This window comes from Pseudomonas sp. BF-RE-25 (assembly GCF_019956105.1).
In the GTDB taxonomy this organism is placed as follows: domain Bacteria; phylum Pseudomonadota; class Gammaproteobacteria; order Pseudomonadales; family Pseudomonadaceae; genus Aquipseudomonas; species Aquipseudomonas migulae.
Genome location: NZ_JAHBDB010000020.1, coordinates 1 through 57,142 on the forward strand (window position 1 = coordinate 1; position 57,142 = coordinate 57,142).

The following is a 57,142-nucleotide window of genomic DNA, read 5'->3' on the forward strand; positions in this document are numbered from 1 at the left end:
CTACAGGAGGCGTGTTTTATCCGGTAATCATCGGGGGCATGGTGCCCAGGAGGGAGACTGCCGCCACCGCGCCAATGCCCAGCAGCCACTCCATAATCACGCTGGTTTTGAGCGTCGCCATGCGCTGCTCGCAATCCTTGATCCGCTGCCGATTGAACAGCGCCAACCCGAGCATCGCACTCACCAGCAGCACCTTGATCAACAGAATCAACGCAAACCCGGACAGCAACGGGGTCGGCCAGAACTGCCCGGTCAACACCCGCACATTGATCAGCCCGGTGATCACCAGTCCCGCCACCAGCGCATAACCGACACCGCTGAAGCGTTGCAGTATTTCGCGGACAGCATGGCCAGCCGGTTGCCGCAGGATCATCACCAGCAGCAACAACCCACCGAGCCAGGCCCCGACGCAGGTCAGGTGAATGATTTGATTGAGGATCAGCAACTGGCCGCTGAGGCCATCGAGCATCGCGCCGTGACCGACCGGCGCCAACGTCGCCAGCAGCAGGCCGCCGAGGACCAGGCGCAAGGGCAGGCTGGTGTGAAGCGGCGTCAGCAGCACAACCATAAGCAAGCCATTGAGCAGCAGATGCCAGCGCCAGACCTGGCCGAAAAACGTATTGCCCAGCACCAGGCGCAAGGTCGACGGATCGAACGCCGCCTCCCACACACCGGCCATGCTGACGGTGATCAGCAGCAGCCAGGCGATGCCGCTGACCAATGCGACCGAGGCAAGCCAGCGGCTGACTCGCGCCAGCGTTTTGTCCAGCAACGCCTCATGACCCAACAGCAGCGGCCTGAATACCCAGACCCCGAACAGCATCAGCACCACGGTGAAATGCAGGAAGCGGCACAGCACCATCGCGCTCGTCATGAATTACTGGCCAACCTTGAAGCTATAGGCGCCTTCGCTTTTGTGGGTATCGACCGACACCGCATGCCATTCGACTTTGTAGGCGCCCGCCGCCAGTGGCGCAGCCGGGGTCACGACCAGGGTCTTTTTATCGCTGCCTTCGGTGGCCAGGCTTTTTACCTCAACGTTGGCGCCGTCCTTGCTGATCGTGACTTTGGTGAATGCCGCTTCGACACCTTCGGAGAACACCAGGCGCAATTCCGACGGTGCACTCACGGTGCTGTCGGCAGCCGGCGTCTGGCTTTTCAGATGAGCATGGGCAAACACCGACGAAGCGGCGAGCAGCGAGCCGAGCAGGGCGGCGGCGGTCAGGGTTTTCTTGAAAAGCATCGTGGATACCTCAGAGGCAGGTTCGAAGAAGGGCGACAGTTTAACTGCGAGCGCGAGCGGGTGGGTGTACGAAGTTTCGTTTTCCGCTGTCGCCGCGATGTAGGGCGGATGCTAGTCTTGAGCAACGCTGTTGTCAGGGAGCCCTCATGGGCAATCACAAGATCGAGATTCGCCGCAGTAACGTCGAAAAAATTCTGCTCGGGGCCGAAAAGGTCTTTGCCGAAAAAGGTTTCGGCGGCACCGCCATGGCCGACATCGCCGCTGAAGTGCAACTGCCGCGCTCCAATCTGCATTACTACTTCAGCACCAAGACCGAGCTCTACAGTGCCGTGCTGTTCGATTTACTTGAAGTGTGGAAGCAGGATGCGCTGTGCTTCGAGATGTTCGATGACCCGCGCGTGGTGCTCAGCAGCTACATCCGCGCCAAGATGAACCACTCGCGCAGCCGGCCTTACGGTTCGAAAGTCTGGGCCAACGAAATCATCCACGGCGCGCCGACGCTGGGTGAGAAACTCGACGCCAGCCTGTACGACTGGGCCAAGATGAAAGAAGCGAAAATTCGCCAGTGGGTGGACGACAAACGCATCCTGCCGGTGGAGCCTTCCAGCCTGCTGTACATGATCTGGGCGTCGACTCAGCATTACGCCGACTTTGATCACCAGGTGAATATTCTGAACGATCACCAGCCGCTGTCGGATATGCAGTTCGAGCGGGCGGTGCAGACGGTGACGAGTGTGATTTTGCGGGGGATCGGGTTGGAGCCCTGATATCTCGGGTGTTGCTGACGGCCTCTTCGCGGGCAAGCCTCGCTCCTACAGGATGCGCAAATCCTGTAGGAGCGAGGCTTGCCCGCGAAGGCGTCAGATCAGGCGCAGCAGATTTCAGACGGCTACATGGTAGGGATTCCTCGGATCATGATTCCAATCCAGAAACGGCTTGCCGTTCTCCATCGGCACCATCTCGATGCAGTCCTGCACCGGGCAAGTGATCTGGCACAAATTGCAACCCACACACTCGTCATCGATCACTTCATATTTGTGCGTCCCATCCGCCTGCCTGAGGCTGGCCACCGCCTGGTGCGAGGTGTCTTCGCAAGCGATATGGCAGCGACCGCAACCGATACACGCCTCCTGGTCAATCTTCGCGATCACCTGATAGTTGATGTCCAGGTACTTCCAGTCCGTAGTATTGCCCACCGCGCGACCGGAAAATTCCGACACGCTGGCGTAACCCTGACTGTCCATCCAGCGTGACAAACCGTCCTTCATGTCCTCGACAATCCGGAAACCATGCAGCATCGCCGCCGTGCACACCTGCACCGAGCCGCTGCCCAGCGCGATGAATTCCGCCGCGTCGCGCCAGTTGCCGATGCCGCCAATACCGGAGATCGGCAAGCCTTTAGTCTGCGGGTCGCGTGCAATTTCGGCGACCATGTTCAACGCAATCGGCTTCACCGCCGAGCCGCAATAACCGCCGTGAGTGCTTTGGCTGCCGACGATGGGATTGGCGACCATGCGTTCCAGGTTAACGCTGGTGATCGAGTTGATCGTGTTGATCAGCGACACCGCATCGGCACCGCCGCGATGGGCCGCGCGGGCGGCGACGCGGATGTCGGTGATGTTCGGCGTGAGCTTGACGATTACCGGCAGCGAGCAATACGTCTTGCACCAGCGGGTGACCTGCTCGACATACTCCGGCACCTGACCGACCGCCGCGCCCATGCCCCGTTCCGGCATGCCGTGAGGGCAGCCGAAGTTCAGCTCGATGCCGTCGGCGCCGGTGGCTTCCACCAACGGCAGGATGTGTTTCCAGGATTCTTCGACGCAGGGCACCATCAGCGACACGATCAATGCGCGGTCCGGCCAATCCTTTTTCACCTGGGTGATTTCCCGCAGGTTGATCTCCAGCGAGCGGTCGGTGATCAGCTCGATGTTATTGAAGCCCAGCACTTCACGGTTGGCGCCGAAATGCGCCGAGTAGCGCGACGACACGTTGACCGCCGCTGGGTCTTCACCCAGGGTTTTCCAGACCACGCCACCCCAGCCGGCCTCAAAGGCGCGGACCACGTTGTAAGCCTTGTCAGTCGGCGGCGCAGAGGCCAGCCAGAACGGGTTGGGGGATTTGATGCCGGCGAAGACAATCGAAAGATCGGCCATTTACGCAGCCTCCACGTTAAGCATCAATTGAGCGTTGATTGCCTCGGCAGCCAGCTTGCCGTGTTGCACGGCTTGCACGGTGAGGTCCTGATCGAGGCTGGTGCAGTCGCCGCCGGCATACACGCCGGGGATGCTGGTGCGCAGCTGTTCATCGACGGCAATCCGATCGCCCTGACGCTTGAGTTCACGGGCCAGCGGGTCGCTGAGGGCGCTTGAGTCAAAGGCCTGGCCGATGGCTTTGAAGATCGCATCGGCGACCAGTTCGAAGGTTTCGCCGGTGGTTTGCAGGCGACCTGCCACCAACTGCGTGCGGGCGAAGCGCATGCCGCGCACCTGGCCTTGAGCATCGAGCAACACTTCTTCGGGTTGCGCCCACGTCAGCAAACGCACCTGATTGGCTTTGGCGATGTCTTGTTCGTGATGGGTGGCGCCCATGTCCTCGACACCGCGGCGATACACCAGATTCACGTCATGCGCGCCGAGGCGGGCCATTTGCACGGCCATGTCGATGGCGGTGTTTCCTGCGCCGAGGACGATGCAGTGATCGGCCAAAGGCAGTTGTGTCAGGTCATCGGCCTGGCGTAACTCGCGGATGTATTCGGTGGCGGCGAGCAGGCCGGGGGCGTCCTCGTGATTCAGTCCAAGCTGTTTGCTGGCATTGAGACCGAGGCCGAGAAACACCGCGTCGAATTGCTGATGCAGGTCGCTCAAGGTCAGGTTTTCACCGAGTTTCTGCCCGTGACGGATTTCGATGCCACCGATCTGCAACAGGAAATCCAGCTCCTTCTGTGCGTAATCGTCCACCAATTTGTACTTGGCGATTCCGTACTCGTTGAGGCCACCAGCCTTTTCCCGTGCTTCGAAAATCACCACGTCATGCCCGTGCATGGCGCTGCGATGAGCGCAGGACAAACCGGCCGGACCGGCCCCTACCACCGCGATGCGTTTGCCGGTTGCAGCGGCGCGCGGGAAGGGGTGTTCGCTAAAGTGCGCGTTGTCCACGGCGTAACGTTGCAAGAGGCCGATCAAGACGGGCGCGCATTCATGGTCGTTGTTGCGCACACACGCTTGCTGGCAGAGGACTTCGGTCGGACAGACCCGGGCGCAACTGCCGCCGAGAATGTTCGCCGAGAGGATTTTCTGCGCTGCGCCTTGCACGTTGTCCTGATGGATATTGCGGATGAACGAGGGAATGTCGATGTCGCTCGGACAGGCGTTCACGCACGGCGCGTCGTAGCAATACAGGCAGCGCGAGGCTTCCAGGTGCGCCTGGCGATCGTTGAGCGGCGGCGCCAGATCGGTGAAGTGGCCAGCGAGGACGGCCGCATTCTCAACGGGATGCGGGAGGTGGGTCAGGGTCTTGATCACGGTGTTGGCCTCACGGTTATTTGAGGTAACTGCCTCTGATGGGCATTGGTTTTTTGTCGCCTGGGCCGACGCCATCGCCAGCAAGCTGGCTCCTACAGTTGAAATGCATTCCCCTGTATGAGCTGGCTTGCCAGCGATAGGCCGAAAGCCGCTCTCAGCGTTTCACAGCAACCGGCTGATTCAACTCCGCCCGCTTGCTCAGCAAATCAAACACCGCCGGATACGCCGGCCGTTCGACATAGCGCCCGGCTCCACGCTCGGCGCGCAAATCACCGTCCGCCCAGACCACCCGGCCCTGGCTGATCGTATGGCTCGGCACACCGCGTACGGTCTTGCCTTCGAAGATGTTGAAGTCGACCTGTTGGTGATGCGTCTTCGCCGAAATCGTGCGCGTGCCCTCGGGATCCCACAGCACCAGATCCGCATCGGCACCCACGCGAATCGCACCTTTACGCGGGTAGAGGTTGAAGATCTTCGCGGTGTTGGTGGAGGTGAGCGCCACAAAGTGCTGCATCGAAAAACGCCCGGTGTTCACCCCTTCATCCCACAGCACGGCCATGCGGTCTTCGATACCGGCGGTGCCATTCGGGATTTTGCTGAAGTCGTCACGTCCCGCAGCTTTTTGCTCGGCGCAGAAACAGCAGTGGTCGGTGGCGGTGGTGTGCAGGTTGCCGGACTGCAAGCCATGCCAAAGCGCTTCCTGATGGCCGCGAGGACGGAAGGGCGGGCTCATCACATAACCGGCGGCGGTCTGCCAGTCCGGATGCTGGTAGACGCTGTCATCCAGCAGCAAATGCCCGGCCAGCACTTCACCGTAGACTGGCTGGCCCTTGCTGCGGGCGTAGGTGATTTCGTCGAGGGCCTCCTTGGTCGACACGTGAACCAGGTACAGCGGCGTGCCCAGGGTTTCGGCGATACGAATCGCCCGGCTCGCCGCTTCACCTTCGACCTGCGAAGGGCGCGACAGCGGATGCGCTTCAGGGCCGGTAATGCCTTGGGCCATCAACTTGCGTTGCAAGTGATAAACCAGTTCGCCGTTTTCCGCATGCACGGTCGGCACGGCGCCCAATTCCAGGCAGCGCTCGAAACTCGCCACGAGGGTGTCATCGGCCGCCATGATCGCGTTCTTGTAGGCCATGAAATGCTTGAAGCTGTTGACCCCGTGATGGCTGACCAGCTCGGCCATTTCTTCACGGACCTGCTCGCTCCACCAGGTGATCGCCACGTGGAAGCCATAGTCCGACGCTGATTTTTCCGCCCAGCCGCGCCACTGATGAAATGCTTCCATCAACGACTGCTGCGGGTTGGGAATCACGAAGTCGATGATCGACGTGGTGCCACCGGCAAGTCCCGCCGCCGTGCCACTGAAAAAGTCTTCGCTGGCCACGGTGCCCATGAAGGGCAGTTGCATGTGCGTGTGCGGGTCGATGCCGCCGGGCATCAGGTATTGGCCGCTGCCGTCGAGCACTTCGGCGCCCGCCGGAACATCAAGATTGTCACCGATGGCTTTGATCACGCCGTCGGCGCAATAGACGTCGGCGCGATAACTTTCATCATGGGTAATAACGGTGGCGCCACGGATCAACAGAGACATTCCGAGTTCCTCGCAGGCAATGACTGACTGGTGTCAGTTCTAACTGTTTTATATGCAGCTGGCGTCAACGGTCGTATTCCTGTCAACGCTGTCAGGATTAGAAGCTAGTATGAGTTCAAGGATTGAGCAAGAATATTTTTCATAAGCATATAACCGTTTTAAGTTATTGATAAATAATAACTAAAACGATTAATCACCAAAATGGTGAGGCCTCTCACCATTTTGACGCACTTGACAGGTTCCAAAAATAGACGAGATTTCTTATGTGAAATCAGCCGCTTGAGAATGGTCTATGGTTGATGCGCAACTTTGAAAAAAAGATCGACGCACCAGATTGAGTCCTGACGGTTCGGACAACTTGCCTGGCCTTTAGCCTGAGAGAACAGACACGTCGCCGAGTACTCACTGGAGATAGATATAAAACTGATCAACATCAGTTAGTTGCAAAGTTTTTATGGAACTGCCCGATGCGCATTCGGAGTGCCCGGCACGTTTATTGATGCCGCCAGCCCCCGATGAGCAAAAAATAATTCAAAGAACAGTGGAGCGGCCATGCAACAGATCAGATCGCAAGTGACCGAACGCGACGGCTTGTTCGAGCTCGAAGCCGGCAGCGATGTCCTCGACAGTCCCCGATACAACCACGACATGGCACCGACCAAGGTGCGCGAACGAACCTGGAACAAATGGCACATCACCGCGCTATGGGTCGGCATGGCGATCTGCGTGCCGACCTACACCCTCGGCGGTGTGCTGACCGCCTATTTCGGCCTGACGGTGGGCGAGGCGCTGGTGGCGATTCTGCTCGCCAACATCATCGTGTTGATCCCGCTGACCCTGAATGCGTTTCCCGGCACTAAGTACGGCATTCCGTTTCCGGTGTTGTTGCGTTCGTCCTTCGGCATCCTCGGTTCCAATATTCCCTGCCTGATCCGTGCGCTGGTGGCGTGTGGCTGGTTCGGCATCCAGACGATGTTTGGCGGGCTGGCGATTCACCTGTTTCTGGGCTCGGTGTTCGAGGGCTGGAAATCCCTCGGAGGTACCGGTGAAGTCATCGGTTTCATGGTCTTCTGGGCGCTGAACCTGTGGGTGGTGATTCGCGGCGCCGACTCGATCAAATGGCTTGAAACGCTGTCCGCGCCGCTGCTGGTGCTGGTGGGTGTCGGTCTGCTGGTGTGGGCGATGCCGAACGTGTCGATGACCGAGTTGCTGGCGATCCCGGCCAAGCGTCCGGAAGGCGCCAGTGTGGTCAGCTATTTCGCCGCCGGGCTGACCGCGATGGTCGGGTTCTGGGCGACGTTGTCGCTGAATATTCCCGACTTCAGCCGCTATGCGAAGAGCCAGAAAGACCAGATTGTCGGGCAGATCATCGGCTTGCCGCTGACCATGTTCCTGTTCGCCTCGCTGGGCGTGGTGATGACCGCCGCGTCGGTGAAACTGGTGGGCGTGACCGTCTCCGATCCCGTGACGTTGATCGGCCATATCCAGAGCCCGGTCTGGGTCGCGCTGGCCATGGCGTTGATCATCATCGCCACGTTGTCCACCAACACCGCGGCCAACATCGTGTCGCCGACCAACGACTTCCAGAACATCGCGCCGAAGGTGATCAACCGCACCAAAGCGGTGTTGCTGACCGGGCTGGTGGGGTTGTTGCTGATGGGCCATGAGTTGCTGAAGAAGCTTGGGCTGATTGTCTCGGACCTGAGCCTGGAAACGGTCTATTCGAACTGGCTGCTGGGTTATTCGAGCCTGCTCGGGCCCATCGCCGGGATCATGGTGGTGGATTATTTCCTGATCAAGAAACAGCAACTGGACCTGGCCGGGTTGTATCGCGATGACGTGTACCCGGCGTGGAACTGGTATGGATTTATCGCGTTCGGCGTGCCGGTGGTGCTGACGTTGCTGTCGTTGGGCAGCGATGCGTTCAGCTGGTTTTACAGTTATGGCTGGTTCACTGGCTCGGCGCTGGGCGGGTTGATTTATTACGGGTTGTGCTCGATGCGGCCCAGCCCGTCTATCGCGAAATCTACGGTGTAGCGGAGGGCCTTATCGCCGGCAAGCCGGCTCCTACATTTGAAATGCGTCCCCCTGTAGGAGCCGGCTTGCCGGCGATGGCGGCCTCAAATACACCAAAGAACTGCCTGAAGAAACCTATAACAACAGCCTGAGGAGATCACCATGAACGCGGCCACAGACGTTCTGCAATCCACCCATCAGCACATCAACCGCGACCGCCTGTGGCAGTCGCTCATGGACCTGGCCAAACTCGGCGCCACGGTCAAGGGCGGCGTGTGTCGCCTGGCCCTGACCGACCTCGATCGCCAGGCCCGGGACATTTTCGTCAGGTGGTGCGAGGAGGCTGGGTGCACCGTCAGCATCGACGCCGTCGGCAACATCTTCGCCCGCCGCCCCGGCCGCAACCCGAACCTGCCGCCAGTGATGACCGGCAGCCACATCGATACCCAACCCACCGGCGGCAAGTTCGATGGCTGCTTCGGCGTACTGGCCGGGGTCGAAGTGCTGCGCACCCTCAACGACCTGGGCGTGGAAACCGAAGCACCGTTGGAAGTGGTGGTCTGGACCAACGAAGAAGGCTCGCGTTTCGCCCCGTGCATGATGGGCTCTGGCGTGTTTGCGGAAAAATTCACCCTTGAAGAAACCCTGGCCAAGGTCGACGCCGAAGGCATTACCGTCGGTGAAGCGCTGAACGCAATCGGCTATGCCGGGCCACGAAAAGTCAGCGGTCACGCGGTTGGCGCGTATTTCGAAGCCCACATCGAGCAAGGCCCGATCCTTGAGGACGAACACAAAACCATCGGTGTGGTGATGGGCGCCCTCGGGCAGAAATGGTTCGACCTGAAACTGCGCGGCGTCGAAGCCCATGCCGGCCCGACCCCGATGCACCTGCGCAAGGATGCACTGGTCGGCGCCGCCGTGATCGTCGGTGCGGTCAACCGCGCCGCCCTCGGCCATCAACCCCACGCGTGTGGCACCGTCGGTTGCCTGCAAGCCTATCCCGGCTCACGCAACGTCATCCCCGGTGAAGTGCGCATGACCCTGGATTTCCGTCACCTGGAACCGGCGAGGCTGGACTCGATGATCGCTGAAGTCCGCGAGGTGATCGAAACCACCTGCGAAGAACACGGCCTGACCTACGAACTGACCCCCACCGCCGATTTCCCGCCGCTGTACTTCGACAAGGGTTGCGTCGAAGCGGTACGCGGTGCCGCGCAAGGTCTCGGCTTGTCGCACATGGACATCGTCAGCGGAGCAGGGCACGACGCAATCTTCCTCGCGGAGCTCGGCCCGGCCGGGATGATCTTCGTCCCGTGCGAAGGCGGCATCAGCCACAACGAAATCGAAAACGCCGCACCGGATGACCTGGCGGCCGGGTGTGCGGTGTTGTTGCGGGCGATGCTGGCGGCTTCGGCGGCGATTGCAGGGGGGCAGCTCTCGGCTTGAAAAGCAAAAGATCGCAGGCTGCGCCAGCTCCTACATTGGATTCGCATTCTCCTGTAGGAGCTGGCGAAGGCTGCGATTTTTTGATTTTGATCCATCAAATCCAGATGGCATCCCACAACGGATAATCACCCACTCGTTTCACCAGTCCGGCACGCAACGGATTCATAACGATGTAACGAGCGGCATCCTTAAGGTCCTCATCACGACGTAACGCACGATCGTAATACCCACGCTGCCACAGGCGACCTTGATCGCCACGTTTAAGATTAATCGAACGGCTGCTTCTGGATTTAATCCGGCACATTAACTCGGCCAACGTGCCGTGCCTCAATTCGATCAACCAGTGCAGATGATCCGGCATAACTACCCAAGCCATGGAAGTCACTATCGACGCGTCATCGGCACAACGCAGTTGATCAACCAAAAGCCGTCCAGACTGCCAGTCGGCAAATACCGGTTTTCGTTGATGAGCCACCGCAGTCAACAGATAAATACGGCCAGATTCTGAAAATCGGGCTTTGCGCAGGCGACATCCATTTGCAGCAACAGGCATTCCTTGCCCTCCTTTAACGAGTGGTAGATGAACGTTAGTCGTCAACGTGAATGGCATGGATGAAAGCATTTTCAGAATATTTCGAATGCGCCAAAAAAGATCGCAGCCTTAGGCAGCTCCTACATCTATCCCCTGTAGGAGCTGCCGAAGGCTGCGATCTTTTGATCTCCTTCTGCACGATCACTACCCCCTGAGGTCGTAATCTTCACGCGCCGCAAATTGTGGAGATCCAATGAGCCAGGACGTCCTGACCACCGAAACCAATCGCCGCCAGTTGCAGCAGATCATCGCCGGTTTGTCCGACGGGGTGATTCTGCTGGAGCTCGACCAGACCATTGTGTGGGCCAATGATGCTGCGCTGGCCATGCACGGCGTCAGCCGGATCAGCGAGTTGGGCGCGAACGCCAGGGAATATGCCCGGCGTTTCGCTTTGCGTTATCGCAATAACCACCCGGTGGCGGCCGACAATTATCCGATCAACCGGGTTGCCCGGGGCGAGACCTTCAGCGATGTGTTGGTGGAGGTGACGCCGACCGCCGACGAGGAGCGCACCTGGGTCCACAACGTGCGCAGCATGGTCCTGGCCGACAGTGCCGGGGAGCCGGAGTCGCTGGTGCTGATCATGGACGATGTCACCGAGTGGGCCAGCGCCGAGCAGCGTTTTGAAAAGACCTTCAACGCCAACCCGGCCCCGGCGGTGATCTGCCGCCTCAGCGATTTGCGCTACATCAAGGTCAACTCGGGTTTTCTGGAAATGACCGGGTATGCCCGCGATCAAGTCATCGGTGTTTCGACCTATGAGCTGGACGTCCTTGAAGGCGCCGAGAAGAAAGACCTGGCGATCGAGCGTTTGCGCGAACACACCACCATTCCCCAAATGCAGGCCGAGCTGAAGTTGGCTGATGGCAGCGGCAAACAGGTCATCGTCGCAGGCCAGCCGCTGGAGCTGAACGACGAAGACTGCATGCTGTTTTCTTTCGTCGACATGGAGCCACGGCACAAGGCTGAAGTTGCCCTGCGCCAGAGCGAGGAACGTTTCGCCAAGGCCTTTCGATTGACCCCGGTGCCCACCCTCGTGTGCGGCGTTGACGATCAGGTGGTGATCGATGTCAACGAAGCCTTCCTCGATACGCTTGCGTACCCCAGCGAAGACGTATTGGGCAAGACCCTCGCGCAAATCGATTTCATCCACGACCAAGGCGCCCGTACTCGGCTGTTTGCGGCGCTGGAGAAAACCGGTCGCCTGGATCGCATCGATGTGCGTATCCGTAAAAAAGACGCTCAACTGATCGATTGCGCGATTTGCGCCGACACCGTGAACATTCAGGACAACCCTTGTTATCTGCTTGTGTTGATGGACATTACCGAGCGCAAACGCACCGAGCTGGAGTTGGTGGCGGCCATCGAAGAAGTGATGCAAGACGCGTCCTGGTTCAGCCGCACGTTGATCGAAAAACTCGCCAACGTAAAAAGCGTCAATTCGCCGAAATTGCCCAGTGTGTCGTTTACCGACCTGACGGCTCGGGAGCGCGATGTGCTGGAGCTGATCTGCGAAGGCCTGGCCGACAAGGAAATCGCCGCGCGCTTGAAACTGGCGCCGAACACGGTACGCAATCACGTGGCAACGGTGTATTCCAAGCTTGATGTGCACAGTCGCAGCGAAGCGATTGTCTGGGCGCGAGAGCGTGGATTGTTCTCTGGCTCGGGGCGGTCCAGGGGGCAACGTTAAGGTGCAAATGCACTAGTTGAGGTAGTGCAAATTCATGTTTTGACAGGGTGTCACGGCTCTTAGGCTGAGAGTGTGCGAGCGGGGTCCGAGAAATATCCGCACGCGCCTTTTCAAGTCGCCTAAGGATCAGTCATGCCGCACAAGCGCATCCCCCTTGCAGTACCTTGCCACGAGGGTCAATCGCAATGATTCACCTGGCGCAACTGCGGCTGCAACTGGAACGCAGCTTTTCTCCCCTGGCCTGTGAGTGCACGATCACCGGCGATCATTCGTTGACGGTGAAGCTTTACCATCCGGTGTCGGGGCAGGTGGACCTGGTGGTCAGCGGGTTAAACGTGACAACCCTCAATACCCGCGAAGCGGTTGCAGCGCTCATTGAGGAGCTGCGCTACGAACTGGAAAGCAACACACTGCATCGACCCGATCCCGTGAGCTAATTCTTGTCGGTTTTGACTACTGACTGAAGGTGAAAACCCACAAAATCGGCTTTTCCATGATCGCCCCGTGAACTTTTTGGCAAGGTTTTGTTGTCACAAACTTGTCGATCACTTTCCGCGGGTCATCCTATGAAAAGTCTTGGGAAACGCGTTTTCACACCGTTTGCATTCTGTGTCGTCATTCTCGGTGGCTGTGCCAGTCCGCCGCCACCTCCACCTGCTGCACCACCTCCACCGCCTGTACGCACCTGTCAGACCATGGATAAAACTGATGTCATGGGTGACGTGAGGGCTGAAGGGGAGGTGACTCGGGTGACCACCACCACCCAGTGCGTCACGCAGTAAATACTTGTAGGAGCGAGCAGGCTCGCGATGGACGTGACGAATACGCGTATTTACTGGAAAACGCGGTGTTCTTCAGTCCATCGCGAGCAGGCTCGCTCCTACAAGGGGTGATCCTGAGCGAGCGGGGGTCAGCGCGGGATCAGGACAGGAAGCCACCATCCACGTTCAGCGAAACGCCGGTGGTGTAGCTCGATGCATCACTGGCCAGATAAAGCACCGCACCGGCCATTTCGCTTGGGTCCGCCACACGCTTGAGCGGAATCTGCTGCAGAGCGGTGTTCAAGATGGCCTCGTTCTTCACCAGCGCCGATGCAAACTTGGTGTCGGTCAGGCCCGGCAGCAGGGCGTTGCAGCGAATCCCGAACTGCGCACATTCCTTGGCAAACACCTTGGTCATGTTGATCACGGCTGCCTTGGTCACCGAGTAGATGCCCTGGAAAATCCCCGGCGAGATGCCGTTGATCGATGCCACGTTGATGATGCTGCCACCACCGTTGTCGCGCATCAGTTTGCCCGCTTCCACGGACATGAAGAAGTAGCCGCGGATGTTGACGTCGACGGTTTTCTGGAAGGCGCTGAGGTCGGTGTCCAGCACGTTGCAGAACTGTGGGTTGGTCGCGGCGTTGTTGACCAGGATGTCCAGGCGGCCGAACTGTTCGCGGATGCCGGCGAAGACCTGGCTGATCTGTTCCATTTCACCGATGTGGCACGCGACGGCGGTGGCTTTGCCGCCCGCAGCGATAATGGCGTCGGCGACGTGCTGGCAGCCCTCGAGTTTGCGACTCGAGACGATGACGTGGGCACCTTGCTGGGCCAGGAGTTTGGCGATGGCTTCACCGATACCGCGGCTGGCGCCGGAGACGAAAGCGATCTTGCCGTCGAGGTCGAACAACTGGGTCTTGGACATGGGAGTTCCTTGTTATAGGTCTGACATTTGTACCGTGGGAGCCAGCGATGCGGCGACCCGACTTGCCGGCGAAGAACGATTACGCGGTATTACAGATACACCGCAGTGTCCAATTCGCCGGCAAGTCGGGTCGCCGCATCGCTGGCTCCTACAAGTGGTGTGTTGTATCAGAGGCTGGATTTCTGGATGACCTGCAAACTCATCTGCTCCAGCAGTTTGTTCATGTGAATGAACTGCGCGAAGCGTTTGTCCTGGGTCTGACCATGGAAGAAGCGGTAGTAGATCTGCTGCACGATGCCGGCAAGACGAAACAGGCCGTAGGTGTAGTAGAAGTCGAAGTTGTCGATCTGGATGCCCGAACGCTGGGCGTAGTAATCGACGAATTCGCGGCGGGTCAGCATGCCCGGTGCGTGGCTCGGCTGGCGGCGCATCATTTGCACCGGGGCCGGGTCGCCGGCTTCGATCCAGTAGGCGAGGGTGTTGCCCAGGTCCATCAGCGGATCGCCGAGGGTGGTGAGCTCCCAATCGAGCACGCCGATGATCTGCATCGGATTGTTCGGGTCGAGGATCACATTGTCGAAGCGGTAGTCGTTGTGCACGATGCTTGAGGTCGGGTGATCGGCCGGCATTTTGTCGTTGAGCCAGGCTTTGACCACGTCCCATTGCGGGGCGTCCGGGGTCAGGGCTTTTTCGTAGCGATCGCTCCAGCCTTTGATCTGCCGCGCCACATAACCTTCGGGTTTGCCCAGATCACCGAGGCCATAGGCCTTGTAGTCGACCTGGTGCAGTTCAACGAACTTGTCGATGAAACTCTTGCACAGGGCTTCGGTTTTTGCCGAATCCAGGCCCAGTTCCGGTGGCAGTTCGGAGCGCAGGATGATCCCGTTGACCCGTTCCATCACATAGAACTCGGCACCGATCACCGATTCGTCGGTGCAGTGCACGTAGGCTTTGGGGCAGTACGGAAAACCGTCGCGCAGTTGATTGAGGATGCGGAATTCGCGACCCATGTCGTGGGCGGACTTGGCCTTGTGGCCAAACGGTGGCCGACGCAGGACAAATTCCTGTTCGGGGTATTCCAGCAGGTAGGTGAGGTTCGACGCACCGCCGGGAAACTGGCTGATTTGCGGCAAACCGCTGAGGCCCGGAATGTGCGCCTTGAGGTACGGATCGATCAGGCTGGCATCGAGTTCTTCGCCGGAGCGGATACGGGTGGACTGGTCAGTAAGCGCCATGCTTATCCCTTCTGCTTATTCTGGAGGCCTGAGACTATTGGCTAATCTAATGTGCACACCCGGCACCGACAACCACGATCAGCCCTTATAGGTGAGCGTGTTGCCGGACAATCATTGCTTTTGATACACCTGTTTGAATGTTGTCACAGCGCTGCCTGATTCGCATTGGTCGGCAGGGCGACGGGGGTGAGCACCGGTTCGCCGGAAAAGAACGCCATCAGGTTGCGCCCTACCAGTTCGACCGTGCCCTGGGTCGCTTCCGGAGACAGTCCCGCGACGTGCGGCGTGAGGATGACGTTGCTCAAGGCTTTCAAGGCCTCAGGCACCTGAGGTTCGTGGTCGAAGACATCCAGTGCCGCGCCGGCAATGCGTCGCTGTTCCAGTGCGCCGATCAAATCGGCGGTTACCACGACACTGGCCCGAGCGATGTTGACGAGAAAACCGTTGGGACCCAGCGCGTCCAGCACCGGGCGATTGATCAGGTTTCGGGTGCCGATTCCGCCGGGCGTGGCCACCACCAGGAAGTCCGAGACGCGGGCCAGTTCGGTCGGCGTCGAACAGAAGCTGTACGGCACATCGCTGCGATGTTGGCGGTTGTGGTAGCTGACCGTCATGTCGAAACCGTTGGCCGCGCGCCTGGAGATGGCCATGCCGACCGCGCCGAGGCCGAGGATGCCCAGGCGTTTGCCGGCGAGGGAAGGGCGCATGATCTTCGGCCACTCGCCCCGTCTTACGGCGGCGTCGCAGCGCGGGATATCACGGACCAGCGAGAGCAGCATCGCCATCGCATGGTCGGCGACCGAAGAAGCGTTGACGCCAGCGCCGTTGGTGACGGTCAGGCCCCGGTCGGCGGCGGCTTGCAGGTCGACGTGTTCGTAGCCGGCACCGATCACGCAGATGATCTTCAGCGCCGGCAGCGCGGCTATTTCGTCAGCGTACAAACCTAACGGGCCGCGGGTCAGGACCGCATCGATCCGGGCGCCGTGGGTGGCAATGGCCTCGGCGCGCTCGGCGGGGGTCGGTGCCAGAATCAGGTGAAACCCCTGATGTTCCAGAATCGGCAAGTAATCATTGATTGTTTCAACCAGTACCAGAACGGTTGCGGGCATGCTGGGCTCCTGTGACTTGAAAATCCCTAGAGATTGCTGGCTTCAAAGTGCATTGGCAACGATCAAGGTCGCAGCGCTACCAGATGATCATAGCGGAACAGGAGGGAGAGGTTATGGCACCGTCAAAAAGCTGCGCGCCGCGTCCAGAATCTCATCGGACAATGGTTCGCCACGGGTCGCGCGGGCCAGCGTCAGGGCGCCGACCATCAAGGAGAACTGCACCAGCGCCTGCTGTCGATCGCGGGCGTCATCGCCGGTGTCCATCAGGGGGGCGAACGTGCCGAGCAACGAGTCGAGACCGTCCATGAACGTTTGGCGCAAGCCGCTTTCGGCGGCTTCGTGGCACATGTCACCGGCAAACGCCGCCACCGGGCAGCTGTCGCCCGGATTATCACGGCTGGCTGCCGACAGGTAGGGTTTGATCAAAGCCTGACGGGCGGCGTTCTTGTCTTCATTGGCGGCGATCCAGTCTTTCCAGCGGTCTGCCGATTGCTGGAATGCGCGGCCACTGGCCTCCTGGGCCAAGGCTTCCTTGGACTCGAAATGCCCATAGAAACCGCCATGGGTCAGGCCTGCTGCCGCCATGACGTCGATGACGCTGATGCCGTGCACGCCCCGTTCGCGAAACAGCCGCGTGGCGGCCTCGACGATAATCTCGCGGTTGAGTTCGGCTTGTTTGCGGGAAACACGGGGCATTGGCGGCTCACAAAGATAAAGGATGGCGATCAGAGGGCGTACTGGGCAATTCCGTTGCCGAACGACCAGTTCTCTTTTTTCACTTCGACCAGATTAATGAAAACGTCCTCGAGGCGCACCGCCAGTTCAGCGTTAAGGCTCTCGGCGATGGTTTTATAGAGCAGTTTTTTCTGCTCGACGGTGCGGCCTTCGCTCAGGGTGATCTGAATCACCACCAGCTTGTCGCTGCGGTTGATCCCCAGGTATTGCGGGTCAAAGATGAAGTGCTGCTCGTCGTGTTCGGCGAGGATCTGGAAATTATCGTTTTCCGGCACGCCGATGGCGCTGTGCATGGCGGCGTAGATCAACTGCCCGATGCGTTTGGCGTGGGTGGGGTCCTGATGCTTTTTGATGTCGATGCGAACCAGTGGCATGGAAGGTCTCCGGAAGGAATGCAGGTTTACTTAAAATACATGATGAATGACCTTTATCAAGCTGAAGGTGCTTTTGGCGATGAAGCGCACATCCCGCAAGTCTCCAGAAGACCGCATGTCTCTGTAGGAGCGAGCCTGCTCGCGATGGTGTGTCAGTCGACACAGCGGTGCCGGATAGACCATCGCGAGCAGGCTCGCTCCTACAGGGGAGGTGTTGCCCACTTTTTATCTGATCCGCACAACCATTCCTCAGCTAAGTCTTTGCTTCTGTTCATTAATCCCGGAGAATCGCGCCCCTGTTTCGGCCAGGGCGCTGCCTGTCGGATTTTTCCGACTCGTCCTGACCGGGTAGCAACTGACCGGAATGTGGAGATCCCACCGGATGAATGATCAGGCCAATAGCGTCAACGAACGCTATGTAGCGGCGAACCCTGTCAGCCTTGAGGGCTGGAATCGTCATGACACCACCTGGATGCTCGGCCTGTTTGGCACGGCCATCGGGGCCGGTACCCTGTTTTTGCCGATCAACGCGGGTCTGGGCGGTTTCTGGCCGTTGCTGGTCCTGGCGCTGCTGGCGTTCCCCATGACGTTTTACGCGCACCGTGGCCTGACCCGCTTCGTGTTGTCCGGTCGCGAAGGCGCGGACATCACAGAAGTGGTGGAAGAGCATTTCGGCATCAAGGCCGGTGCGCTAATCACCTTGCTGTACTTCTTCGCGATCTTCCCGATCCTGCTGATCTACAGCGTGGCCCTGACCAACACCGTGGGCAGTTTCCTTGAGCATCAACTGCACATCATGCCGCCACCGCGCGCCGTGCTGTCGTTTGTGCTGATCCTCGGCCTTTTGGCGGTGGTGCGTTGCGGCGAGCAGGTGATCGTCAAGGCGATGAGCCTGATGGTGTATCCGTTCATCGTGGCGTTGCTGTTTCTGGCGGTGTTCCTGATTCCACACTGGAACGGCGGCATCCTCACCACGGCATCGACGCTGCCTGAACCGTCGGCGCTGCTGCACACCTTGTGGCTGGCGATTCCGGTGATGGTCTTCTCGTTCAACCACTCGCCGATCATCTCGGCGTTCGCGGTGGACCAGAAGCGTCGCTACGGCGAGCACGCCGAAGAGCGCAGCTCGCAGATCCTGTCCCGCGCCCATGTGTTGATGGTGGTGATGGTGCTGTTCTTCGTGTTCAGCTGCGTGCTGACCCTGTCGCCGGCGCAACTGGCGGAAGCGAAGGCGCAGAACCTGTCGATCCTGTCGTACCTGGCCAACCACTTCAGCAACCCGACCATCGAGTTTGCGGCGCCGTTGATTGCGTTTGTGGCGATTTCCAAGTCGTTCCTCGGGCATTACATCGGTGCCAGTGAAGGTCTGAAAGGCCTGATCGTGAAGAGTGGCAAGCGTCCGGCACCGAAGACGCTGGACCGTATGACCGCGGCGTTCATGCTGGTGGTGTGCTGGATTGTGGCGACGCTGAATCCGAGCATCCTGAGGATGATCGAGACTCTCGGTGGCCCGATCATTGCGGCGATTCTGTTCCTGATGCCGATGTATGCGATCCGCAAGGTGCCGGCGATGGCCCGTTTCCGTGGTCAAGCGTCCAATGTGTTTGTGACGGCGGTTGGTTTGGTGGCTATTTCGGCGTTGATTTATTCGCTGAGCGCTTGATTGCTGTTGTTTGCTTGATTGGTTGAGATTACGGCTGATCCGCTTTGCGGGTTGGCCGTTTTTTTGTGCGCTGGTTTTTTGAGGGGGGGACATATCCGTTGCTGCGGTAACGGCCGCTAATGGTTTCGCCCTTACGGCGAGTCACTTGGAAGAGCCCCAAGTAACCAAGGGCTTTTGCCCCTTTCGTTCGGTGCCTCGCCTAGGCTCGGCATGCCCTCGCTCCGGTCCTGCTCCGTGGGCCCGCCGCGATCGGCCATCCCTGGCCGTGCGCGGCTAACCCGGCATCCATGCCGGGTTGCCCACTGCGCAGAACCTCCACTCGGCCTCTCGAGGGGGCGTGTACCTCAAGATCAAAAGCTGAAGGCGAGCTAACGCTCGGCCTGATGAGTGGTGAAAATCAAAAGCGCACACCGACCCCTGTAGGAGCCGGCTTGCCGGCGAAAAGCGTCTGGGCAACGCGTTCATCCAGACAACCCGCGTCATCGTTGACGTCCATCGCCAGCAAGCTGGCTCCTACAATTTTGAGTCGTGTGAACCCAATCCCCGTGTAGGAGCCGGCTTGCTGGCGATAGCGGTGTGTCAGTCGACGCATTTATCGCCTGAACAGGCGCCATCGCCAGCAAGCCGGCTCCTACAGGGGATTGGTGTACATGTCCGGAATGAGTGAGCGCAGCAGAGAAGGACAACGCGTACACAAAATGAGCCAGGTCGGCTTTCAGGCCGCCTCGGCGGCCGTGGCGGTAGTCGCCCCCTCGAGAGGCCGAGTGGAGGTTCTGCGCAGTGGGCAACCCGGCATGGATGCCGGGTTAGCCGCCCCCGGCCAGGGATGGCCGATGGCGGCGGGCCCACGGAGCAGGACCGGAACGAGGGCATGCCGAGCCTTAGCGAGGCACCGAACGAAAGGGGCAAGAGCGCTTTGGTTACTTTCGCGCTTTTCGAAAGTGACTCGCTGTAAAAGCGAAACCATTAGCGGCCGTTACCGCAGCAACGGATATGTACACCACCAAAAAACGACCTCTCACAATGGGCAGCATTTTTGTACCGCACTACCTGATCCAGAACACCTATCCCAAGGGATAAACAGCTAAGCTGCGGCTGCATCGGCGCGTCGTAAAGCGCCGTCTCTGGAGACGCTACATGGCTCGTACCCCCGGCGCATCGGCGCAACCCCGTGCCGATACACCTGACCGTTGGCTGGACGTACTGGCCGGCCTGTCGATTGCCGGTTTGTTGCTGCCCGAGGCGGTCGCCTATTCCAGCATTGCCGCGTTGCCGCCACAGGCCGGGGTGATTGCCTTGTTTGCCGGGTTGCTGTGTTACGGACTGTTCGGCACCAGCCGGTTTGCCATCGTGTCCGCGACCTCGTCGTCAGCGGCCGTTCTGGCTGCCGCCACCGCCACGCTGGCCAATGGCGATCCGGCCTTGCGCATGAGTCTGGCGATCGGCCTGGTGCTGATGACCGGAGGTTTCTTCCTGTTGGCCGGGGTATTCAAACTCGGCAGCGTCACCTCATTCATCGCCAAACCGGTGCTGCGCGGCTTTGCAGTGGGGCTGGCCGTGACCATCATCCTCAAACAAGTGGCGAGCATCGTCGACGTCCATTTGAGCACCGGTAACCTGATCCGTTTCCTGCCGCAACTGCTGGAGCAGTGGCCGCAGTGGAATAAAGTCGGGGCATTGGTAGGCGCGGTGGCGTTGCTGGTGTTGTGGCTGTGCGCACGGGTCAGGCGTTTGCCTGGCGGTTTGCTGGTGGTGGCGCTCGGCATCGCGGCGGGCCAATGGCTGAACCTGCCGGCCTACGGGGTCAAGTTGATCGGCGTCATCGATCTGAGTCTCGAAGTACCGCTGCTCCCGGTGTTGCCGTTCACTGACTGGTTGCGCTTGGGTGAACTGGCGTTCGCCATGGTGATGATCCTGTATGCCGAGTCTTACGGCTCGATCAGCTCGTTTGCGCTCAAACACGGCGACCGGGTGTCTACCAACCGCGATCTGCTGGCCCTCGGTGCGGCCAATCTTTTATCGGGACTGTTTCATGGCATGCCCGCAGGCGCTGGTTATTCTGCGACATCGGCCAATGAAGCGGCGGGGGCCGGTTCGCGTCTGGCCGGGATTGTGGCGGCCGGGGTGGTGCTGCTCATCGTCCTGACGGTATTGCCGTGGATTGCCCTGACTCCCGAGCCGGTGCTGGCTGCCATCGTCATTCATGCCTTGGCCCGTGGCTTGAGCCTGCAACCGTTGGGCCGGTATTTCATCTGGCGTCGCGACCGCCTGCTGGTGATTTGCGCGGTGGCGGCGGTGCTGGTGCTGGGCGTGCTGGACGGCTTGCTGCTGGCAGTGGCAATCAGCGTGGTGCTGATGCTCAAGCAGATGTCGTCGGCGGACATCCAGGTGTTGGGGCAAATGGCCGGAGGTCACGATTTTATTGACCTGCAACGACATCCCGACGCGAAGGAAATCCCCGGAGTGCTGATCGTGCGGCCCAGCGAGGCGCTGTTTTTCGCCAATGTGGAGCGCATTCTCGGTGGTGCATTGCGCCTGGCGAGGCACGCACAGCCGCCGGTGCATACGGTTATCCTCAGTCTCGAAGAGTCGCCGGATCTGGACGGCACCAGCATCGAAGCACTGGAAGCGTTCTTTTTGCAGGTGCGCGCGGAGGACAAACTGCTGATCCTGGCGCGGCTCAAGCATCAGGCAAAAGCGGCGCTGTCGAAGTTGCCGGCGCAGGAACTGGAGCAGGTGATTCTCAGCGGCCTGAGTGTCGATGTTGCCGTCCAGCAAGCCCTCAAGCCAACCACATAACCCTGTGGGAGCGAGCCTGCTCGCGATAGCGGAGGATCAGTCAACATCGATATGAATGTACTACCGCTATCGCGAGCAGGCTCGCTCCCACAAGGGGGATGGTGCAAACCTTTCAGGCATAAAAAAACGCCACTCATCTCACGATGGGCGGCGTTTTTTACAGCGTTGTAACGTTAGGCTTGAACGACCGGGATATTGGCGTTCGCAGCAACTTCACGGAACTCGGCGATCTGGTCGAAGGACAGGTAGCGGTAAACATCAGCCGCCATGCTGTCGATCTTGCCAGCGTATTCCATGTACTCCTCGACGGTCGGCAGGCGACCCAGGATGGACGCAACGGACGCCAGCTCGGCCGAAGCCAGGTAGACGTTCGCGCCGTCACCCAGACGGTTCGGGAAGTTACGGGTCGAAGTCGACACAACAGTCGAGTTCGGCTCTACACGTGCCTGGTTACCCATGCACAGCGAGCAGCCTGGCATTTCCATGCGTGCGCCAGCCTTGCCGTAGATGCCGTAGTAGCCTTCTTCGGTCAGTTGGTGAGCGTCCATCTTGGTCGGCGGCGACAGCCACAGACGGGTTGGCAGCTGACCCTTGACCTGATCCAGCAGTTTACCGGCAGCGCGGAAGTGACCGATGTTGGTCATGCACGAACCGATGAACACTTCGTCGATCTTCTCGCCAGCAACGCTGGACAGCAGACGGGCGTCGTCCGGATCGTTTGGCGCGCAGAGCACAGGCTCTTTGATGTCGGCCAGGTCGATTTCGATGACTTCAGCGTATTCGGCGTCAGCATCGGCAACCATCAACTCCGGGTTGGCAACCCAGGCTTCCATCGCTTGAGCGCGACGTTCCAGGGTACGTGCATCGCCGTAGCCTTCGCCGATCATCCAGCGCAGCAGGGTGATGTTGGAGTTCAGGTACTCGGTGATCGACTCTTTCGACAGCTTGATGGTGCAACCGGCAGCCGAACGTTCAGCCGAGGCGTCGGACAGCTCGAAAGCCTGTTCGATGCTCAGGTTGTCCAGGCCTTCGATTTCCAGGATGCGGCCGGAGAAGGCGTTCTTCTTGCCTTTCTTCTCGACGGTCAGCAGGCCAGCCTGAATCGCGAAGTAAGGAATGGCGTGAACCAGGTCACGCAGGGTGACGCCCGGTTGCATTTTGCCTTTGAAGCGCACCAGGATCGATTCCGGCATGTCCAGCGGCATAACGCCAGTGGCGGCGGCGAACGCTACCAGACCGGAACCGGCCGGGAACGAAATGCCCATCGGGAAACGGGTGTGCGAGTCACCACCGGTACCGACGGTGTCCGGCAGCAGCATGCGGTTGAGCCAGCTGTGGATGATGCCGTCGCCCGGACGCAGGGAAACGCCGCCGCGGGTCATGATGAAGTCTGGCAGGGTGTGGTGGGTGGTCACGTCGATCGGCTTAGGGTAAGCCGCGGTGTGGCAGAAGGACTGCATTACCAGATCGGTCGAGAAGCCCAGGCACGCCAGGTCTTTCAGTTCGTCACGGGTCATCGGACCGGTGGTGTCCTGAGAGCCGACGGTGGTCATTTTCGGTTCGCAGTAGGTGCCAGGACGAACGCCTTTGCCTGCTGGCAGACCGCACGCCTTGCCGACCATTTTCTGTGCCAGGGTGTAGCCCTTGCCGGTGTCGACAGGTGCTTCAGGCAGTTTGAACAGATCGGTAGGGCCCAGGCCCAGTTCGGCACGTGCCTTGTCGGTCAGACCGCGACCGATGATCAGCGGAATACGGCCGCCGGCACGAACTTCGTCCAACAGGACCGGGGTCTTCATTTCGAAGGTGGTCAGGACTTCGTCGGTGCCGTGTTTGCAGACTTTGCCAGCATGCGGGTACAGGTCGATCACGTCGCCCATGTTCATGTTGGTAACGTCGAATTCGATCGGCAGTGCGCCGGCATCTTCCATGGTGTTGTAGAAGATCGGAGCGATCTTGCTGCCGAAGCAGAAACCGCCGGCACGCTTGTTCGGCACGTAAGGAACGTCGTCGCCGAAGAACCACAGCACCGAGTTGGTGGCGGATTTACGCGAAGAACCGGTACCGACCACGTCACCGACGTAGGCGATAGGGAAGCCTTGACCGCGCATTTCTTCGATCTGCTTCATCGGGCCAGTGACACCCTGGACGTCAGGCACGATGCCTTCGCGGGCCATTTTCAGCATGGCGAGGGCGTGCAGCGGGATGTCCGGGCGGGACCAGGCGTCCGGAGCAGGGGACAGGTCGTCGGTGTTGGTTTCGCCGGTGACCTTGAACACGCGCAGGCTGATCTTGTCGGCCAGGACAGGGCGGTTGCGGAACCACTCGCCGTCAGCCCAGGACTGGATCACGCCTTTGGCGTGTTCGTTGCCGTTGCGGGCTTTTTCCGCGACGTCGTGGAACGCATCGAACATCAGCAGGGTGTGCTTGAGCTGAGCGGCAGCGACAGCAGCCAGTTCGGCGTTGTCGAGCAGGTCAACCAGGGTCACGATGTTGTAGCCGCCCTGCATGGTGCCGAGCAGTTCTACAGCGCGTTTCTTGTCGATCAGAGGGGAAGTGGCTTCGCCTTTGGCCAGGGCAGACAGGAAACCTGCCTTTACATAGGCCGCTTCGTCCACGCCAGGCGGAATGCGATTGGTGATCAGGTCAACGAGGAAAGCTTCTTCGCCAGCCGGGGGATTCTTCAGCAGCTCAACCAGGCCTGCAGTTTGTTCGGCGTTAAGCGGCTGGGGAACGATACCCAGTGCTGCACGCTCTTCGATATGTTTGCGGTAGGCTTCAAGCACAGTTATTACCCTCATCAGTGGTCCCAAATGGGTGTCCGGGACGCTCATCCCGAAATTGCCGTACTCATGCGCTGCGTGGCGTTGTGGGCCACTTAGCCAGAATTACCGACAATTCCTTACAGAAGCTGCTTTCAAAGTTTTACGCCTGCAGAACGGGGAGCTGATGAGGGTTGGCGTTGGGCTTTTCCCCGCTGGAAAAACCCTTCGCCAACACCGCTCTGAAGGAACGACTGTGCTCGTGACGCTTTGAAAACAGCTTCTAACGGACATTGGCGCCTTAAAAGGCTGGCTGATTCTACGGCAAAAAAAATTTAAAGGTAAGTTGGGCTCTCAACTTTGAGGGGTGATGAATGTTAGACAAAGGGCTAACATGCCGGCCTGTTCTGCTTTCCCGTGCTTTGTTGACCTATGCCCAATCAGACCATCAAGACCCCCTGCGTCGGCCTTTGCTCCACTGTTTACGGTGACTTGGTCTGCCGTGGCTGCAAGCGTTTCCACCATGAAGTGATCAACTGGAACGGTTACAACGAGGAGGAAAAACGCGCGGTATGGCTGCGGCTGGAGCAACTGTTGTCCCAGGTGATGGCCAGCAAACTGGAGGTTTTCGATCCCCAGCGCCTGCGTTTGCAACTGGAGCAGCGCAAGATTCGCTTCGTGCCGCATCAGTCGGAATATTGCTGGGCCTATCAGTTGATCGCCCGAGGCGCGCGGGTGATCAACAATCTGGAAGCCTACGGGATGGTGTTGATGCCGGAGTTTCGCGACTGGAACCTGCCGGAGCTGCGGGATGCGATTGATCGGGAGTTCTTTTTGCTCTCCGAGGCGCATTACCAACGTTACATCGCGCCCGGGTTCCTAAAGGATGCGTTCGGGGGTTAACCCTTAAAAGCTTCGCGGGCAAGCCTCGCTCCTACAGGGTTACGTGCTGACCTGTAGGAGCGAGGCTTGCCCGCGAAGGCGCCCGGATGGGCACCACATATCTCAATGATGAGACACCATCTCTTCCAGATGATCCTCAATCTCCTGCGGCTTCAACACCAGCACATCGCTCTCCACCGCATCCAGCACTACCTCCGCCGTATTGCCGATCAACGCGCCGGATATCCCGGACCGCGCCACCGTGCCAATCACGGTCACCGATGCGCCCAACGTGTGGGCCATGTACGGAATCAACACATCCGCCGGACCTTCCGCGATATGCAGGTGCTCATTGTCGATGTCGAACTCGGCTTGAAACGCTATGCACTGTTCGCGGTAACGCGCCTCGATGGTTTCGCTGAGCTGCAACGTAGGGTCCGCCGCCGACAGCATTGGTGAAGGATGAGCGCTGACCACATGCAGATGAGCCTTGGCCAGGCTGGCGATGTCATAACCGTGATCGATGATGATGTTGTGCAGGTGACGGTGTTCGTCATCGGTATTGCCGACATCAATCGCCGCCAGGACCACACCGCCTGCCCAGGGTTTCGAGGTTTTCACCAGCAGCACCGGAGTCGGACAGTAACGCAGCAGTTTCCAGTCCGCCGGGGTCAGCAAGGCTTTTTTCAATGAGCTGTCGGGGTAATGCTGCTTGATCACCAGCCCGCAACCTTCGGCTTGCTGCACATCGACGATGGTTTCGTGCAGGCTTTCGTTCCACGCCTGCTCGGTGGTCACGCTGTAGCCATCCGCGAGCAGCGCTGCCTTGAGCACACCGAGCATGCCGCTGTGGTCATGCTTGCGGTCGCACACCAGCAGATGCAGGTGAGCCTGGGTTACCCCGGCAATCAGCTTGGCCCGTTTGAGCGCCAGGCTTTCCGAGTGTTCGGGTTCGATGACCACCAGAATGCTGCGAATGGCTTGCATGATCGGGATCTCCAGAGGGAAAAAAAGCATGGCGTTGCACAACTATAGTTGCTGGTCACGCATCCGGGACTTGATACATATCAACGGTCGTGGCTGGTGGTCTGGCGGCGGGCCGGTATAATCGGCGCCCTTCGTTTTGAACCTTTATGTCCGTGAGCCCCATGATCCTTCCCGAAATTCACGAGTTCCTCGGTTGCCGCACCCCCGACGGCTGGGTCCAGGCCGCACTGGCCGATCAGGAAACCTTGCTGATCGACCACAAGAACTGCGAATTCAAGGCGGCCAGCACGGCATTGAGCCTGATCGCCAAGTATCACTCCCACGTCGATCTGATCAACCTGATGTCGCGGCTCGCGCGGGAAGAGCTGGTGCACCACGAACAAGTCATGCGCCTGATGAAGAAGCGCAAGATCGAGCTGCGCCAGCTGTCCGCCGGGCGGTACGCCTCTGGCTTGCGCAAAGTAGTGCGCAGCCATGAACCGGTCAAGCTGGTCGATACCCTGGTAGTCGGTGCGTTTATCGAAGCCCGCAGCTGCGAGCGGTTCGAGGCGCTGGTGCCGCACCTGGACGAGGAACTGGGCAAGTTCTACTTCGGTCTGCTGAAAAGTGAGGCGCGGCACTTCCAGGGTTACCTGAAACTGGCTTACCAGTACGGTGACGCCAAGGACATCGCTCAGGTGATCGAGCGGGTCCGCGCTGCCGAGCAGGAACTGATCGAATCGCCGGACGTGGAGTTCCGCTTCCACAGCGGTGTCCCAGCCGCCGCATGACCTGTAGGAGACCGGCTTGCCGGCGAAGGCGTCCTTGAGATCGCCTTCGCCGGCAAGCCGTGCTCCTACAGTTAGTTGCGATCTTTTGCAGCGCAATTGTTAAAAACTCTTAAGAGTATGAAAGATCACTGAAAACCGGCCCCAGAGGCCGGTTTTTGCTGCCTGCAATCGCCGCCCCGACACTGATTGACGCCATAATGCCGCCCACTTCATACAAGAGTTGGCACGCGTTCGTTATGGATAACCTGGGTTTTGGCAAAGTTCTGCTGGTGGAAGACGACGAAAGGCTTGCCGGGCTGATCGCGCACTTCCTGTCCCAACATGGCTTTGAAGTGTTACAGGTGCATCGCGGCGACCTCGCGTTGGCCGCGTTCCTCGACTTCAAACCGAAAATCGTTGTACTCGACCTGATGCTGCCGGGTCAGAGTGGCCTGCACGTGTGTCGCGAAATTCGTAGCGTGTCCGATACGCCGATCGTCATTCTCACCGCCAAGGAAGACGACCTCGATCACATCCTCGGCCTGGAATCCGGCGCCGACGACTACGTGATCAAGCCGATCAAGCCGCCGGTATTGCTGGCCCGTCTGCGTGCGTTGCAACGCCGGCAAACGCCGGACAGCACTGTCTGCAGCTCGCTGGAATTCGGCCATCTGAGCATCGATCGCAGCTGTCGCGAAGTGCGCCTGGCGGGTGAGGGCATCGAGCTGACCACCATGGAGTTCGAATTGCTGTGGTTGCTGGCCAGCGCGGCGGGCAAGATTTTGTCCCGCGACGATATCCTCAACCGCATGCGCGGGATCGCCTTCGACGGCCTCAACCGCAGCGTCGACGTCTACATCAGCAAGTTGCGCGGCAAGCTCAAGGACAACCCGCGTGAACCGGTGTGCATCAAGACCATCTGGGGCAAGGGTTACCTGTTCAATCCGTTCGCGTGGGAGCTGTAAATGCTGCGGTTATTTCTCGGTCTGTTTGTGATGATGACGGTTGGCCTGGTACTGGGGTTGCAAACCGTCGAGCGCACGTTCGATGCGCTGCTCGCCGGTCAAATGCAGAGCTACAACCGCGAGGCGGTGCGAGGTCAGGCCTGGTCGCTGGTGGAGCAGTTGCGCGGCCTGGACGGTCCGGCGCGGGAACGCCAATTGGAAACCGTGCGCCCTCACTACGGTTTGGGCCTGAGCCTGGTCGAAACGGATCAACTGGCCCTGACCGATCAGGAAAAAGCCGAGTTGGCCCAAGGCCTGCTGGTGCTGCGTGACAAGTACACGCAGTTCATCTCGCGCATTGACGACGGTTCGCAGTTGCTCAGCATCAAGCTGCCGGCCGAGCCGAGCCTGATGCCGTTCTACATTGCCGCGGCCTATTTGATGATCGCGGTGATGATCGGTTTCGTGTTGTTATTCTGGGTGCGCCCACACTGGCGAGATCTGGAGAAACTGCGCCTCGCCGCCGAACGCTTTGGCGACAACAACCTGTCGGCGCGGATCCAGCTGTCCAAGCGTTCGAACATTCGCGACCTGTCCGAGCATTTCAACCTGATGGCGGCGCGCATCGAAGGCCTGATCGCCAATCAGCGTGAGCTGACCAACGCGGTATCCCATGAATTGCGCACACCGATTGCCCGGCTGTCGTTCGAACTCGATCAGCTCAAGCAACAATCCGATCCGAGCCAGCGTCGCGAATTGATTGCCGACATGTACGCCGACCTCGGCGAGCTGGAAGAAATGGTCTCGGAGCTGCTGACCTACGCCAGCCTTGAGCGCGGTGCCACGGTCATTACCCGGGAGAATATTCAGGCCAACAGTTGGCTCGACAGCGTGGTCGGCAGCGTGGCGCTGGAGGCCGAAGCGGCCGGGGTGCAACTGCTGATTGTCGAGTGCCGGGTCGATGAGGTGCGCATCGAGCCGCGCTTCATGGCGCGCGCGGTGATCAACCTGCTGCGCAATGCCATTCGCTATGCCGAAGAGCGAGTGGAGGTGTCGTTGGTGCGCACCGGGGATCATTACGAAGTCCAGGTCAACGACGACGGACCGGGCGTGCCGGTGGACGGGCGGGAGAAAATCTTCGAACCGTTCTCGCGCCTGGACGCCAGTCGGGATCGCCGCACGGGTGGCTTCGGCCTGGGCCTGGCCTTGGTGCGGCGGGTGTCGCAGTCTCATGGCGGGCAAGTGCAAGTGGCGGATTCGCCGTGGGGCGGGGCGTCGTTTCGCATGACCTGGGTGCATCAGGATTAGGTGCGGCGCTGCGGCCAACGCCATCGCCGGCAAGCCAGCTCCTACAGTTTGTACGCGTACCGTGTAGGAGCTGGCTTGCCAGCGATGGCGTCATCGGCAACACCCTCAAATCAAAAGCTGTAAACGACCTGCCCAGCCACCGAAGTCTGCATCCGACGCTCGACAATCGGACTGTCCGCCGCTTTACCACCCAGGTACTGTACCGCCAGCACCGTGGTAAAACTCCATTCATCGTTTATCGGCAGCGACCAGGTCAAATCCGCCCCCCGACTCACCAGGCCACCTTTGGTGTCATACGCCTTGAACTTGCTGCGCGACGCTTGAGCGCTGCTCACGCCATACCAGGTGCGCATGTAATTGCTGTCGCCAAACTGACTGTTCAGGCTGCCGACGACCTTGCCGTAGTCACCTTCATAAAACGGTGCGCTGATGCTCAGCTTCAATCGGTTCCAGGCTGAGCCGGTGTCGTGTTCGTCCTCGTCTTCTTCAAGCGCATGTTCATAACTGGCGCCGAGGATGATCGGCCCCATGTGATAGGTTCCGTCCAGCCCCAGCAAGGGACGCGACTTGATCGAGCCCATACCGTTGAGCTCATCCGAGCCCTTGAAACCGCTTTTACGGTCCTTGCGCACATCACTTGCGCCGACGTAGACGCTGAGGCCGAAGTCCTCTTCATCAAACGCCCAGCCAAGACCCTTTTGCGTGTCGAGAAAGAAGCCATAAGGGCTGACGATTTCGCCGCCCAGCAGCGGCGCCACCACGCGTTCATCACTGCCGCTGTAACGCGGCGCACTGGCAGCGCCGGCGCGCAGGCTGTAGTGCCAGTCTTCGGCATACAAGGAGGTGGAGGGGAGAAGCAGGCAAAAAGAGGTCAACGGCAAATACAGCGAACGAAACATGGGAGCACCCTGGGTGATAGTGGATGCGCCCATGCTAGGCGGGTGCCGCCCGGCAATCTTTGGCAGCTTTGTCGCAAAACTGTCAAAGACTGTGAACGGGGTTGGCGAGCAGTGAGTCGCCTGTGGCGAGGGCGTAAATCCCTCGCCACGGGTTCAGCTTAGAAGTCCCACTTGGTGGTCAGCATCAGGTTGCGCGGCTCACCGTAGAACGTGGTGTCGAAGTTGCCCAGGCCGGCCAGGTACTTCTTGTCGAAGACGTTGTTGGCGTTGGCGGTGAAGCTCAGGTGCTCGTTGTACTGGTAACGGATCATCAGGTCCACGAGGGTGTAGCCACCCTGTTTGATCCGGGTGTAGTCGCCAGCGGGAGCGCTGTAGATTTTGCCGTAGGAGGCACTCTGCCAACTGATGCCGCCGCCGACGGTCACTTTGTCCAGGGCGCCAGGCAGGCGATAGGTGGTAAACGTCCGTACCACGTGCTCAGGCTTTGTGGTGGACAGCGGGTAACCAAAGATCCGCTGTTCGTCTTTATCACGGGTGCGTGCGTAGGTGTAACCGGCCGTCAGGTTCCAGCCCTCGGTCAGCTCGCCGGCCAGTTCCAGTTCCACACCTTTGGTGGTGGTGCCGTCGACGGCTTTGAAGATGCCTTCGTTGGTGATTGCGTTGGTGCCGGTCTGCTCCGCGACGCCGTCCTGCTCGATGCGGAACAACGCCAGGCTGGCATTCAGCCGGCCATCGAAGTAAGCGGCTTTCAGGCCGGTTTCATAGCTGTCGCCCTCAACCGGTGCCAGGGTCACGCCACTGGCATCCTTGTAGGTCTGTGGCTGATAGATCGAGGTGTAGCTGGCGTATACCGAGTACACGTCGTTCAGGTCATAGACCACGCCGGCGTAAGGCGTGACGACGCCGTGTTCCTTGTAGCTCGCGTGGGTGTCGTCCAGCGGTGAACCCACGTTGTAGCGGTAGTCTTCGTTGTACTTGAAGGTGCTCAGTCGGCTGCCGAGGATGACCGACAGATCATCGGTCGGGCGCAGGCGGGTGGCGAGGTACAGACCGTTCTGGCTCTGGGTGCGTTCGTACTTGCCGTTTACCGGGAATTCCTGTTTCGGCAGATGACCTTCCCAATCGTAGATGCTCCCCGGGACACTTTCGAAGGCGCTGATGTCGTAGGTGGAACCGGTCTGGCGGGAGTGGGACGCCATGACGCCGGCCACCAGTTCATGCTCGCGACCGCCCAGCGTGAAGGGGCCGGAGACGTTCACGTCGGCCGTGTCCTGCACGCGATGACCTTCGAAACGACCCCAGAAGAAGGACATGCCTTCGCCGGTAGCACGGTCCGGATTGCCGTAGCTGGCCGAGGCCAGTTGGGTGTCGTGATCGGTGGTTTTCTCGCTGAGGCTGGCTTTGAATTTCCAGTCGTTGGCCAACGCTTGTTCCAGTGTTGCAAAGTAGGTGATTTCGTCAAAATCGCGGCGGCTCCAGTCGGCCGCCGGGTTGAAACTGCGCGAAAAGTCGGTACGGCCGCCGTCAGAGAAGTACGTCGTGTTACCGGTCCAGGAACTGCCGCGAGGTGTGGCGCTGGACTTGTCGATGCCGAACGTCAGCAAGGTATCGTCGGTCAGGTCGGCTTCGAGGATTCCGTAGTACAGGTCTTTCTTCTGGCTGTAGTGGTCAATGTAGGAATCCTTGTCCTGGTACACGCCGACAAAACGCCCGCGCACGTTGCCCGAGTCAGTCAGCGAACCGGAAATATCACCGGTGGTGCGGTAACTGTCCCAGGAACCGACGGTGCCGCTGATCGAGGCCTTGAACTCTTTGGTCGGCTTCTTGCGGATCAGGTTGACGGTGGCGGACGGGTCGCCAGCGCCGGTCATCAGGCCGGTCGCGCCCTTGACGACCTCAATGCGGTCAAGGCTGGCCGAGTCGTCGCTGTTGTTCGGGTTTTCACCATAAACACCGTCGTAAGGCTGGTTGACCCCGTCGTACTGGAAGTTGGTGATGGCAAAGCCGCGGGCGGAAAACTCGGTACGGTCGCTGTCATATTTCTGCGTCGAAACACCGGGGGTGTTACGCAACGCATCGCTGATGCTTTGCACGCCGCGATCGTCCATTTGCTGGCGGCTAATCACCGTGACCGATTGCGGTGTTTCACGCAGCGACAACGGCAGGCCAGTGGCCGAAGATGTTGAGCCGGTGGTGTAGGAATGGGTGTCCTCGGTGGTCGCGCCCAAGGCGACACCATTGATGTTCGTCGCACCCAGTTGCAGCACGCCATCGTCCTTGGCTGCCGTTTTGCCGGTGGCCGTTTCGGCGGCATGGGCGGTGGAGGCAAGGCTCAGCAGAGCGGCCGGAAGGGCCAGTGCCAAGGGGCACAGGGCAAAACGAAAACGCGCAGCAATTGGGTGCGACATGGAGATCCCTTTGTATCGAATCGATCGGTAAGTGAAAGGCTTCTGAGGGTTAACCGAACGAAAAACGCAAAGGGGAACTGCCGTGTGAAAAAAAATTGAAGTTTTGATTAGCGAGCCAGGTCCAGTCGCTCGTGCCACTGTGCGATGGACTCCTCGGGCCAGATCTCGCACTGCCGATCACCGGCATGTGCCGCAACCTCCACCCACGGCGCTTTCGAATTGAGCATCACGTGCGTGTACTCGGGTGGCACCGGCAACGCCGTATCAATGGCCGAGGCGAACGGGTGAATCAGTTCCGGCCATTCAGGGCTGAACAGCCACAAGCCCGAGCCGCACACCGAGCAGAAGTGCCGCTCTGCCGTGCTACGGTGGGCGCGTTTATCGCCTTCGTCCTTGAGTCGCGCGTGATAGATCGCGATGGATTTGCGACCGCGCACCTTGAGGCTGGCGGCATCGCCCGCGATGTTGACCGAGTAACCGCCACCGCCCTGGGTCTTGCGGCAGATCGAGCAATAGCAACGTTGGTAAGGATAGGGGTGGGCGCTGGTCAGACTGAACGACACGGCGCCGCAGTGGCAGGAGCCTTCGAGCTGCATGGCAGAACCTCCAAATGATTGGCTGTTACTTCCCTGACCGCCCCGAAAACCGGTGGTTCACTGCTGGATCGGCACCAGGATCGCATCGCCGGTTGCCACCAGCTTCAACTGATCCCCTGTTTGCGCGAACAGTTCGGCACGGGCAAACACCTGCTTCTTGCCGGACTTCACCACCTGGCCGCGCGCAATGAACACTTCACCGACGGCGGGTGCAAGGCAATTCACCGAAAAATGCGATGCCAGGACATTGCCAGCGACCGTTCCGGCCGCAAACCCACAGGCGGTATCGAGCAGCGCGCCAATCAGGCCGGCATGCAGGAAGCCTGCGTATTGCGCCATGTCCGCCTCGCGAAAAGCCAGGGTCAGTTCCACCTCGCCCGGCTCGGTGCGAGTGACCTCGAAACCGGCCCAACGGTTGAAGGCGGACGTTGAATTGATCTTTTTGAGTGCATCAAGCATGGCGAATCCCTCCGGTTGAGGCATCAACATGCGCCGGGTTTTGGGGGATGTCATGGTGGATAAAGAAGGGTGATGGGCGGGTGGCTTGGTGGTGAATATTCAAGCCTTATCGCTAGCAGGCTAACTCCCACATTGGATCTCCAGTGTTCATGAGACCACTGTGGGAGCTAGCCTGCTGGCGATGAACGAATAAACGGTCCCACTGGACGCCCACCGTTCACCCGGTCAGCATGAGCACCTCGAATCGGGAACCGACCCATGCGACGACTACCTTCCCTTGCAGCCCTGAAAACCTTCGAGTGCGCCGCCCGCCACGCCCACTTCGGCCGGGCCGCCGCAGAGTTGTGCGTCACCGACAGCGCCGTCAGCCATCAGATCCGCCAGCTCGAAGAGCAACTGGGCGTGTCGCTGTTCATCCGCGAAGGCCGGCAAATCCGTCCGACCATGGCCGCCGGGCGCCTGATGCAAAGCCTGCAGCAAGCCTTCGAACTGATTGGTGAAGCCTGCGATGAACTGCGCGATCCGTCGTCGCTGGCGGTGTTGCGCCTGGCGGTGACGGCCGAGCTGGCGCAAAAGTGGTTGATGCGTCGCCTCACGGATTTCTATGCGCGCTATCCGCATATCACCTTGCATCTCTACGAACAGCCAATCGACGCCACCGCGCCGGGGGAAGACATCGACCTTGCGATCACCTACGGCACCGGCCCGGTGGACAGCAGCGCGTACTTCGTTCGGCCATTGCCGGCATTGCAGTTCTTCCCGGTGTGCAGTCCCGGCCTGTTCAACCAAGGCGCCTTGAAAACCCCGAAGGACCTGGCGCGCCACTGCCTGCTGCACGACGATCAGGACGGCAAGACCTGGACCGCGTGGCTCACCAGTCATGCCGGCGATCAACGCCCCGAACGACAGTTGTATTTCGCCCATGCCGGCCTGGCGCTGGAAGCCGCGGCCCAAGGACAGGGCGTGGCCATGGGCGATAACCTCACGGCGCAGGAAGACTTGCTCAGCGGTCGACTGGTCCGGCCGTTTACCTCAAGCATGACTGCGCTGGGCCAATACGCGCTGGTGTGTGAACGAGTGCGCCTGGAGCGTCCGGCTGTGGCGCAGATGCTCGAATGGTTCAATGATCAACTGATCGATTGATGAGTTTTATTCAACTGTTCCGCAATTATCATCGTTGGCGAGGAGGGTGCCGACGACCTTAGCCTGTGGTCATTCCAATCCCCGTCAACGAGGTTTGACCATGGCACGTTCGCTCGACACCACCCCAAAACAAGACGGCTTTCGCCTGCCCGGCGAATTCGAAACCAAGGCCGGTTGCTGGCTCGGCTGGCCGGAGCGCACCGATGTCTGGCGCAACGGGGCCAAGCCGGCGCAGAAAGTCTGGGTGCAGATCGTCACCGCCATCTCTCAAAGTGAACCGGTCACCGTGTGTGCCTCCGCCGCGCAATTCGCCACGGCGCGCCGTCAGTTACCGCCGCAAGTTCGCGTGGTGGAAATGACCTGCAACGACACCTGGTTTCGGGACAGCGGTCCGTGCTTTGTGGTGAATGATGCCAGCGGCGAAGTACGCGGCGTCGACTTCGAATTCAACGCGTACGGCGGCCTCGATGGCGGCTTGTACTACCCGTGGGACAAGGACGACCAGATCGCCAGCAAGATCCTCGAAATCGAACGTTTCGACCGTTACCGCGCACCGCTGATCGCCGAACTCGGCGGCATTCAGAGTGACGGCCAGGGCAGCATCCTCACCACCGAACAATGCCTGCTCAACCGCAATCGCAACCAGCACCTGGGCAAGGAAGAAGTCACCCGGCGGCTGACGGACTACCTCGGCGCCGAGCAAGTCATCTGGCTGCCGCGCGGTTGCAAATTCGACGAAACCGACGGTCACGTCGACGACCTCGCGTGCTTCGTGCGTCCCGGTGAAGTGGTGCTGCAATGGACCGACAACCGCGATGACCCGCAATGGGAAATCTATCAGGAAGCCTACGACGTCCTGCGCAGCACCCGTGACAGCCGTGGCCGTGAGTTGATCGTGCACAAACTGCCACAACCCGACGTGCTGGAATGGACTGCAGAAGAAGCCGAAGGTCTCGACCAGCAAGACAGCACCCACACCCGTCAGGCCGGCACCAGAATCTGCGCGTCGTATATCAACTACTACGCCGGCAACACCTCGATCGTGGTGCCGTTGTTTGGTGACCGTAACGATCAGGTGGCACTGGCGACACTGGCTGAGCTGTTCCCGCAGCACAAGATCGTCGGCATCGAAAACTCCCGGGAAATCCTGCTCGGCGGCGGTAACGTCGCGTGCATCACCATGCCTCAATACGCTGGTAAAGGAGTGTAATCATGGGCCTGCACAAACTGACTCAAGCGTTATTGCTGGTGCTTGCACCCTTGTGTGTGCAGGCCGCCGACAGCGTCAGACCGGTGGTGAACCTGTACATCTGGGGCGAATACCTGGCCCCGGATACCCTGACCAATTTCGAGAAAAAGACCGGCATCCATGTGGTCGCCGATCATTTCGATTCCCTGGAAACCGTCGAGACCAAACTGCTCACCGGCCGCAGTGGTTATGACCTGGTGCTGACGGCGGGGCAGCATTTGTCCAGGGCGATCCAGAGCGGTGCCATTCAAACCTTGAACCTGCAACGGTTGCCGCACTTTGCCGGCGTCGGTGACGAGTTCCGCCAGCACATGGCGGTGTTCGATCCGGGCAATCGTTACGCCGGGATTTATGCCTGGGGCACGACCGGTGTGGGTTATCAGGAAGAGGCCGTCAAAAAGCGCCTGCCGGAGGCGCCAACGGACAGTTGGGCGATGCTGTTCGATCCGGCGGTGGTCTCGAAATTTGCCGATTGCGGCGTGAGTTTGCTCAACGATCCCAACGAGGTGTTCGCCGCGGTGATGAAGTACATGGGGCTGGACATCAACCGCCAGAACCTCGATGACCTGAAGCTGGCCGAGCAGCAACTGGCGAAGATCCGGCCGTACATCCGTTACTTCGACAATGACCTGAACATCAGCGACCTGGCCAATGGCAACACCTGCGTGGCGATGTCGTGGAATGGCAACGTGGCCATTGCGGCGGGCCAGGCAGAAGCCGCGAAAAAACCGTTCACGTTGACCTACCGGATACCGAAGGAGGGCACGTTGATCTGGTTCGACGCCATGGTCATTCCCAAGGACGCGCCGCATCCCGAGGCCGGGCTGGCGTTGATGGATTACCTCATGACGCCGCAAGTGATTGCGCCAATCACCGACACCATTCACTACGCCAATGCGATCACGGCGGCGGATGACTTGATCGCCCCGGCGATTCGTAATGATCCGGGGACGTATCCGTCGGCGCAGGTAAGGGCTTCGTTGTATAGCAAGAATGACAATGGCAAGGCATTCAACCGGGCGTTGATTCGGGCGTTCAGTCGGTTGAAATCCGGGTTGTGACAAGTTGTGGATTGTAGTGACAGTGGCACCGCCTTCGCGAGCAAGCCCGCTCCCACATTGGATCTATGTCATTCACAAATCCAATGTGGGAGCGGGCTTGCTCGCGAAGAACGATAAAGCGGTCCCACTGAACGCCATCAATACCCCGGGGCACCGCTAATGGCGCATTCCCGAACCAGCATCGGTTTTCCGGTCAGCCCTTAATCTCCATCGGGCTGCCAACCAACAGCACCTCGTCCTGGATAGCGGCCAAGGCGTTTGACGTACCCCGTCCCTGTTGCGCCAGTTTGTCCTCTTTTAGTGCCTGTTGCAGAAGACCGAGGAGATTTTGCGTCTTCGAGGACGAGACAGGTGTCACGTTATCTTCTTCCAGGCGCCCCATTACATATTTGGAAATACGCGTGGACTGGCTCGCCGAATGGCTGACGGACGCTTCGACCAACTTACCTTTGACATAGCCGATGCTGCTCGTGCTGCTGGCCTTATCGTCGATCTGGTAGTACTGATAGTTCTGAGATTGTGGGTCATCCGTCAGTTTCAGCTTTTGTCCGGCATACAGTGGCTTATGGTAGTGGGCCGTCAGATGCGATTGCTGATTCTGGACGACCTTGCGATTGAACTGATCCTGACCTGTGGATTGCGTGGCCTGCGATAAGCCATAGGTGAACGAGTCGAGTTCGAGAGGCCGTGCAGGATTGCCGTTCACAGTCTTCTCGGTGACCGTCGCGCTAAAGTCGGCGAGTCCGGTGAGCACGCGGCGGTCGGTGTCTGTCAGCTTGATCGCCGTTAGCGCCTGCGGTCCGGTAGCAGCGCGGCTTTCCGGGTAGTTGCTGTGCACAGTCTTGAATGCACTCTCGAACATCGACAGCAGATTCTGGTCGCCGTCGCCTCGTACACGCGCCGCTTCTATTTGACGCAGATACCCTGCGAGCGCCTTGGCTTTCTGATTGCTGTCGCCGAGGATGGCGGCATTTTTCAGGTCCACGGACATGTCGAAATCACCCGCCGCGCCGCTCATGCGTACCTGGCGCTGGCTTGCGTCGGCGTGCAGCTCAAGGCTCTGCGTACTGTCATCGTCGAGCTTGAACCGTGTGATCAGGTCGACCGAGGAGAACACGTCAGTGTCGAACTGAGCCAGCGCCTCCAGCTTGAGTTGCGGTGGAACGGCGGTGAGGCCTTGAATGGCCGATTCAAATCCTTTGGCCATTGCCCCAAGCGCAGCAAGTTCTTCCTCGCTGAGATCGCCGCCCTGGACCTGAGCCTGCACCGCCAGCGCGTTATCCTGACTGGACAGCGTGATCTGGACGGTTTTGCCGCTTGCCGTTTTCAGGGTCAGGTTGATGCTGTTGTCTGCAACGCCACTGTGGAGCCTGGCTTGGGCAGCTGCCAACTCTGCAGGCTCAAGCTCCCGTCCGGTCGATGAGCGAATGACCGACTGGGAGATGTTCTTGTTGGATTGCGCCAGCTGCAGAAGCAGAGTCTCACCCAGTCCCCGGAACCGGCTACTGGCTGTAGTGCTTGCGAAGTTGCCACCCATGCGAAACGACACTTTGTCAGGCTGCGTGTATTCCCAGGCAAGCGGGGCATCAGGCACCGCAATGACACCCCGGGAGGTGTAAGTCTGCGCATCGATGGTGTTGCTATCTTGATGCAAGGTGACAATCGATGCGGGGGAGGACAGGGCGGCTGTTGATTCGGTGGTCGTGCCAACGGCGGGCTGGGTGGCAGCAGGCCTGGCGACCGCCAGTGGCGGCAAGGAAGAGATTGAAGAGATGACGGTCATTGCTGCTCCATGCTGAGTACCAGTAGTTTCCTACAGGACTTGTCGGCAGGGGGCTTCATAACTTGAGGTGCGAGTGCCGGTGGCTTTGGATGTGTGGTGAATGGGCTGACGCCTTCGCGGGCAAGCCTGCTCCCACAGGGGAATGCATTTCAAATGTGGGAGCGGGCTTGCTCCGGGCGGCGTTCCGGCGATGAACGATGACTCGGTCTACCTGTTGGGCACTCGCCACAAATACCAGGAAGCCACCGTCCGATAAGGACGCCACCCCAACCCGATCTCCACCATCTGCTTGCGCGTCGGCTGCACCTGCAACCCTTTCAACCGCCTATACCCCTCGCGCACCCCAAAGTCATCCGCCGGCAAAATATCCGCCCGCTCCAGGCTGTAGATCAACAGCATCTCAACCGTCCAGCGCCCAACCCCGCGCAAGGTGATCAACCGTTCAATCAACGCTTCATCGTCCATCGCCAACGCCGTCGCATAATCCGGCACCACGCCATCCAGCGCCGCCTGAGCGATGCCCTGAATGGTCGCGATCTTGCTCGCGGAAAAACCGCACCCACGCAGTTGATCAAACCCGGTCGCCAGAATCTGTTCAGGTCGCGGAAACGCCGTCGAAGGAAACAGCGCCAGAAGCCGGCCGACAATCGCATCCCCGGCTTTGGCGTGCAGTTGCTGATAGGCAATCGCCCGCACCAGCGACTCATACGGATCGCGCGCCGCATGCGGTTGGTGCAGGCACGGGCCGATGGCGGCGATGTGGCGCGCCCAGTCTTCATCAATGGACGCGAGAAACGCCGTCGCGGGCAAATAAGGATCGGTCAAGCGTTCACCGCAGGTTTGAACAGCGCGTTCACTTCCCCGTAGGTGAACGCCTTGAGGTGGCTGCTATCGAGTTTGCCGGTTTCCAGAAAGCTTTTGGCCAGGCCGGCCATCGCACCGTAAAGAAACTCGGCGATACCGGAACCGGCGCTCAAACGGCGAACGCCCAGCGCTTGCAACGCTTCAGGCGATGGCAGCCCCGGCAGCCCAAGCACATTCAACGGCAGCGGAGTGCCATGGCACAGCGCAGCAATCTCGTACTCCGCCGAAACGCCGGCCGCGAACAGCCCGTCAGCACCGGCCGACTGATACAGCGCCGCACGTTTGAGCGTTTCCGCGACGCGGTCTTCGGCCGGCACCAGACCCTTGAGATACACATCGGTGCGGGCGTTGATGAACAGCTTCACATTACGGCGTTCCGCAACCTGACGGGCGATGTCGATCTTGCGCGCCAGCAGCTCGGGCGGGGATGCACCGTCTTCGATATTGATCCCGACAGCACCGGCGGCAATCACCGCATCAATCACTTCGGCAACCCGTGTCAGGTCATCGGAATAGCCGGCCTCGACGTCCACGGTCAGCGGCAGCGAAATCACCCGGGCGATGGACTCGACGCTCGAGACCAGGCGTTCGAGGGGCAGGGCATTGCCGTCCGCATAACCGTGAGCCCAGGCGACTGCCGCACTGCTGGTGGCCACGGCTTTGCAGCCCAGTTGCTCGACGATGCGCGCCCCGGCGGCATCGGCGACGTTGGTGAGAATCAGCAGGCCGTCCTGATGCAGCCTGTGGAATTGCTGGTCGAACGTGTTCATCGAATTTCCTTCCTTTTGAAAAACAGCGAATCGTCAGAACGCGAGTTGTCGTGTGACCTGCACCGCAGCGTTTTCCAGCCTGAGCAGAAACGCCTTGCGCGGTTGTCCTCCACCATAGCCCGTCAATGAGCCGTCCGCGCCGATCACCCGATGGCAAGGCAAGACAATCGAAATCCGGTTGTGCCCATTGGCCAGACCCACGGCGCGGCTGGCACCGGGTTTGCCCAACAACGCGGCAATGGTGCCGTAGGTGCTGGTCTGGCCATAGGGGATTTTCGCCAGTTCGGCCCAGACCTGTCGGGAGAATTCAGTGCCGGGCAGATGCAACGGCACCTTGAATTCAGTCAATTTGCCAGCGAAGTACTGCGCCAGTTCTGTTTCGATTTGCTGCAGGTGCGCGTTGTGCCCCGGTGCTACGGCGTAGCCATGACGGTTCTGCAGGGCTTCGACTTCCCGGGTCAGTGCCGGCCGGTCGAGAAATTCCAGCAGCACCAGACCGCGCCGTTCGGCCATGGCGATCATCGGCCCTAGCGGCGTGGTCAGGCGCGTGAACAGCAGGGGCTCGCTGTTGGCCGCACGACCAGGGGTAATGTGAAAGGATTTTTGAAAGGCATCGCGGAACCCGCTCAGGGATTCGTAGCCGGAATCGAACGCCGCGCTGTCGATGGAATCGCCCTGTCTGATCCCGCCCAGCGCCATGCCGAGGCGTCGGGTGCGCAGCCACGCGTGGAACGTCATGCCGAAATGCTGCTTGAACCAGCGCCGCAGTTTCAGTGGCTCGATGCCTTCAGCCAGCAACTGGGCATCGGTCCAGCGCAGCTCGGGGTCGGCGTCCACCGATTTGAGCAACTTCTGCACCCAGTCCGGCGCGATGGCGGCCGCGTCCAGCGGCTTGCATCGCAGGCAGGCGCGGTAGCCGGCAGACAGGCAGTCATCGGCATGGGCGAAGAACTCGACGTTCTCCGGTTTTGGCTTGCGCGCCGTGCAGCTGGGGCGGCAGAAGATGCCGGTGGTTTTGACCGCAGTAAAAAACACCCCCTCGTAGGTGGTGTCTCGTTCGAGCATGGCGCGAACCATCTCGGCGTGGGGCGGAAGCATCGCGTTTTGTAGGTTCATGGGTTGAGCATAGGGCGCGGGGCCTAAGGCCTCCACCGGAAAATCGACAGTGAATTTCTACTGTTGGTCTATTGCTGGTCGGACATTGTGGGAGCGGGCTTGCTCGCGAAGGCGGTGTGTCATCAAACATATTTTTCGACTGACACTCCCTCTTCGCGAGCAAGCCCGCTCCCACAGTTAGGTCGCCGTCTATTCAGGCGCGACGCGCCATCAGCAACACCGAAGCCGCCGCCGACAACAACCCCGCGCAGCACCGGTTGAAAATCCGCTTGCCCCGAGGCTTGGCGAACCAGCGACGCATGTGCAGGCCCATGTAGGCGTAGGCGCCAATGGCGATCCATTCCAGCATCAGGAACAACGCGCCCAGCACCGCGAACTGTGGCGTCACGGCCTGACCCGGGTCGACAAACTGGGGCAGGAAGGCGGTGAAGATCAGGATCGCTTTCGGGTTACCGGCCGCCACCAGAAACTCCTGTCGTGCCAATGTCAGCATCCCCGCCGGAGCGCCCGTCACCACGTTTTCCGTCCCCGGATCCGCGCGCCACAATTGCCACGCGAGGTAGAACAGGTACGCCGCGCCGATAATCTTGATCCCGTAGAACAACAACTCCGACGTTTGCAGCACCACCGCCAGGCCTGCCGAGGCGAGGGCGATCATCCCGGCGAACGCCAACAGTCGACCGATACCCGCAACACACGCCGTGCGATAGCCGTAGCGCGTCGAGTTGCTGACCGATAGCAGGTTGTTCGGGCCGGGGGCCATGTTCAGGGCGAAACACGCCGGGAGAAAGAGGGAGAGGGTGGCGAGGTCCATGATTCGGCTCCAGAAGCGAGAGCGATATTTTTACCACAGGTGCCGTGCGGCTTGACCCGTACAGTGGCGAACGGCACGCCCCGTACAATCGCTTACTTCGCGAACTTCTTCGCCCCCGCCACACACAAAATCACCGCCACGGTCACTGCCAGCATTCCGACGCTGACCTGCTCATGAAGCAACGTCGCCGCCAGCGCCAGTCCAAAAAATGGCTGTAGCAATTGCAGCTGCCCCACAGCAGCAATCCCGCCTTGCGCCAGCCCGCGATACCAGAACACAAAACCGATCAGCATGCTGAACAGCGACACATAACCGAGGCTGAACCACGCTGGCGTGCTGATCCCCGAAAACGAAACGGGCGTGAGCCACCAGGTCATCACCGCCATCACCGGCAATGACAACACCAGCGCCCAGCAAATCACCTGCCAGCCGCCCAGTGTTCTGGACAGCTTCGCCCCCTCGGCATAACCGAGGCCGCAGGCCAGGATGGCTGCCAGCATCAAGAGGTCACCTTCAGGCGAAGCGGTCAGGCCTTGCGACGCGGCAAATCCCACCACCAGCAGACTGCCCAGAACCGAGAAAAACCAGAATACCGGCCGGGGACGCTCACCACCGCGGATTACGCCGAACACGGCGGTCGCGAGCGGCAACAGACCCACGAAGACAATCGAATGCGCCGAGGTCACGTATTGCAACGCCAGCGCGGTCAACAGTGGAAACCCGACCACCACGCCCAGGCTCACGATGACCAGCGGCAATAGCTGGTTGCGCGCCGGACGTTTTTCCTTGAACAACCACAACAGACACAGCGCCAGCACCCCGGCGATGGTGGCCCGGGCGACGGTCAGGAACACCGGATCGAATTCCAGCACCGCGACCCGCGTGGCGGGAAGCGAGCCGCTGAAGATCACCACGCCGATCAGTCCGTTGAGCCAGCCGCTGGTGGTAGTTTCCCGGTGCTGGGTGTTCAGGTTCGATACTCGTTCCATTGAGGGTCACACTCGACTGATGGTTTAAACGGCGGGTTGCCTTGAACGCATCGTATGACCGAGTATTAAGACAATCAAAGAATTGTCATGGATACATCACCCTATGCCTCGCTTGCGCTACAAGTCGCTGGTCGACTCCTTTGCCGCAGACATCCGTTCAGGACATTTGCCGCCCGGTACGCGTCTGCCAACTCATCGTCAGCTCGCCGCCGAGCACGGGTTGGCGCTGGTCACCGCCAGCCGCGTTTACGCGGAGCTTGAGGCGATGGGCCTGGTCAGTGGCGAAACGGGGCGGGGCACGTTTGTCAGGGAGACGTCGCTTCCGCCCGGTCAGGGCGTCAGTCAGCACGTGGTGGCCGTGGGCATGGCCGATCTCAATTTCAACTACCCGTCATTACCCGGTCAGGCTGACTTGTTGCGAACTGCCTTGCGTCAGCTCGCCTTGTCCGGTGACCTCGAATCCCATCTGCGTTATCAGCCCCATGCCGGGCGCCTGCATGAGCGGGCATCGATTGCGAACCATCTGGCGTCGCGCGGGTTGAGTGTGCAGGCCGAGCAGGTGTTGATCGTCAGCGGTGCTCAACACGGATTGGCGGTGACGATGATGGCGTTGCTCAAGCCGGGCGATGTGATCGCGGCGGATGCGTTGACCTACACCGGTTTCAAGGTGCTGGCCGAATCGCTGCACCTGGAAATCGTGCCCATTCCCGCCACGGACACCGGGCCTGATCTCGATGCGTTGGAAGCGCTTTGCCGGCGCCGGTCGGTGCGGGCCGTCTACGCCATGCCAACGTTGCACAATCCGCTGGGATGGGTGATGGACGCTCAGTGGCGCAACCAGTTTGTGTCGATTGCGCGCCAGCATGACCTGTTGATCATTGAAGACGCCGCGTATGCCTTCCTCGTCGAAGATGCCCCGGCACCGTTAGCCGAGTTGGCGCCGGAACGGACCGTCTACGTGTCGGGGTTCTCCAAGAATGTCGCGACGGGTCTGCGCGTTGGCTTCGTTGCCGCACCGTTGGAAAAGGTGCCTGCACTGGAGCGCGCAATCAGGGCAACCACCTGGAACACTCCCGGCGTGATGACGGCGATTGCCTGCGCATGGCTCGACGATGGAACCGTAAGCCAGCTGGAAGCGCAAAAGCGTGCAGACGCACAGGCCCGGCAAGCCATGGCCGCCGAGCTGTTGAAAGGACTGCGCTGCATGACTCATCCCTCTTCGTACTTTCTTTGGTTGCCTCTGGCGGAAGATGCCAGAGCGGACCAGATCGCCGTCGAGCTGATGCACGAGCAAGTCGCCGTCTCCACCGCCGAACCTTTTGCAACCTCTGTCCACGTGCCGCATGCGATCCGGTTGGCGCTGGGGTCGGTGGACATGGATTCGCTTCGACAAGCGTTGATCAAAGTGAAACGGGTGGTCGGCGCGTATTCCTGAGACAACCACGACCTCCTGTGGGAGCGAGCTTGCTGGCGATGAACGTTAACGATAACGCGGACTTCCTGGCTAATCGCGTCGCCCTCAGGTTCATTGCGGGCGAGCCCGCTCCCACAAGGGGACGTGTTTAACCATGCCCGTCAGTGGGCAGTTTTCTTCAATACGCGGACCAGCCCGCGCCTTACCGTGAGGCTTGGTTCAACTGAATTGAAGAAGGTATGCAATGAGTCTGATTATTTCGATGGCGGCGTTTGCGCTGGTGGCTTCGATTACGCCGGGGCCGGTCAACATTGTGGCGTTGAGTTCCGGCGCGCAGTTCGGTTTTCGCGCCAGTCAGCGCCACGTGGCCGGCGCAACGCTGGGTTTTGTGTTGCTGTTGGTGTTGATGGGGTTGGGGCTGCATGAAGTGTTGCAGGCATGGCCGGCGCTGACGCGGGTGGTGCAACTGGCCGGCGTGGCCTTTCTGTTGTTCATGGCATGGAAACTGGCGGCGGACAACGGGCAACTCGACGCGAAGGAGTCGGGGCGGGCGCCGTCGATGGTGTACGGCGCGGTCATGCAGTGGCTCAATCCGAAAGCCTGGCTGGCCTGCGTCGCCGGCATGGGCGCGTTTGTCGCCGATGGCGAGGCGCGGCTGGTCTGGCAGTTTGCCGCGGTGTATCTGGTGATCTGCTACCTGTCCATCGGATGCTGGGCGTACGCCGGGACTTTTCTGCGCGGCTATCTGAACAATCCGGCGGGGATGCGCGTGTTCAACCGGATCATGGCGTTGTTGCTGGCGATGAGTGCGATTTACCTGTTGCTGCCCTGATCGGTCATTCAGCCGCGATACTGCCCCGGTGTCGCCGCCAGATGCTGTTTGAACGCCCGCTGAAAATGCGCCTGATCGGCAAACCCGGCTTCCAGCGCCACGTCGGCGATCAGCTTGCCGCTGCGCAGTCGATCCTGGGCAAACTGGATGCGTCGGTTGACCAGAAACGCGTGCGGCGTCATGCCGTAATGCTGTTTGAAGGCGCGGATCAGGTAGGACGGCGACAGTTGCGCAGCGTCGCAAATGTCTTCGAGCTTGAGCATTTGCGTGCAGTTGTCGCGGATGTAGTCAGCCGCGCGCTCCAGTTTGAAATTGGGCTCGCGCAGCGGTTGATCGCCGGGGTTGAGGCGTTGCTGCACCTCGGTGAAAAACTCGACCGCCGCGCTGTGTTTGCTCAGCACGTCCTGCTCGCTGTCGACCAGTGTTTCGAACAACGCCTTCAGGCCGGCAAGCAGGCCGGCGTCAGACGTATGGGTGATGGAGAACCGCCGAAACGCCAAATCGCTGCCGAACCCGAGCTGATGCTGCAAGTCGGTGAGCCACGGCGTATCGACGTACAACATCAAGTACGACCACGGCTGGTCGTCGATCGGATTGCAGGCGTGGACGTCGCCGGGATTCATCAGCACCACAGTGCCGGCGCTGACCTCAAATTCCGATTGTTCATGGATATAGGTACTGCGCCCAGCGGTAATCGCACCGATGGAAAAGTGCTCGTGGGCATGCCGGGTGTAACAGACCTCGCGCCCATCGGCGATGGAGCGGGCCTCAATGAAGGGCAGGGCATCGTCGCGCCAGAAGCGGGGGGCCTTGTCAGCGTCTTTGCCAGCGGTGGGCTTCATCGTCGGTGTCCTCGGCAGGTCAGCACCGGAGTGTATTAGCTCTCGCCGTCAAAGGCTCGTTGCAGTGCAGTGATGTCGAGTTTTTTGATGTGCTGAACGTTCAGCGTAGACAGCCTGTAGTGGTCCGGGAATACCGCAGATCGACAAGTTACCAATCAGAAATCCCAGCGGGTGGTCAGTTGCACGTTGCGAGGCTCACCGTAGAACCCGGTACCAAAGTTACCGAGCCCGGTGTAATAGGTCTGGTCGAAGAGGTTCTTCACGTTCAGCGTGGTGCTCAGGTGATCGTTGAAGCGGTAACGCGCCATGACGTCCACCAGGGCATAACTTTGCTGGGTGATTTTCGAAGACTGGCCGAAGTTGACCGGGTCGTCGGGGTTGGGCTGGAACACATTGCCGAAGAACTCGCTCTGCCAGTTCACCCCGCCGCCGACAGTGAGTTTTTCCAGTGTCCCTGACAGCCGGTAGGTGCTGAACACCCGAACCACTTGTTCCGGCGCGGTGGTTTGCAGGATCGAGCCGTAGACGTAATCGCCCTTGGCATCGCGGGTGTGGTTGTAGCTGTAGCCGGCCGACAGATTCCAGCCTTCCATCACTTCACCCGCCACTTCGACTTCAAACCCTTTGGTCGTCGCGCCTTGGACCGGGCGGTACACCGATTCGGTATCGACACCGCTGACGTACTCGGCAACGTTGTCCTGCTCGATGCGGAACACCGCGAAGCTGGCATTCAGGCGCCCGTCAAGGAATTCGGCCTTGAGCCCGGCCTCGTAGCTGTCGCCTTGCACCGGGTCGAGCAGTTTGCGCTCGGCATCCTTGCTCATCTGCGGCTGATAAATGCTGGTGTAGCTGGTGTACACCGACCAGATATCGTCGAGGTCGTAGACCAGCCCGGCATATGGGGTGACCACGCCGGTCTGGCGATAGCTGTCGCGCACATCCTTGGTGGTCCGGGCGCTGTAGTCCAGCTCATCGCTGGCGGTGAAGCGGCTGACCCGGGCGCCGAGGATCACCGCCAGGTCGTCGGTTGGCTTGAGCCGGGTGGCCAGGTAGGCGCCGGTCTGACGCTGGTCGATGTCGTTGTCGCCGACCCTGGCAATGTCCGGTTTCGCGAACTCGCCGCGCCAGTCGAAGCTGCTGCCGTCGAGGGGCGGGTAGACCGAACCGTGCACCGGGATGTCCTGGCGCGTGTGCATCGACATGAAGCCGGCGATCAGCTCATGCTCGCGACCCAGCAGGCTGAACGGGCCGGTGAAATTGACGTCGAGGTTGTCCTGCAACTGATCGCCCTTGAACCGGCCCATGTACATGAACATGCCGTTGCCGGTGAGCGGGTCCGGATTGCCGCCGCTGGCAGACGCGAGGAAGGTGTCGTGCTGGCGATGCTTGCGGTCGTAGCTGACCTTCAGCTTCCAGTCATTCACCAGTTGCTGTTCCACCGAGGCGAAGATCGTCTGGTTGGTGAAATCGCGCCGGCTCCAGTCGGTGGCCGGGTTGAACGAGCGGGAAAAACGGGTGCGCGAACCGTCGCTGTTGTACATCGGGAAACCGGTCCAGCTGGCGCCACGGGAGCGGGTATTTTGCTGGTCGATACCGACGGTCACGAGAGTGCCCGGCGTCAGGTCGGCCTCGAGGATGCCGTAGGCGATGTCGCGGGTGTTGCGGTAGTTTTCCAGGTACGCGCTGCGGTCTTGATACGCACCGACGAAACGCCCGCGCACGTTGCCGCTCTCCGTCAGTGGGCCGGCAATGTCGCCGGTGCTGCGATAGTTGTCCCAAGAGCCGACGGCGCCGGTGATCGAGGCCTTGAATGCTTTGGTCGGGCGCTTGCGGATCAGGTTGACGGTGGCCGAAGGGTCCCCTGAACCGGTCATCAGCCCGGTGGCGCCCTTGATGATCTCGACGCGGTCGAAGGTCGCCATGTCGGTGCTGGTGGTGCCGTAATCGTAGACGCCGTCGTAGTCGGTGTTGACGCCGTCGTACTGGAAGTTGGTGATCGGCAGGCCACGGCTGGAAAACTCCCAGCGCTCGCTGTCGTAGTTCTGCACACTGACTCCGGGCACACGGCGCAGGGCGTCGGCGATGCTGGTGGAGCCTTGGTCGTCCAGTTGCTGGCGGGTGATGACCGACACCGACTGCGGGGTTTCACGCAAGGACAGCGACAGCCCGGTAGCTGAAGAGGTCGACCCGAGGGTGTAGGCGTGGCTGTCTTCGGTGATGGCGCCGAGTGCCCGGCCGGAAACGTTGGTGGTGCCCAGTTCCAGCGGCCCATCCGTTGCGGGGGCAACCTGCAGGACATAGCCGCGGTCGCCCTGCGGCTGGGCTTGCAAGCCACTGCCTTGCAACAGTCGCTGCAAGCCCTGTTGCACGGTGAATTCGCCTTCAAGCCCCGGGCTGTATTTATCACTCGCCAGATCGTTGCGGCCGGCGAGGAATATCCCCGCCTGTTCGGCGAAACGGTTGAGTGCGCTGACCAACGAGCCGGCAGCGATCGTGTAATAACGCTTCTGGCGGGTGGGCTGTTCACTGGTGCTGGCTGTTTCGGCGTGGGCGAGGGCCGGGGCAAGACTCAGTAGCGCGACCGGAAGGGCCAGTGCCAACGGACGCAAGGCAAAACGAGTGCGAGCGAAGGAGTCGCGCAAAAGGGTGTTCCCTGGAATCAGATCGAGCGGCAATTGAAGTGCTTCACAGGGTTAACCGAACGAAAAACCAAAAAGGGAACTGTGGCGTTGAAATATCTTTGGTTCACGCTTTTGGCGCGACGTTGACCCACCAGTCCATGGTTTTTTCGACGCGTATTGGTAGCGCCGCTTCCAGCAGGCGCAAGGCTTGATCGGTGTCCTTGAGCGGAAACGAACCCATCACCGACAAACCGGCGATGGCCGGGTCACACGCCAGATGCCCCGGTCGGTAGCGGCTCAATTCTTCGATCAACTGCCCCAGCGGCAGGTTGTCCGCCAGCAACAGACCACGGCGCCAGGCTTCGCGGCCCGCCGCTGCTTCGGTGGACGGCGGCGTGTGGTTTTGCGTGAACGCCAATTGTCGTCCGGCCTCGACCACCTGCACCTGGCCCGCCGTGGTTCGAACTTCGACCGCGCCTTCGTAGACGTTCAGCAACGTCCGCTGTTGTTCCTGGCGCACGCTGAAACGAGTGCCGAGCGCGCGCATTCGGCCTTCGGTGGTTTGCACCAGAAAGGCTCGGCTGCTGTCCTTGGCGGTATCGATCAACACTTCCCCGGCACTCAACAGCAACAGGCGTTGCGTGGTGTCGAAACGCACATTCAGCGCGCTGAGGGCGTTGAGCCAGATGCGGCTGCCGTCACTGAGGAGGCTTTCCCGGGTTTCACCGGTGCCCGTAGAAAGATCGGCGGTCCATCGGCCCAGAACGTCCGGCAGCGAAGATTCCCGCCAGGCGTTCCAGCCCAGTAGCCCGCCCGATGCGAGAATGAGCAGGCTCTTGACTGTCTGCCGACGGCTGATCGGCGAGCGCGCGGTATTACGCAGCACAAGACCGGCGGCCTGCGGGTGATCATCTTGCAGCGCGGCGAAGCGCTGGCCGACACGCTCGACATAGCGCCAGGCCGCCTGATGATCGCCACTTTGCGCCAGCCAGGCTTGCCAGCGCTGACGTTCCTGATCGCCGACGTGCTGATCGTTGAGTTGCACATACCATTGCGCCGCTTGTTCGAGGCTGGCATGGCTGATCGAGTTGGAAGAGGGGGCGGGCATGGCGCTACTCGATCAACAGGCCATCGAGCTCGGCCTCAAGCATCGCGCAGTGCATCAGTGCCTGTGCCAGGTACTTTTTCACCATGCGTTCGCACACGCCGATTTCTTCGGCGATGGCGCGGTAGGGCAGGCCATGCAACTGGGCGAGGATGAACGCGTCGCGCACATTCTTTGGCAGGCGCAGCAGCATGGCGTCCACTTCATACAAGGTCTCGACGATGATTGCCCGTTGTTCCGGCGACGGTTGAACCGCCTGCGGACGTGCAGCCAGCGTTTCCAGCCACGCCTGTTCCAGCTGTCGACGGCGCCAGTGATCGATGCACAAGCCACGGGCAATGGTCGCCAGGTAGGAGCGCTCGCGACTTTCGCAGTCGAAGACTTGAGGGCGCTTGAGCACGCGGATAAAGGTGTCATGGGCCAGGTCGGCAGCATCGAACGCATTGCTCAAGCGTCGGCGCAGCAGCTCATGCAGCCAGCGGTGATGCGTGACGTAGAGGTTCTGAACGCTGGAAGAATCGGCGACCATCATCGTGAACAGATATCCATGGGCGACAGGCGCCGTTGGTGCAAATAAGAATTGGTCGCGATTAAAACAAAAGGTTTAGCTGCGTGCAAATGATATTGGTTTGCTTTTAGGGTGTATGGACAGGTAGAAGGCCTTGGTGAAGTCAAATTGACTCTTGCCGTAGTCGTATTGACTGTTATGGCGTCAGGTCAAATTGACTGCCTTCGTCGCAGGGTGTTGATTTTTATAGCTTAAAAAACTGGCACGAAACCTGAAGTAACAAACGTACAACTGGTCTGATTCGGGAGTACGGAAATATGTTCGCTTACTTCAGCAATCCTCAGAATGTCTTGCACCTGTCGAGCAACATGTTGGGCGCGGGCCTGGCGCTGTTGCTGGCAGGCATCTACGGCGCTTATCTCTACGCCGGACACCTGCCGATCGTGGTGTTGGTCGCGATGCATGCCATGACCATCATCGGGCCTACCCTGATCAAGATCGGCTATGTCATGCGCCTGCTGGCCCAGCATCGGATGGGCAAGGGTTTGGTTACCGCAGCGGTTTGAGGCATCAGACCGGTATTTTGCTTGTGCCAAGACTCTAGCCTCGTCCCAGACCACCCTGTTCGGCGATCCAGCGGGTGGCCAGGTCGATAAAGGCGCGCAACTTCGGTTGAGTCTGGGTTCTGCCGGGGAAATACAGGTACAGCGCCGAACTCAGTGGCACGAACGGTTGCAGCACCCGCTCCAGTCGGCCGTCCGCCAACTCATCGGCGATTTCCAGATCGCAGGCATACGCCAGGCCCGAACCGCTACGGGCGGCCGCCACCAGCAACCTTCGGTCATTGACGATCACGCCGCCCTCGACACCCACCGTAAAATCGCGCCCCTCGCGGCGAAACTCCCAGCGGTGTGCGCTCCCCGAGGTCGAAAAGCGAAAGCCGATGCATTGATGACGGGTCAGGTCTTCAGGGCTGGCCGGTTTGCCTGCCTTGGCGAAGTACTCCGGCGCACCCACCACCGACCATTGCAGATCTGGCGTGAGGCGCACCGCGACCATGTCTTTTTCGATGGACTCGCCCAGGCGGATCCCGGCATCGAAACCGCCAGCCATCAGGTCCACCGTGGCGTCATCAAGAGAGATGTCGAGGGTGACTTGCGGATAAGCCTCGCGAAACAGCGGAATCAGCGGCTCCATCAACAAGGCCCCCGACAGCCTCGGTGCAGTGAGGCGCAGCGTGCCCATGGGCTGATCGCGAAAGCCGCTGAGTACCGCCAGCGCCTCATCGATTTCACTGGCCGCAGGCCGCAACCGCGCAAACAGGCTGGCCCCGGCTTCAGTCAACGCCACCCGGCGTGTGGTGCGCTGGAATAGCAACACGCCCGTACGGCGCTCGAGCAATTTGATCGCATGGCTGACAGCGGTGGGGGTGACCGCCAACCGCGTCGCGGCGAGGGTGAAACTCTTGTGCTCGGCCACCGCCAGAAACTCGGTCAAGCCATCGAAAGGATCGTGATTCATCGCGGCGCCATTATGAAAGAGCGTTTCATAGTGCTTGTAACACGAGGGCATTTTTCCGGGCAATCTTCCTGCGTACCTTGTGCCTACCCCCACTGCACACAAGGAACACGCTCATGACCACCTCCAATAACTTCAAGCGTATCTGGCTCATCACGGGCGCTTCTCGCGGTATCGGCGCAAAAATTGCCGCTGCTGCGCTGGCCAACGGTGACGCGGTGGTTGCCACCGCCCGCGATGCCAACAGCATCACTCAGCGTTTTGGCGATCAACCCGGTTTGCTGGCCGTCACCCTCGACGTCACTGACGAAGCGCAGGGCGTTGCGGTCGCCAAAGCCGCCATCGAGCACTTCGGACGCATCGACGTGCTGGTCAACAACGCCGGTTTCGGTTTGCTCGGCGCAGTAGAAGAAGCCACTGCCGATGAAGTACGCCGCGTGTACGAAACCAATGTCTTCGGTTTGTTGAACGTCACTCGCGCCGTCCTGCCGCACATGCGCGCCGCTCGCAGCGGGCATGTGATCAACCTGTCATCGGTGGGGGGGTACAGATCCGGGGCGGGATTCGGTGTTTACTGCTCGACCAAATTCGCCGTCGAAGGCTTGAGTGAAGCGCTGCATGCCGAGCTGGAGCCGCTGGGCGTCAAGGTCACCATCGTTGAACCGGGCTATTTCCGCACTGAATTCCTTGAAGGCAATTCGCTGGTCGAGTCGCCGTCCTCGATTGCCGACTACGACGGCACTGCGGGCGAAGTACGCAAGATTGCCAAGGCCGTGACCCTGAATCAGCCCGGTGATCCGGACAAACTGGCCCAGGTCATGATCACCCTGGTGGAAGCGCAAAAGGCACCGCTGCGCCTGCCGCTGGGCAGTGACTGCGTCGCGGCGATCGAAGCCAAGAACGCCTTTGTCGCCGGTGAGTTGCAGGCCTGGCGCGAAGTGTCGGTGTCCACCGATTTCTAAGCCCCGACGCAACCTGTAGGAGCCAGCTTGCTGGCGAAGCGGCAGCGGCCATAAAACCGCTTCGCCAGCAAGCTGGCTCCTACAGGTTTGAGGTGGTTTTGAGAGTACCGGCGGTCGATGAACCGGTCTCGCCCGGCAATTTGCGCTTAGCTATAGGGATAACCCAAACAGCGCTCCTGCATGGGCCGTGAGTCTGAGGAATTCGCCATGCTGACCCTCAACATCAATGGCAAGGATCAGGCACTGGATGTCCCTGCGGACATGCCGCTGCTTTGGGTCCTGCGCGATGTCGCGCACCTGACCGGCACCAAATTCGGTTGCGGCATGGCTCAGTGCGGCGCTTGCACCGTGCATGTCGACGGGGCGCCGCTGCGCTCCTGCATCACGCCCGCCACGGCAGTGGCCCATGGGCAAAAAATCCTCACCATTGAAGGCCTGTCCACCGACGGTTCGCACCCGGTGCAGCAAGCCTGGGCCGAACTCGATGTGGTTCAGTGCGGCTACTGCCAGTCCGGGCAGATCATGTCGGCGGTGGCGCTGCTGGCGAAGATCCCCAAGCCCACCGACAGCGACATCGACCAGGCGCTCTCCGGCAACATCTGCCGCTGCGGCACCTACCCGAGGATTCGTGCCGCGGTCAAACGCGCCGCCGACATCGGTTGATGGGAGTCATGCGTCATGAACAGCATCAATCCGTTATCGCGCCGTGGTTTTCTCAAGGGCAGCGCAGTGCTGGGCGGTGGGCTGGTGATCGCCTTTGTCATCCCCGGTGCCCATCGTTTTGCCATGGGTGCCGAGAATCAGGGCAACGTCTTCGCGCCCAATGCATTTTTACGAATCGGTAACGACAACAGCGTCACCGTGCTGCTCGGCCATTCTGAAATGGGCCAGGGCATCTGGACCGGCCTGACCATGCTGATCGCCGAAGAACTGGACGCCGACTGGTCGAAAATCCGCGTCGAACACGCCCCGGCTTCGGCCGCCGACTATGGTCTGCCCGGGTTTGGCGGGATGCAAATCACCGGCGGTTCAACCTCGACCTGGATGGAATTCGATCGTTACCGTCAGGCGGGCGCGGCGGCGCGGTTGATGCTGATCGAAGCCGCCGCCAAGCGCTTCAATGTCGCACCTTCGGCCATTCGCACCGAGTCGGGTGTGGTCATGGCCGGCGACAACCGCGCCACGTACGGCGAACTGGCCGATGACGCGGGCAAACTGCCTGCACCGGACCCGGCGTCGATCAAGTTCAAGGAAGCGAAAGACTGGAAAGTCATCGGCAAACCGACCAAACGCCTGGACACACCGGAGAAAATCACCGGGAAAGCCAAATTCGGGATGGACGTGCAGTTCGACGGACTCATGACCGCGATGGTTGCCCGCGCGCCGGTGTTCGGCGGCAGCGTCAAATCCTTTGAAGGCGCGCAGGCGCTGGAGATCCCGGGCGTGCACAAAGTGGTGCAGGTGCCGACGGGCGTCGCGGTGATTGCCGATCATTACTGGGCGGCGAAACTGGGGCGCGATGCGCTGAAGGTCGATTGGGATCTGGGGCCGAACACCGGACTCGACAGCCAACATCTGCTGGAGAGCTTTCGCAAACTCGCCGCCACGCCGGGCACTTCGGCCAGCAAGGCCGGGGATGCGCAGGGCGCTTTGCGCAAGGCAGCGAAGGCGATTGACGTCGAGTACAGCGTGCCGTACCTGGCTCATGCACCGATGGAGCCGCTCAATTGCACGGTGAAAATCACCCAGGACAAATGCGAAATCTGGACCGGTACGCAGTTCCAGACACTGGACCAGATGATCGCGGGAAAAATCACCGGGCTCAAACCCGAGCAGGTCGAGATTCATACCGAGTTTCTGGGCGGCGGTTTCGGCCGGCGGGCCAACCCGACTTCGGACTTTGTCGCTGAGGCCGTGGAGGTTGCGAAGGCGGCAGGCGGTCCGGTGAAAACGGTGTGGTCGCGTGAGGACGACATCCGTGGTGGCTATTACCGCTCGGCGTTCCTGCATCAGGCGCGTATCGGCCTGGATGCCGACGGAATGCCGATTGCGTGGAAGCACGTGATGGTCGGGCAGTCGATCATGGACGGCACAGCGTTTGCGGCCACCATGGTCAAGGACGGTATCGACAAAACGTCGGTGGAAGGCGTTGTCGACAGCCCTTACATCGAGGGCTTGGCCGATCATCAGGTGGAACTGCATTCGCCAAAGACCGGCATCACCGTGTTGTGGTTGCGTTCGGTCGGGCACACCCACACGGCGTTCGTGATGGAGTCGCTGATCGATGAGCTGGCCGAGGCGGCTGGCAAGGACCCGGTGGAGTACCGGCGAACTTTGCTCAAGGACCATGCGCGGCATCTTGGTGTGTTGAACCTGGCGGTCGAGAAGGCCAATTGGACAGCACCATTGCCGGATGGGCATGCACTGGGTGTCGCGGTGCATGAATCGTTCGGCAGCTACGTCGCGCAGGTTGCCGAGGTGTCCCAGGACAACCTGAAAATCCGCGTGCACCGGGTGGTGTGCGCGGTGGACTGCGGGATCGCGGTCAACCCGATGAGCATCGCGGCGCAAATGGAGTCGGCCATCACCTTCGGCCTCGGCTTTACCCTGCACAGCAAACTGACCTTCAAGAATGGGCAGGTGGTGCAATCCAATTACCACGACTATCAGGTGCTGCGCCTGAACGAAATGCCAGTGGTTGAAGTGCATATCGTGCCCAGCACCGACAAACCCGGCGGCATCGGTGAAGCGGGCGTGCCGCCCACGGCGCCAGCGGTGGCCAACGCAGTGTTTGCCCTGACCGGGCAACGGTTGCGCGAACTGCCCTTGCAACTGTCGGGGGTGTGAGATGAGGCGACATCTGATTCTGGGCGCAGTGGTGCTGATTCTCCTGACGATCTACGCCACGGACCTGTTCTCAGAGGATAGAGAAGCGTTGAAGGCTTTCGACACCGTGCAGAAGGTGTTTCAGAACCCGCGCTGCCAGAACTGCCATATTCCCGGTGATTCACCGTTGCAGTTCGATGCCGGAACGCCCCACGCGATGAACGTCGTACGCGGTATGGACGGCAAGGGCGCAGCCGGTTTGCCGTGCGCCACCTGCCACGCCGACAGCAATCCGCCAGCCAGTTACGGCCCGCATGCGCCGCCGGGTGCACCGCACTGGAGCCTGCCGCCTGCGGCACACAAAATGGCCTGGATCGGGCTGCCGGCCGACAAATTGTGCGCAATGATCAAGGACCGCTCCAGTAATGGCGACCGGGATTTCGCCGCGCTGATCAAGCATGTCAGCGACGACAAACTGGTGCTGTGGGGCTGGAATCCGGGTGAAGGGCGAGCGCCGGTGCCGGTGCCGCACGATATCTTCGTCACTCAATTTAAACGCTGGGCGGAGGCCGGAGGGCCTTGTCCGGTGGTGGGCAGTTGACCGGCGGTCCGTTAACCGGGAGTCAAACCGGGTATGGACCACTCTAAAGAACATACCCGCCAATGGAGTGAGTCATGCTGATCCCAGGCAAACCGGTAAAACACGGCGCTAACGCAGACCCGTTGCTGTCGCCCCAGCAAGCGCGTCAATTGCTGCGTGATCAGGCCCGTAAAGCCGAGCAGGAAGTGATTGGTGTGCAGATGGCGAGCATGGATGAGTTGACGCTGCTGTCCAACCGTCACGGCTTCATGACACTGGCCCAACTGGGGCTGGACGCCTGTCAGCAACTGGAAAAACCGGCCACGCTGCTGTTTTTCGATCTCGATAATTTCAAGCACATCAACTATTTGTACGGTCGCGCCGAGGGTGATGACGCCCTGAAAACCTTTGCCGACGTGCTGCGCATCGCCTTCCGCGAAAACGA

The 57,142-nt window shown here is 60.2% G+C and carries 51 protein-coding genes (1 of these 51 cut by a window edge); 22 read left to right on the plus strand and 29 right to left on the minus strand.

The genetic code is table 11. From position 1 onward, the window contains the following. Positions 1–16: 16 nt before the first annotated feature. The gene (gene copD, locus KGB24_RS10745) at positions 17–874 is read right to left on the minus strand and encodes a copper homeostasis membrane protein CopD (protein ID WP_223413704.1); all 858 of its coding nucleotides are present in this window, start codon (positions 872–874) and stop codon (positions 17–19) included. 3 nt (positions 875–877) lie between these two features. Further along, positions 878–1,243 (minus strand): copper homeostasis periplasmic binding protein CopC, encoded by a 366-nt coding sequence (gene copC, locus KGB24_RS10750; protein ID WP_008036774.1) that lies wholly within the window; start codon positions 1,241–1,243, stop codon positions 878–880. A 146-nt stretch (positions 1,244–1,389) separates the two neighbouring features. Between copC and KGB24_RS10755 the strand changes: the two genes are divergently transcribed. Further along, positions 1,390–2,010: a TetR/AcrR family transcriptional regulator gene (locus KGB24_RS10755; protein ID WP_008024841.1), complete on the plus strand. Its 621-nt coding sequence runs from the start codon at positions 1,390–1,392 to the stop codon at positions 2,008–2,010. A gap of 114 nt (positions 2,011–2,124) precedes the next feature. Here KGB24_RS10755 and preA read toward each other — a convergent pair whose 3' ends face one another. The 3 genes from preA to hydA all read right to left on the minus strand — a co-directional run bounded on the left by preA (position 2,125) and on the right by hydA (position 6,361). Further along, positions 2,125–3,399, minus strand: a complete 1,275-nt coding sequence (gene preA, locus KGB24_RS10760; protein WP_008024838.1) for an NAD-dependent dihydropyrimidine dehydrogenase subunit PreA — start codon at positions 3,397–3,399, stop codon at positions 2,125–2,127. Next, on the minus strand, positions 3,400–4,767 hold the full coding sequence (locus KGB24_RS10765) for an NAD(P)-dependent oxidoreductase (protein ID WP_223413703.1): 1,368 nt from the start codon (positions 4,765–4,767) through the stop codon (positions 3,400–3,402). Between the two features lie 154 nt (positions 4,768–4,921). Beyond that, positions 4,922–6,361: a dihydropyrimidinase gene (gene hydA / locus KGB24_RS10770; protein ID WP_008024835.1), complete on the minus strand. Its 1,440-nt coding sequence runs from the start codon at positions 6,359–6,361 to the stop codon at positions 4,922–4,924. A 552-nt stretch (positions 6,362–6,913) separates the two neighbouring features. Between hydA and KGB24_RS10775 the strand changes: the two genes are divergently transcribed. Then, the gene (locus tag KGB24_RS10775; protein WP_008024834.1) at positions 6,914–8,398 is read left to right on the plus strand and encodes an NCS1 family nucleobase:cation symporter-1; all 1,485 of its coding nucleotides are present in this window, start codon (positions 6,914–6,916) and stop codon (positions 8,396–8,398) included. 141 nt (positions 8,399–8,539) lie between these two features. Beyond that, entirely contained in the window at positions 8,540–9,823 is a 1,284-nt protein-coding gene (locus KGB24_RS10780; protein WP_223413702.1) for a Zn-dependent hydrolase, read from the plus strand. Positions 9,824–9,917: 94 nt separating this feature from the next. Here the strand turns inward: KGB24_RS10780 and KGB24_RS10785 are convergent, their stop codons facing one another. Next, positions 9,918–10,376: an REP-associated tyrosine transposase gene (locus KGB24_RS10785; protein ID WP_223413701.1), complete on the minus strand. Its 459-nt coding sequence runs from the start codon at positions 10,374–10,376 to the stop codon at positions 9,918–9,920. A gap of 232 nt (positions 10,377–10,608) precedes the next feature. Between KGB24_RS10785 and KGB24_RS10790 the strand changes: the two genes are divergently transcribed. Then, positions 10,609–12,105 carry a helix-turn-helix transcriptional regulator gene (locus KGB24_RS10790; protein WP_223413699.1) on the plus strand — a complete coding sequence of 499 codons (1,497 nt, stop codon included), beginning with the start codon at positions 10,609–10,611 and terminating at the stop codon, positions 12,103–12,105. A 185-nt stretch (positions 12,106–12,290) separates the two neighbouring features. Continuing rightward, complete coding sequence (locus KGB24_RS10795; RefSeq protein WP_008024829.1) at positions 12,291–12,542, plus strand: DUF1652 domain-containing protein; 252 nt, start codon at positions 12,291–12,293, stop codon at positions 12,540–12,542. Positions 12,543–13,026: 484 nt separating this feature from the next. Here KGB24_RS10795 and KGB24_RS10800 read toward each other — a convergent pair whose 3' ends face one another. The 5 genes from KGB24_RS10800 to KGB24_RS10820 form a co-directional block, all read right to left on the minus strand. Continuing rightward, entirely contained in the window at positions 13,027–13,794 is a 768-nt protein-coding gene (locus tag KGB24_RS10800) for an SDR family oxidoreductase (RefSeq protein ID WP_008024827.1), read from the minus strand. 167 nt (positions 13,795–13,961) lie between these two features. Next, a complete protein-coding gene (locus tag KGB24_RS10805; protein WP_008024825.1) occupies positions 13,962–15,029 on the minus strand; it encodes a phosphotransferase family protein in 1,068 nt (355 codons plus the stop codon). 143 nt (positions 15,030–15,172) lie between these two features. Next, positions 15,173–16,138, minus strand: a complete 966-nt coding sequence (locus KGB24_RS10810) for a 2-hydroxyacid dehydrogenase (RefSeq protein WP_223414474.1) — start codon at positions 16,136–16,138, stop codon at positions 15,173–15,175. Positions 16,139–16,249: 111 nt separating this feature from the next. Further along, the gene (locus tag KGB24_RS10815) at positions 16,250–16,834 is read right to left on the minus strand and encodes a TetR/AcrR family transcriptional regulator (RefSeq protein WP_223414475.1); all 585 of its coding nucleotides are present in this window, start codon (positions 16,832–16,834) and stop codon (positions 16,250–16,252) included. 29 nt (positions 16,835–16,863) lie between these two features. Then, positions 16,864–17,247 carry a tautomerase family protein gene (locus tag KGB24_RS10820; RefSeq protein WP_008024819.1) on the minus strand — a complete coding sequence of 128 codons (384 nt, stop codon included), beginning with the start codon at positions 17,245–17,247 and terminating at the stop codon, positions 16,864–16,866. Between the two features lie 382 nt (positions 17,248–17,629). On the opposite strand from KGB24_RS10820, the gene KGB24_RS10825 reads away from it, so the two are divergent. After that, a complete protein-coding gene (locus KGB24_RS10825; protein ID WP_223414476.1) occupies positions 17,630–18,910 on the plus strand; it encodes a serine/threonine transporter in 1,281 nt (426 codons plus the stop codon). A 397-nt stretch (positions 18,911–19,307) separates the two neighbouring features. On the opposite strand, the gene KGB24_RS10830 is transcribed toward KGB24_RS10825, so the two are convergent. After that, positions 19,308–19,502 (minus strand): hypothetical protein, encoded by a 195-nt coding sequence (locus KGB24_RS10830; RefSeq protein ID WP_223414477.1) that lies wholly within the window; start codon positions 19,500–19,502, stop codon positions 19,308–19,310. Between the two features lie 545 nt (positions 19,503–20,047). On the opposite strand from KGB24_RS10830, the gene KGB24_RS10835 reads away from it, so the two are divergent. Then, positions 20,048–21,709: a SulP family inorganic anion transporter gene (locus tag KGB24_RS10835; RefSeq protein WP_223474781.1), complete on the plus strand. Its 1,662-nt coding sequence runs from the start codon at positions 20,048–20,050 to the stop codon at positions 21,707–21,709. A gap of 173 nt (positions 21,710–21,882) precedes the next feature. On the opposite strand, the gene acnB is transcribed toward KGB24_RS10835, so the two are convergent. Further along, complete coding sequence (gene acnB, locus KGB24_RS10840; RefSeq protein WP_223414517.1) at positions 21,883–24,492, minus strand: bifunctional aconitate hydratase 2/2-methylisocitrate dehydratase; 2,610 nt, start codon at positions 24,490–24,492, stop codon at positions 21,883–21,885. A 408-nt stretch (positions 24,493–24,900) separates the two neighbouring features. Here acnB and KGB24_RS10845 point away from each other — a divergent pair, with 408 nt between their 5' ends. Beyond that, on the plus strand, positions 24,901–25,371 hold the full coding sequence (locus KGB24_RS10845; protein WP_008028699.1) for a DUF1289 domain-containing protein: 471 nt from the start codon (positions 24,901–24,903) through the stop codon (positions 25,369–25,371). Positions 25,372–25,473: 102 nt separating this feature from the next. On the opposite strand, the gene KGB24_RS10850 is transcribed toward KGB24_RS10845, so the two are convergent. Continuing rightward, positions 25,474–26,337, minus strand: a complete 864-nt coding sequence (locus KGB24_RS10850) for a universal stress protein (RefSeq protein ID WP_008028696.1) — start codon at positions 26,335–26,337, stop codon at positions 25,474–25,476. A gap of 161 nt (positions 26,338–26,498) precedes the next feature. On the opposite strand from KGB24_RS10850, the gene KGB24_RS10855 reads away from it, so the two are divergent. The 3 genes from KGB24_RS10855 to KGB24_RS10865 all read left to right on the plus strand — a co-directional run bounded on the left by KGB24_RS10855 (position 26,499) and on the right by KGB24_RS10865 (position 29,338). Then, a complete protein-coding gene (locus KGB24_RS10855; protein ID WP_008028695.1) occupies positions 26,499–27,107 on the plus strand; it encodes a tRNA-(ms[2]io[6]A)-hydroxylase in 609 nt (202 codons plus the stop codon). A gap of 236 nt (positions 27,108–27,343) precedes the next feature. Beyond that, positions 27,344–28,051, plus strand: coding sequence for a winged helix-turn-helix domain-containing protein (locus tag KGB24_RS10860; protein WP_032828732.1), 708 nt, complete (start codon positions 27,344–27,346; stop codon positions 28,049–28,051). Beyond that, complete coding sequence (locus KGB24_RS10865; protein WP_223414479.1) at positions 28,052–29,338, plus strand: ATP-binding protein; 1,287 nt, start codon at positions 28,052–28,054, stop codon at positions 29,336–29,338. Positions 29,339–29,448: 110 nt separating this feature from the next. Here KGB24_RS10865 and KGB24_RS10870 read toward each other — a convergent pair whose 3' ends face one another. The 4 genes from KGB24_RS10870 to KGB24_RS10885 form a co-directional block, all read right to left on the minus strand. Further along, entirely contained in the window at positions 29,449–30,237 is a 789-nt protein-coding gene (locus tag KGB24_RS10870; protein WP_223414480.1) for a MipA/OmpV family protein, read from the minus strand. 158 nt (positions 30,238–30,395) lie between these two features. Then, positions 30,396–32,645 carry a TonB-dependent siderophore receptor gene (locus KGB24_RS10875; RefSeq protein WP_223414481.1) on the minus strand — a complete coding sequence of 750 codons (2,250 nt, stop codon included), beginning with the start codon at positions 32,643–32,645 and terminating at the stop codon, positions 30,396–30,398. A 107-nt stretch (positions 32,646–32,752) separates the two neighbouring features. Then, positions 32,753–33,241 carry a GFA family protein gene (locus tag KGB24_RS10880; protein ID WP_223414483.1) on the minus strand — a complete coding sequence of 163 codons (489 nt, stop codon included), beginning with the start codon at positions 33,239–33,241 and terminating at the stop codon, positions 32,753–32,755. A gap of 57 nt (positions 33,242–33,298) precedes the next feature. Continuing rightward, positions 33,299–33,700 (minus strand): PaaI family thioesterase, encoded by a 402-nt coding sequence (locus tag KGB24_RS10885; protein WP_008028682.1) that lies wholly within the window; start codon positions 33,698–33,700, stop codon positions 33,299–33,301. 258 nt (positions 33,701–33,958) lie between these two features. Between KGB24_RS10885 and KGB24_RS10890 the strand changes: the two genes are divergently transcribed. The 3 genes from KGB24_RS10890 to KGB24_RS10900 all read left to right on the plus strand — a co-directional run bounded on the left by KGB24_RS10890 (position 33,959) and on the right by KGB24_RS10900 (position 37,153). Further along, positions 33,959–34,843, plus strand: coding sequence for a LysR substrate-binding domain-containing protein (locus KGB24_RS10890; protein ID WP_008028679.1), 885 nt, complete (start codon positions 33,959–33,961; stop codon positions 34,841–34,843). Positions 34,844–34,943: 100 nt separating this feature from the next. Then, the gene (aguA, locus tag KGB24_RS10895; RefSeq protein WP_223414484.1) at positions 34,944–36,053 is read left to right on the plus strand and encodes an agmatine deiminase; all 1,110 of its coding nucleotides are present in this window, start codon (positions 34,944–34,946) and stop codon (positions 36,051–36,053) included. Between the two features lie 2 nt (positions 36,054–36,055). Further along, positions 36,056–37,153: an extracellular solute-binding protein gene (locus tag KGB24_RS10900; protein WP_008028676.1), complete on the plus strand. Its 1,098-nt coding sequence runs from the start codon at positions 36,056–36,058 to the stop codon at positions 37,151–37,153. 193 nt (positions 37,154–37,346) lie between these two features. Here the strand turns inward: KGB24_RS10900 and KGB24_RS10905 are convergent, their stop codons facing one another. The 6 genes from KGB24_RS10905 to KGB24_RS10930 all read right to left on the minus strand — a co-directional run bounded on the left by KGB24_RS10905 (position 37,347) and on the right by KGB24_RS10930 (position 43,489). Next, positions 37,347–38,936: a lactate dehydrogenase gene (locus KGB24_RS10905; protein WP_223414485.1), complete on the minus strand. Its 1,590-nt coding sequence runs from the start codon at positions 38,934–38,936 to the stop codon at positions 37,347–37,349. Positions 38,937–39,143: 207 nt separating this feature from the next. Next, positions 39,144–39,761, minus strand: coding sequence for a DNA-3-methyladenine glycosylase family protein (locus tag KGB24_RS10910; RefSeq protein WP_223414486.1), 618 nt, complete (start codon positions 39,759–39,761; stop codon positions 39,144–39,146). Beyond that, positions 39,758–40,570 carry an isocitrate lyase/phosphoenolpyruvate mutase family protein gene (locus KGB24_RS10915; protein ID WP_223414487.1) on the minus strand — a complete coding sequence of 271 codons (813 nt, stop codon included), beginning with the start codon at positions 40,568–40,570 and terminating at the stop codon, positions 39,758–39,760. Before KGB24_RS10915 ends, KGB24_RS10910 begins: the two co-directional genes overlap by 4 nt. A gap of 33 nt (positions 40,571–40,603) precedes the next feature. Next, positions 40,604–41,686, minus strand: coding sequence for a bifunctional transcriptional activator/DNA repair enzyme AdaA (locus KGB24_RS10920; protein ID WP_032828731.1), 1,083 nt, complete (start codon positions 41,684–41,686; stop codon positions 40,604–40,606). A 193-nt stretch (positions 41,687–41,879) separates the two neighbouring features. Next, on the minus strand, positions 41,880–42,500 hold the full coding sequence (locus KGB24_RS10925) for a LysE family translocator (protein ID WP_008028666.1): 621 nt from the start codon (positions 42,498–42,500) through the stop codon (positions 41,880–41,882). A 92-nt stretch (positions 42,501–42,592) separates the two neighbouring features. After that, positions 42,593–43,489 carry a DMT family transporter gene (locus KGB24_RS10930; protein WP_223414488.1) on the minus strand — a complete coding sequence of 299 codons (897 nt, stop codon included), beginning with the start codon at positions 43,487–43,489 and terminating at the stop codon, positions 42,593–42,595. Positions 43,490–43,592: 103 nt separating this feature from the next. Between KGB24_RS10930 and KGB24_RS10935 the strand changes: the two genes are divergently transcribed. Further along, positions 43,593–44,924, plus strand: a complete 1,332-nt coding sequence (locus tag KGB24_RS10935; protein WP_008028662.1) for a PLP-dependent aminotransferase family protein — start codon at positions 43,593–43,595, stop codon at positions 44,922–44,924. Positions 44,925–45,147: 223 nt separating this feature from the next. Next, positions 45,148–45,735 carry a LysE family translocator gene (locus tag KGB24_RS10945; protein WP_223414489.1) on the plus strand — a complete coding sequence of 196 codons (588 nt, stop codon included), beginning with the start codon at positions 45,148–45,150 and terminating at the stop codon, positions 45,733–45,735. Between the two features lie 8 nt (positions 45,736–45,743). Here the strand turns inward: KGB24_RS10945 and KGB24_RS10950 are convergent, their stop codons facing one another. The 4 genes from KGB24_RS10950 to KGB24_RS10965 all read right to left on the minus strand — a co-directional run bounded on the left by KGB24_RS10950 (position 45,744) and on the right by KGB24_RS10965 (position 50,835). Further along, entirely contained in the window at positions 45,744–46,577 is an 834-nt protein-coding gene (locus KGB24_RS10950) for an AraC family transcriptional regulator (protein WP_223414490.1), read from the minus strand. A gap of 155 nt (positions 46,578–46,732) precedes the next feature. Further along, positions 46,733–49,219 carry a TonB-dependent siderophore receptor gene (locus KGB24_RS10955; RefSeq protein ID WP_223414491.1) on the minus strand — a complete coding sequence of 829 codons (2,487 nt, stop codon included), beginning with the start codon at positions 49,217–49,219 and terminating at the stop codon, positions 46,733–46,735. Positions 49,220–49,322: 103 nt separating this feature from the next. Continuing rightward, positions 49,323–50,306 carry a FecR domain-containing protein gene (locus KGB24_RS10960; RefSeq protein WP_223414493.1) on the minus strand — a complete coding sequence of 328 codons (984 nt, stop codon included), beginning with the start codon at positions 50,304–50,306 and terminating at the stop codon, positions 49,323–49,325. A 4-nt stretch (positions 50,307–50,310) separates the two neighbouring features. Then, positions 50,311–50,835, minus strand: coding sequence for a sigma-70 family RNA polymerase sigma factor (locus tag KGB24_RS10965; RefSeq protein ID WP_192227371.1), 525 nt, complete (start codon positions 50,833–50,835; stop codon positions 50,311–50,313). 293 nt (positions 50,836–51,128) lie between these two features. On the opposite strand from KGB24_RS10965, the gene KGB24_RS10970 reads away from it, so the two are divergent. Continuing rightward, positions 51,129–51,377 (plus strand): transmembrane sensor/regulator PpyR, encoded by a 249-nt coding sequence (locus KGB24_RS10970; RefSeq protein ID WP_192227370.1) that lies wholly within the window; start codon positions 51,129–51,131, stop codon positions 51,375–51,377. Positions 51,378–51,411: 34 nt separating this feature from the next. Here the strand turns inward: KGB24_RS10970 and KGB24_RS10975 are convergent, their stop codons facing one another. Then, positions 51,412–52,332, minus strand: a complete 921-nt coding sequence (locus KGB24_RS10975; protein ID WP_032832429.1) for a LysR family transcriptional regulator — start codon at positions 52,330–52,332, stop codon at positions 51,412–51,414. A 113-nt stretch (positions 52,333–52,445) separates the two neighbouring features. Between KGB24_RS10975 and KGB24_RS10980 the strand changes: the two genes are divergently transcribed. The 5 genes from KGB24_RS10980 to KGB24_RS11000 form a co-directional block, all read left to right on the plus strand. Further along, positions 52,446–53,291 carry an oxidoreductase gene (locus KGB24_RS10980; protein ID WP_223414494.1) on the plus strand — a complete coding sequence of 282 codons (846 nt, stop codon included), beginning with the start codon at positions 52,446–52,448 and terminating at the stop codon, positions 53,289–53,291. 207 nt (positions 53,292–53,498) lie between these two features. Then, positions 53,499–53,954 carry a (2Fe-2S)-binding protein gene (locus tag KGB24_RS10985; protein WP_223414495.1) on the plus strand — a complete coding sequence of 152 codons (456 nt, stop codon included), beginning with the start codon at positions 53,499–53,501 and terminating at the stop codon, positions 53,952–53,954. A gap of 15 nt (positions 53,955–53,969) precedes the next feature. Next, entirely contained in the window at positions 53,970–56,138 is a 2,169-nt protein-coding gene (locus KGB24_RS10990) for a xanthine dehydrogenase family protein molybdopterin-binding subunit (RefSeq protein ID WP_223414496.1), read from the plus strand. Position 56,139: 1 nt separating this feature from the next. Then, entirely contained in the window at positions 56,140–56,718 is a 579-nt protein-coding gene (locus KGB24_RS10995) for a hypothetical protein (RefSeq protein ID WP_223414497.1), read from the plus strand. Positions 56,719–56,792: 74 nt separating this feature from the next. Continuing rightward, positions 56,793–57,142, plus strand: the 5' portion of a protein-coding gene (locus KGB24_RS11000) for a GGDEF domain-containing protein (RefSeq protein WP_223414498.1). It continues 232 nt past the right edge of the window; 350 of the gene's 582 nt are visible here — the first part of the coding sequence; its start codon is at positions 56,793–56,795; the stop codon falls past the right edge of the window.

Bases quoted from the DNA above. Each gene is read 5' to 3' on its own strand.
- copD (WP_223413704.1), bottom strand. From the start codon at position 874: ATGACGAGCGCGATGGTGCTGTGCCGCTTCCTGCATTTCACCGTGGTG.
- copC (WP_008036774.1), bottom strand. From the start codon at position 1,243: ATGCTTTTCAAGAAAACCCTGACCGCCGCCGCCCTGCTCGGCTCGCTG.
- KGB24_RS10755 (WP_008024841.1), top strand. From the start codon at position 1,390: ATGGGCAATCACAAGATCGAGATTCGCCGCAGTAACGTCGAAAAAATT.
- preA (WP_008024838.1), bottom strand. From the start codon at position 3,399: ATGGCCGATCTTTCGATTGTCTTCGCCGGCATCAAATCCCCCAACCCG.
- hydA (WP_008024835.1), bottom strand. From the start codon at position 6,361: ATGTCTCTGTTGATCCGTGGCGCCACCGTTATTACCCATGATGAAAGT.
- KGB24_RS10775 (WP_008024834.1), top strand. From the start codon at position 6,914: ATGCAACAGATCAGATCGCAAGTGACCGAACGCGACGGCTTGTTCGAG.
- KGB24_RS10780 (WP_223413702.1), top strand. From the start codon at position 8,540: ATGAACGCGGCCACAGACGTTCTGCAATCCACCCATCAGCACATCAAC.
- KGB24_RS10785 (WP_223413701.1), bottom strand. From the start codon at position 10,376: ATGCCTGTTGCTGCAAATGGATGTCGCCTGCGCAAAGCCCGATTTTCA.
- KGB24_RS10790 (WP_223413699.1), top strand. From the start codon at position 10,609: ATGAGCCAGGACGTCCTGACCACCGAAACCAATCGCCGCCAGTTGCAG.
- KGB24_RS10795 (WP_008024829.1), top strand. From the start codon at position 12,291: ATGATTCACCTGGCGCAACTGCGGCTGCAACTGGAACGCAGCTTTTCT.
- KGB24_RS10800 (WP_008024827.1), bottom strand. From the start codon at position 13,794: ATGTCCAAGACCCAGTTGTTCGACCTCGACGGCAAGATCGCTTTCGTC.
- KGB24_RS10805 (WP_008024825.1), bottom strand. From the start codon at position 15,029: ATGGCGCTTACTGACCAGTCCACCCGTATCCGCTCCGGCGAAGAACTC.
- KGB24_RS10810 (WP_223414474.1), bottom strand. From the start codon at position 16,138: ATGCCCGCAACCGTTCTGGTACTGGTTGAAACAATCAATGATTACTTG.
- KGB24_RS10815 (WP_223414475.1), bottom strand. From the start codon at position 16,834: ATGCCCCGTGTTTCCCGCAAACAAGCCGAACTCAACCGCGAGATTATC.
- KGB24_RS10820 (WP_008024819.1), bottom strand. From the start codon at position 17,247: ATGCCACTGGTTCGCATCGACATCAAAAAGCATCAGGACCCCACCCAC.
- KGB24_RS10825 (WP_223414476.1), top strand. From the start codon at position 17,630: ATGAATGATCAGGCCAATAGCGTCAACGAACGCTATGTAGCGGCGAAC.
- KGB24_RS10830 (WP_223414477.1), bottom strand. From the start codon at position 19,502: ATGCGTCGACTGACACACCGCTATCGCCAGCAAGCCGGCTCCTACACG.
- KGB24_RS10835 (WP_223474781.1), top strand. From the start codon at position 20,048: ATGGCTCGTACCCCCGGCGCATCGGCGCAACCCCGTGCCGATACACCT.
- KGB24_RS10845 (WP_008028699.1), top strand. From the start codon at position 24,901: ATGCCCAATCAGACCATCAAGACCCCCTGCGTCGGCCTTTGCTCCACT.
- KGB24_RS10850 (WP_008028696.1), bottom strand. From the start codon at position 26,337: ATGCAAGCCATTCGCAGCATTCTGGTGGTCATCGAACCCGAACACTCG.
- KGB24_RS10855 (WP_008028695.1), top strand. From the start codon at position 26,499: ATGATCCTTCCCGAAATTCACGAGTTCCTCGGTTGCCGCACCCCCGAC.
- KGB24_RS10860 (WP_032828732.1), top strand. From the start codon at position 27,344: ATGGATAACCTGGGTTTTGGCAAAGTTCTGCTGGTGGAAGACGACGAA.
- KGB24_RS10865 (WP_223414479.1), top strand. From the start codon at position 28,052: ATGCTGCGGTTATTTCTCGGTCTGTTTGTGATGATGACGGTTGGCCTG.
- KGB24_RS10870 (WP_223414480.1), bottom strand. From the start codon at position 30,237: ATGTTTCGTTCGCTGTATTTGCCGTTGACCTCTTTTTGCCTGCTTCTC.
- KGB24_RS10875 (WP_223414481.1), bottom strand. From the start codon at position 32,645: ATGTCGCACCCAATTGCTGCGCGTTTTCGTTTTGCCCTGTGCCCCTTG.
- KGB24_RS10880 (WP_223414483.1), bottom strand. From the start codon at position 33,241: ATGCAGCTCGAAGGCTCCTGCCACTGCGGCGCCGTGTCGTTCAGTCTG.
- KGB24_RS10885 (WP_008028682.1), bottom strand. From the start codon at position 33,700: ATGCTTGATGCACTCAAAAAGATCAATTCAACGTCCGCCTTCAACCGT.
- KGB24_RS10890 (WP_008028679.1), top strand. From the start codon at position 33,959: ATGCGACGACTACCTTCCCTTGCAGCCCTGAAAACCTTCGAGTGCGCC.
- aguA (WP_223414484.1), top strand. From the start codon at position 34,944: ATGGCACGTTCGCTCGACACCACCCCAAAACAAGACGGCTTTCGCCTG.
- KGB24_RS10900 (WP_008028676.1), top strand. From the start codon at position 36,056: ATGGGCCTGCACAAACTGACTCAAGCGTTATTGCTGGTGCTTGCACCC.
- KGB24_RS10905 (WP_223414485.1), bottom strand. From the start codon at position 38,936: ATGACCGTCATCTCTTCAATCTCTTCCTTGCCGCCACTGGCGGTCGCC.
- KGB24_RS10915 (WP_223414487.1), bottom strand. From the start codon at position 40,570: ATGAACACGTTCGACCAGCAATTCCACAGGCTGCATCAGGACGGCCTG.
- KGB24_RS10920 (WP_032828731.1), bottom strand. From the start codon at position 41,686: ATGAACCTACAAAACGCGATGCTTCCGCCCCACGCCGAGATGGTTCGC.
- KGB24_RS10925 (WP_008028666.1), bottom strand. From the start codon at position 42,500: ATGGACCTCGCCACCCTCTCCCTCTTTCTCCCGGCGTGTTTCGCCCTG.
- KGB24_RS10930 (WP_223414488.1), bottom strand. From the start codon at position 43,489: ATGGAACGAGTATCGAACCTGAACACCCAGCACCGGGAAACTACCACC.
- KGB24_RS10935 (WP_008028662.1), top strand. From the start codon at position 43,593: ATGCCTCGCTTGCGCTACAAGTCGCTGGTCGACTCCTTTGCCGCAGAC.
- KGB24_RS10945 (WP_223414489.1), top strand. From the start codon at position 45,148: ATGAGTCTGATTATTTCGATGGCGGCGTTTGCGCTGGTGGCTTCGATT.
- KGB24_RS10950 (WP_223414490.1), bottom strand. From the start codon at position 46,577: ATGAAGCCCACCGCTGGCAAAGACGCTGACAAGGCCCCCCGCTTCTGG.
- KGB24_RS10960 (WP_223414493.1), bottom strand. From the start codon at position 50,306: ATGCCCGCCCCCTCTTCCAACTCGATCAGCCATGCCAGCCTCGAACAA.
- KGB24_RS10965 (WP_192227371.1), bottom strand. From the start codon at position 50,835: ATGATGGTCGCCGATTCTTCCAGCGTTCAGAACCTCTACGTCACGCAT.
- KGB24_RS10970 (WP_192227370.1), top strand. From the start codon at position 51,129: ATGTTCGCTTACTTCAGCAATCCTCAGAATGTCTTGCACCTGTCGAGC.
- KGB24_RS10975 (WP_032832429.1), bottom strand. From the start codon at position 52,332: ATGAATCACGATCCTTTCGATGGCTTGACCGAGTTTCTGGCGGTGGCC.
- KGB24_RS10980 (WP_223414494.1), top strand. From the start codon at position 52,446: ATGACCACCTCCAATAACTTCAAGCGTATCTGGCTCATCACGGGCGCT.
- KGB24_RS10985 (WP_223414495.1), top strand. From the start codon at position 53,499: ATGCTGACCCTCAACATCAATGGCAAGGATCAGGCACTGGATGTCCCT.
- KGB24_RS10990 (WP_223414496.1), top strand. From the start codon at position 53,970: ATGAACAGCATCAATCCGTTATCGCGCCGTGGTTTTCTCAAGGGCAGC.
- KGB24_RS10995 (WP_223414497.1), top strand. From the start codon at position 56,140: ATGAGGCGACATCTGATTCTGGGCGCAGTGGTGCTGATTCTCCTGACG.